Source organism: Aliiglaciecola aliphaticivorans, assembly GCF_054782055.1.
This window is the reverse complement of record NZ_BAAGTF010000031.1, coordinates 1-57,671: the sequence shown is the minus strand read 5'-3', so window position 1 is coordinate 57,671 and position 57,671 is coordinate 1. Positions and strand designations below refer to the sequence as shown.

The following is a 57,671-nucleotide window of genomic DNA, read 5'->3' as shown; positions in this document are numbered from 1 at the left end:
TCAAAGGACGCACCGTCATGAAGATCTTCACCAGGATGTAACTCAAAGCATAAATCTACTCCGGCTTCATCAAAGGCATCCAGAATCGGTAACCAGCGACGGCCTAACTCTTCAAAACCTCGCTCCACCAAACCCGCCGGGCGCTGCGGCCAAGGATACATTGTGTGCCATAGCAAGGCACCGGAAAAACTAGCATGAGCAGTTAGTCGCAAATTGGCGCTCGCCTTCGCAGCCCACAACATTTGCTGCACTGCCCATTTTTGACGGGCACTAGGATCGTTTTTAACCTCGTTAGGGGCAAAACCATCAAACATTTCATCATAAGCAGGGTTCACAGCTACCAACTGGCCCTGTAAATGGGTCGATAGCTCACTTATCACCATGCCATGTTTGGCAACTGTGGCTTCAATTTCAGCGCAGTAAGACTGGCTAGTTGCAGCTTGTTGCAAATCGAATATGCGCTCATCCCAAGTGGGTATTTGTACGGCTTTGAACCCCAGGGATGAAGCCCACTGACAGATATCATTTAAACTGTTAAAAGGTGATTCATCAGCAGCGAACTGAGCTAAAAAAATTCCTGGACCTTTAATTTGTTTCATAGCGCGATTCCTTAGAGCTTTATATTGGAGAGTAAAAACGGGTGCCACTTCTGTTCAGAGCGACTCGCAGCTACTGTGTTTTCGATGAATGCCATACCGCGGATAGCAGCCTCTATGCCTGGTGCTTGCAGGGAAATATCGGTGTTTTTCGATTTATCAAAATCACGAATTTGTTGGGCAAACTGACAATATAAATTAGCAAAGGCTTCAATATAGCCCTCAGGGTGCCCAGCAGGAGTGCGCATACTTTGAGCGGTTGCTGCCGCACACTCCCCCACTCCGGCACGGATCATTTGACTGGGCTTATCATTAAATCTCATCCAAAGGGTATTGGGTTCCATTTGCTGCCATTGCAAACTAGCCTTTTTGCCATAAATGCGAATATTGAGGTTATTTTCTTCACCAACGGCAATTTGACTTGATAATAAGACCCCCTTAGCACCGTTATTAAAGCGCAACAGCACAGTACCATCGTCATCCAGTACACGACCATCCACGACGGGCTCTAAGTCTGCACATAGTTTAACAATTTCCAATCCACTAATGGTTTCGGCTAAATTGGCAGCATGTACACCTATATCTCCCATGCAACAGCTCACACCCGCGCGCTTGGGATCTAGCCGCCAACTCGCTTGTTTTCCAGCTTCATCTTCTTTATTGGCTAGCCATCCTTGTGAATACTCAACAACAACCTTAGTAATCTCTCCTAACTCGCCATTTGCAACCCGGGCGGTGGCTTCTTTAACCATAGGGTAGCCCGTATAGGTGTGGGTAAGGCCATACAAGCAACCAGATTGTTCGATAATCTCTTTCAGCTCAATGGCTTCGTTTAAAGTAAAAGTTGCCGGTTTATCTGACATCACATGAAAGCCAGCCTGCAATGCAGCTACGGCTACTGGAAAATGTAAGTGATTCGGCGTTACTATGGAAACAAACTGCATCCGTTGCGAAGCGGGAAGCTTAGCCTCTTGTGTAAACATAGTGTTAAAGTCGGCATAGCAACGTTCCGAGGGGATACTCAACATTTGTCCAGTTTCTTGTCCATTCGCGGGGTCAGAACTAAATGCGCCACAGACCAATTCAATCTCGCCGTCTAAGTTTGCGGCGGCACGATGAATAGCACCAATAAATGCGCCTTTACCTCCACCAACCATGCCCATGCGAACTTTTTTCGATGACACTCCAATATCCATGAAAACTCGACCCTCAAGCTATTTTTAACAATCTATTTTCAAGTATAGGTAATTTGCTAGTACTCTCGATATGATTTATTCGGTCATTAGTGCAATAATTTCGGCGCGCACAACCATAAAATTAGTTAAACTAGGATTATGTGGCCAACGGAGGTAGCTATGTCACAATTCTGGATTGAATCTATGGGGGAGCTAGAGATCAAGCAATTGGTTGAAGTGTTTGAGCTTACCCCTGACATCTTGTTTTGGATTAAAGATCGACAGAGTCGTGTTGTATATGCCAACAATGCATATTTAGAGCATTCTGGTTTTCAGAGTCGAAGCCAAGTGTATGGAAAAACAGATACTGAACTGTTTGCGCCACATTTAGCACTGCAATACATAACGGACGATCAAAAAATACTGGATGGCGAATTAATTACATCTCGTTTGGAAATGAATTTATCTAAAGATGGTGAGTTGGGCTGGTTTTCAACTTCAAAACGACCACTTCGCGATAAAAATAACAATATTATTGGCTCTTATGGTATCACCCGGCATTTTCATAAATCCTCTCAAGCCCTTGCAAATTTTGATAGTATTCGGGTTCCTCTGGATTTTATTCGTAAAAATTATCATCGGCCGATTTCGTTAACCGAACTAGCTGAGTTATCTCACTTATCCGTTAGCGCCCTCGAAAGACGTTTCAAAAAACAATTGTCTAAGACACCCACCCGTATTATCAACGAAGTCAGATTGGAAAATGCACGATTATTATTGGTAGAAACAGATACGCCGATTTCAGAAATAGCGTTTAAATGTGGATTCAGTGATCACAGTTATTTCACCAAACAATTTAAACAATTTTTTGGATTTCACCCGTCCAAAATGCGCGAACAAATGCAGGCCGAGAAATTACAAACTGACAAACTAAAGCACCTGGAAGTAGCCTCTGCAATTTTAGCCAAAGAAACAGAATAGGAATGAAAGAGAGCTTGGCCGACGCAAAACTCTCTAGTGCTTAAAGATAATTAGAACTTTTCTAACGATTTAAGATATAAAATGCTTTTGGGTATTTGCTGTACCACTCTGGAAGATTCATCTTCCAAAAAGAAATATCGAATGCCCTGTTTTTTTGCCTCAGCGACGACAGAAGCAATTCCAACATCCCCCTGACCTAACACCACATTGGTATCGCCATCTGCCGAGCCTTTAGATGAATTAGGCGTCCCTTTTTTACGATCTTTAAGATGCAGTGACGTGAATCTTCCTGGATATTTTTTAAGTAATTCTGTTGGGTTCATTCCAGCGTGTTTCGTCCAAAATACATCCATTTGAAATTGCGCCTGATCCACGTTTTGAATAATGTAATCAAACAAAGTTTCATTTTTATACGGCAGATACTCATACCCATGGGCATGATATTGCAAAGTTACACCATGTTTTTTCAACAGTGCACCAGCCTCATTCATCACTTTGACAGTTTTATCTGCATCGTCAAAAAGAAAGTTGTCACCGTGGGGAACCCAATAGAAAGTGGTATAGTTTGCAGCATAAAATTTTGCCCGATAAACCGCGGCCATAGGATTGTCTCTCAGTTCTTCAAAACTGGTATCTGTGCTCACCACATCAATACCACGTTTATCCAATTCAGCTCTAAATTCTTCTACCGAATAACCATATAGATCGCGACTGCCTTCAACAGTATGTAAACCCCAATCTTGAATTTGGTCGAGGGTCTTGGCCGGATCATCTGCAAACTGATGACGTAGACTAAATAATTGTAAACCCAGTTCATGGGCAGCGATTTGAGCACTAAATAAAAAGCAAAGACTTATTAATAAGCTACTGATACATTTTTTCATGACGTGGTTCCGAGGTCTATTGTCTAATGTTGGAATAGCCGAAATCATATAAGTTTGTGTGCCCAGCCCCGTATAATAAAATCGGTTGAAGCTATAATAATTTCAGCGAATAACATTTCATTAACCTTTCCAGTCCAGTTCACCCTTGTAAACAACCCGTTTCATCCCATGACCTAATACCCATGTTAACTAAATCCTTGATTACACCAAGATTATAAAGATTAAATTTAGTAGACTGATTCAATACCGCATAGATTTTAAGGATCAACAGAGTGAAACTTGCAAAATATTTTGTCACGATAGTACTCAGCTTCGTGCTTTCCAGCGCCGCTTTGTGTGCTGATTTGGAAACATTAATAAGTCAAAAAAGTGAAGAGATTGAGGCAGAAGTCATAAAGCTAAGACGCCATTTTCACGAAAACCCAGAACTATCTAACCGCGAGATTGAAACCGCTAAAACGGTGGCTGCCTACTTAAAAGATCTCGGTATGGAAATAGAAACAGGGATTGCTTACACCGGCGTTGTTGGCATTCTCAAAGGCGGTAAACCCGGTAAAGTGGTTGCCCTGAGAGCAGATATGGATGCCCTACCGGTAACCGAACAAACGGGTTTAAGTTTCGCTTCTACAAAACGAACCCAATACAATGGTAAGGAAGTAGGAGTCATGCATGCTTGTGGACACGATGCACACATGGCAATTTTATTAGGTACAGCCAAAGTGTTAGCCAGTATGCAAGAACATATCCCTGGCACCATTAAATTCATATTTCAACCTGCAGAAGAAGGGGCTCCACCTGAAGAAGGCGGCGGCGCTGCCATGATGATTGAGGAAGGAGTATTGGCGGGTGAATACGCACCTGAAGCCATTTTTGGTTTGCATGTTTGGCCGTATAAATCAGGGGATATTCTGTACCGTCCTAAAGGTGCTATGGCCGCTGTCGATACTTTCTTTGTGGAAGTGACAGGCAAACAAACCCACGGCTCATCGCCATGGCTAGGAGTCGATCCTATTGTTGCAGCAAGCCAGATTGTTAGCGCAATTCAAACCATTCCCAGTCGACAACTTGATATTACGGCAGCCCCATCCGTGATCACTGTGGGAACCATTGAAGGCGGCTTGAGACACAATATTATTTCTGACAAAGTCACCATGAGCGGTACGATTCGTACTTTTGACAAAGGTGTAAGAAAAGAGTTACTCAAGCGTTTAAAATCAACTGTTGAAACCGCAGCATCTTTAACCGGCGCAAAGGCTGACTTTAAGGTTATTTCAGCAACATTGGTTACCTACAACGATGAAGCTTTAACCCAACAAATGTTACCTACCATGCAAAAGGTGGTGGGTGAGGAACATGTACGTCATAATTCAGTCATTATGGCTGGTGAAGACTTTTCCTACTTCCAAGATAAAATTCCCGGCTTATATTTCATGTTGGGTATAGGTGCTGATGGGGTCCCTGAAGAAGAGATGAAAACCAACCACAGTCCTGATTTCTATGTTAATGAAAAGGCATTGAAAACCGGTGTGAAAGTGATGTCATCTTTGGCCGTTGATTACCTGGAAAGTGCATCCCAATAACCTAGGGTTAAGGGCATTCAATGCGGCGCTGTTATCCACTTAGCAGTGCTTCAACACATAAAATAATAAGAAAAGTATTGTGTCTAAACTAAGCTTAAGTCAAATTAATATCTACCCCATCAAGTCTTGTGCTGGCATTGCTTTAAGCAGTAGCAAGGTGGAACAGAAGGGCTTGGAATTCGACCGCAGATTTGTGCTAACTACCACCAATGGCACCTTCATTACTGCTCGAACCGACAGCACCTTGTGCCTGGTTCAAACGGAAGTTTGCGCTACTGGACTGCGTCTAAACGCGCCAGGCATGCCTGAGTTAACCATAAAATACAGCGATTTTTCAGATAACTATCAGATGGTGAAGGTCTGGGAAGATAACATTAAGGGACAGTACTGCCACCCTAAATATGATCAATGGTTTAGCCAATACCTTGGCAAAACCTGCAAATTAGTATTTTTTGGCGAACAATCGAAACGCCAAGTGAAAAATAGTCAAAGTCAGGTTTCATTTGCTGATGGCTACCCGTTTTTGCTCATATCTCAACAAAGCCTGAATGACTTAAATTCGCGTCTAGCGACACCGGTTACCATGAGTCAATTTCGCCCTAATTTAGTTGTCGATAATAGTACCGCTTTCGAAGAAGATACTTGGAAAAAGGTTCGCATTGGTGAAATTGAGTTTGCGGTAATGAAGTCTTGTTCTCGCTGTATATTCACTACAGTTGACCCCAAATCAGCTAAAAAGCACCAAGCCAGAGAACCCCTTACCACTTTGCAGAAATACCGAAAAGACAAAAAAGGCGATCTACTATTTGGTCAAAACCTTATTGCTCTTAATACCGGAAAGTTAACCCTAAACGATGAAGTAGTGGTAACTGAGAAGCAAGCGCCTACTATCTATTTTGACCAAACACCAACCTCAGCAAGGAGACATAGAAATCTTGCTAGTCAATTACAGGCAAGTGATCAGGCAGCAACAAAGTCAGTGGAAATCGTTTTTTCTAGTTGGGATGTAAAACATCAAGGTAACAATCAAACGTCGATTCTGGAGCAAGGAGAAACAGCGGGTTTGAATATCCCCTTCTCTTGCAGAGCCGGTATATGTGGCAGATGCAAAGTCAAACTCAATCGGGGTGAGGTCAGAAACCTAAACGACCTGAATGGCCTAACAGAACAAGAAGTAAATGAAGGTTATATACTCGCTTGCAGTTGTATTCCCCAAACCGATGTGGAAATAACCAAATCCTAACCCCTTTGATCGCTGTTTATTAGCTTGCAAAATGCCAAATAAGTCACTCAGCTAATGGTGAGTGACTTGGATCCCCGCTATCCAACAGCCTAAAGTACACAATTGCTCGTCTAGCACTACAAAATCGGCTTGCATGCCTACAGCTAACTTCCCTCTGTTTGAGCAAGCTAAAAATTTTGCAGGCGTTAAGCTCGCCATCTTCAGGGCTGACTCTAAAGGGACACCCATATTTTGATGTAGGTTACGTACCGCAGAACTCATATCCAAGGCAGACCCCGCCAAAGTTCCATCAGCTAAGGTAAGCTTATTACCATTGCGGATAATCTGGGTATCTAGCCATGGCAGTGTTTCCACCTCAGCCCCCACATGGGCCATAGCATCCGTCACTAACATTAATTTTTGCCAACCTTTACATTGAAAAGCTAACCGGCAATTGTAGGGGTGGACGTGCAATCCATCAGCGATTAAGCCGCAGGTCACTCGCTCATCTTGCAGTGCTGCGGCAACCATTCCTGGGTTACGTGCAGTTAAACCTGACATGGCATTGAATAAATGTGTAAAGCCAGTAGCGCCAGCATCAATTGCCTTTAAAACAGTATCAATATCAGCATTGGAATGCCCAAGGGAGACAATTACACCACAATTAACCAGCTCTATGATTTGGCTTTGGGACACGTTTTCAGGTGCAACAGTGACTACCACTTGGCCCAAATCTTGACGACAAAAAATAGCCATTTCATCCTCACTCAGCGGTCGAATTTGCTCACTTGAGTGGATCCCTCGTTTAGGCATGCTTAAATGTGGCCCTTCAAAATGCACTCCCAATATCCCCGCTTCTTGCCCCTTAATGGCTTGTGCAATAGCATTTGCTGCACTTTGCATGCAATCTAAATTATCAGTAATTAAAGTGGGGAGCATTGCCGTAGTGCCAAATAAGCTATGGGCTTTACGCATAGTACGCAGAGTCTCGAGGCTAGGTCTTTGATTGAACATAACCCCGCCGCCACCATTTACTTGGGTATCAATAAAGCCTGCTGTGACTAACCCTTCGAGGGGAAAGTCTGTGGGTTGTGGATGTTTATCGATAGACGTTATCAACCCATTTTCAATAGTTAGCCTAAGGTTTTCTTGGATACTTTGCCCATCGAAAAACCGACTAGCATGGTAGTGAGTCTTAGTTAATTTATGTGCCATGGGAGCAATTACCTCAAATGGGATCCGCGTGAATGGAACACCTCATAAAAGGCTGTTTTTCACTTCATGTTGTTGTTCAATTAATGTTGCTGTCAGCTATGCTTGTTTGCGCTTTCAAATTGTTTTTTTGCCATCATAATAGCGCCACATTCTGGTGCTGCAAGGGGTTGCTTTATTCCAATCTGAATATCTTCATCCAGCCAAGGGATAACACTAGGGGCTAAACCGCCAATAAACGCAATACGTTGGGGGCTATGACTTTGCAACTTTCTAGTAAGGGCGCTTAAATAACTGGCGCCGTCCTTAATGATGTCGGTGGCGACAGGATCGTGGCGATTTGCATATTCAAATACCAGCGGGGCTAGGTTGGCAAATTTGGCTGAACTTGAGGTTAAATAACTTTCTATTATTTGTGCCGCATCTGAGCACTGCGCAAACTCGAAAACCGCCTCAATGAAGGGACTAGATTGTGCCATTCCATCGAAACTTTCTAGGGCCCACCTTAGGGTTTGCAACCCAATCCATGCGCCACTTCCTTTATCACCTAATAAAAAGCCGTGACCACCATATTCATACTGCTGCCCTTGATGACAGGCTAATCCCGCACTTCCTGTTCCAACAATAACAATCGCCCCTGAATCACAGTTGTGTGCCCCCAGACACGCAATGTATAAATCTGTACTTAGGCTTAATTGAGCGAAAGGATGTTGCCAAGCTTGCAATTTAGATTTATACATAGGCAAATTAAGACCGGCCAGCCCCATTCCAACGTAAGTGTTTGATAACGCGGAAACAGGCAAATTAGCTGAGGTCATAACCTGTTCGCTGACCTGTTGAATGGAAGCTAAGGCGACTTGCATATCCCTAGCAGGGTTTGCAGGGCCAGCCACACTTTCTGCTAACAGATTTCCTTGCGCGTCCTCGAGGCGAGCTTTACATTTGCTGCCGCCACCGTCGATCCCCAGAAAATAGAAAGGATTTTGCAATTTTATTCCCTCATACCAATCAAATAACATACTAGCACGATATTTTGTCCGGTGATTAAATCAACGTATTTATGCAGATAAATTATCCCTTTACTTCTGCCAGTTAATGGGCTTTTAGGGAGGTTTCACGGAATATTGAATCTGCTCAAACGTAAAACGTCCACTTGAACGAGAAGTGAATTAATGGACGTAATTCGAGCTCACTAGGGAGTTCAATCAGATCTTGGTTTTTTGATTAACTTACGCTGCAAGGTTCTGCGATGCATACCTAACTGGCGCGCCGTTGCTGAAATATTACCATGATTTGCTTTTAGCACTTGTTGAATGTGCTCCCATTCTAGCCTGGCAGGCGACATGATGTGGGTGTCACTAGTGGCTTCTTTAGGTTTATCCCCAGCTAACATAGCTAACAAGGTTTTACTGTCCACTGGCTTTGACAGGTAATCGTCAGCTCCTGCTTTTATCGCTTCTACCGCGGTAGCAATACTGGCATAGCCAGTTAACAGAATAATACGAGCGTCAGGAAGTAATTCCCGCAACTGGGGTAATATAGACAAACCGCTTTGAGTGCCAACTTTCAAATCTAAGATCAGGTGTGAAGGGAGTGATTGTTCAGCCATAACAAGACCTTTATCCACAGTATCGGCATGCAAACATTCATATCCGTGGTGGGTCAAGCGACGCAGTAATATGCCCGCAAAACTTTGCTCATCTTCGATTAGTAACAACCTCATTGCAAGATCACCAACTCCATTAATATCTCGGCCACAGCACCTGTTTCAGTGTGGTTGTACAAACGCAATTGCGCACCTAAACGCTCTAAGGTAGCGTGACTCAGTAGTACTCCCATTCCAAATCCTTGTTCACTTTCAACGAGTGTTGCCCCTAGTTCGAGTAAACTCTCTTCAGGTAATCCAGCGCCAAAATCGCGAATAGTTAACACAAATTGTTTTGTTTGCGCACTATTGTCGAGACGACATTGTATTTGAATTTGCTGACAATCGTTTCGTTTACTCGATTGCACCGCATTTTGAATCAAATTTAATAGCGCTGGTAATAAAGTGGTATCTGCTCGTACCGCCAAATTTTCTAAGATTGGGATGCTATATTCGACGTCAATGTCAGCGAAATTTAGCTGTACTTCTTGTTGTAATTTTGCAAGCAATTCAGGCATTGGGATCAGTCTTTTACTGTTCAGCTTGACCTCTTCTGACATCTCCCGGAAATCTTGTAATCGACGGCTACATAAATGTAATTGCTCCTTCAGTTGAGTGAGCAAAGGGTCAGCCTCAGATGACTCAAACTCAAGCTCTTCAGTAAGCAGATTTGCCGTCGCTAAGGGGGTCGCTAACTGATGAGCAAATTGTGCCGCCGTCGTCCCTAAAGCGACCAGTTGTTCTTGACGTAATTGTTCCTCTCTTAACTTACTGACAAAGCGCTCTTGATTGCGCATAGCTTGTGCTAAAGATGCGACGACCAGCACCACCACACAAGCAGATAGAACAAAGTTAACCCACATCCCGAGAAAATGCTGCTGCATATCCACCATATGCATTTGATGAGAATCAATACTAAAAAACAACACAGAATATGCTGCCAAAGCAGCAAAACTCACCAATATGAGTAAACGACGGGAAAGAGTCACTGCGGCTATGGCAACGGGGATCAACAGCAAAGAAACGAAGGGGTTTGTGGCTCCTTTGGCAAAGTACAACAAAATTGTCAGCAGTAAAATATCCAGTAAAACTTGAAACAGATATTCACCTTCACGGGCATTACGATTGCCTCGATAGCAATAGAACAGCACCATATTCACTGCCAATTCTATGGCAATAATTAACTTTAAGGTTAAGTAGGGAAGGTTATATTCAAACCAATACTCGGCTAACAGAACCACTAACAATTGCAGAAAGATAAAACCATATCTAAGCTTAATCAACAGCAAAAGGTGACGATTGGTTTGTAGGTGGGGTATGGACATGGCGTTACTCGGATGCAATTTTTCTATTTATAACAGTTTATAATGCCAAACTAAACCTAAAGACCATGCTACAGGATTAAATGTCCAATTCCGAGAAAAAACCTCACCAGTAGTCGGTGGCTTTAGCCCCGAGAAATTGCCCGGGGCTCCTCCGAAAAAATCCATGGCCTGAAGACCATGCTACAGGACTAAATGAATGTTCAATGCCGAGAAAAAACCTTGCCTGTAGTCGGTGGCTTTAGCCCCGAGAAATTGCCCGGGCCCCGTCGAAAAAATCCATGGTCTAAAGACCATGCTACAGGTCTGGAATGAATATTCAATGCCGAGAAAAAACCTTACCAGTAGTCGGTGGCTTTAGCCCCGATAAATTGCCCGGGCCCCTTCGAAAAAATCCATGGTCTAAAGACCATGCTACAGGTCTGGAATGAATGTTCAATGCCGAGAAAAAACCTTACCAGTAGTCGGTGGCTTTAGCCCCGAGAAATTGCCCTAGGCCCCTTCGAAAAAATCCATGGCCTAAAGACCATGCTACAGGTCTGGAATGAATGTTCAATGCCGAGAAAAAACCTTGCCTGTAGTCGGTGGCTTTAGCCCCGATAAATTGCCCGGGCCCCGTCGAAAAAATCCATGGTCTAAAGACCATGCTACAGGTCTGGAATGAATATTCAATGCCGAGAAAAAACCTTACCAGTAGTCGGTGGCTTTAGCCCCGAGAAATTGCCCTAGGCCCCTTCGAAAAAATCCATGGCCTAAAGACCCTGCTACAGGTCTGGATTGAATGTTCAATTCTGAGAAAAAACCTTACCAGTAGTCGGTGGCTTTAGCCCCGAGAAATTGCCCTAGGCCCCTTCGAAAAAATCCATGGCCTAAAGACCATGCTACAGGTCTGGAATGAATATTCAATTCCGAGAAAAAACCTTACCAGTAGTCGGTGGCTTTAGCCCCTAGAAATTACCTGGGGCCCCATGGCCTGAAGACCCTGCTACCGTCCTGAGAGGTATTTTTATGCTGGTTGCTGGCTAACATCTATGGCTTTGCCCCTATTTTTGCGCTTGTTTTTCTTAAGAGGCGGGCATAAATCATCGTTATTGTAATAAACTATGCACTCTAAACACTGCACACATTCGTTATAATTAATCTCTCCTTTGGGTGTTATCGCTTTGATATCACACTTGTGATGACACAATGTACAAGGAGAGCCACAATCTTTCCGGCGGGTTAACCATTCCCCCATATGGAAATAACCTAGAATCGCTAATCCCGCCCCTAAAGGACAAACATAACGACAATAAAACTTGTTAATAAATAATCCAGCTGCAAGTAACACAACCGAATAAACAACAAAGGGCCAATAACGATAAAATTGTAACGTAATCGCGGTTTTAAAAGGCTCTACTTCAGATAAAACTTCAGCAGTACGGATAGAATAAATAGAAGTAAATACTAGGCCAATTAGTATTCCATACTTAACCCACCACAATTTACTGTGTAACCAATAGGGCACTTTCTTTTGGCGAATACGCAATTTTTTAGCCACCCAACCGAGCATTTCTTGTAAGGCACCAAAAGGACACAACCACCCACAAAAGATACCTCGTCCAACAATAAATAAACTAATGAATACGTAAATCCAAAGAATAAACAAAACCGGATCCATTAAGTACATTTGAATTTCAAAGCCATTCATCAGGCTTTGAATGATAGGAAATATGTTCACTACAGATAACTGTCCTTGGGCATACCAACCAATAAAGAACAACGTAAAAAACATGAAGCTCCAACGAACATATCGGAATAGCTTCTGGTTGGCTGACAACTTATGCTGATAGATAAAAATCACCGTCACTAAAATCAAACTCGCGATTAAGACACTAATCACACCGATTCTCGATTCCCATATGCGCACCCAAGGGGGGGTTGGCGCTTCAACTTCCACCGCCTCTGCAATATCAAAAAGAGAGCTAGGCAATGCATAGTCATCTTGAAAACGGGCTTGCTGCTGAACGAGATGGTTTTTCGCCACGGTTAAATTAAGGGATAACTGCATATCTAAACTAGGGTTGAACCCCGATTGCGTATTCACAACAAATAATTGCAGGTCATCAGTAATGGGCGCTCCAGAAGCGAGACTTGGCTCAGTAAAACTGTAAAAATTCAAATCACGCATGGCTAAGGGTAAATTGCCCTGCTCTAAATTAATTTGATCGGCCACGGTACCTGGCTTGAAATCATCCTCAAGGTAATGAAAAAAGCCCTCAGACATCACAGCGAAGGCTTGCTCATTGGGCTTTAGTCCGGTCATTAAGCGTTGGTACTCCGCCTCGCCTAATAAGTTAATGCCAATACTAGGAGCATTTAAGTAAGCATAGTAAATAGTAAACTCATCGCCCTCTTCCACGGCAAAGGTGTCTGCTGGAAAATCCTCTAATTGTGCATTCAATTCTTGCTCAAATTGTTGCCGCGTTAGCGTCCACTTTCGTACGTAACCTCTATCTAGAAGTTGTTGCCAACTCAAGGATTGGAAATCATCTTTTGGGGTTGCCAAAGGGGCGACAGTAAAGCCCTCCAGCATATTTCTAGCGACTTGCAATGATGACAGTAATATTGTGTCGTTCACCACAATCACCGAAACCGTGGCTTTAGTAACACCGTCTACATGCACGGTTTTATCATCAAGGTTGGTATCGTTTGCTGCCTTGTCGACGATGATCCTATTGGAGACGTTCTTGCCTATATACTGCTCAATAAACCTATCTAATGGCTCAGGCCCTAAGCCATGAAGAAATATAGGTTCATGATGGGATAATATTTGGATACCTTTGATGTTTCCCCCAGTATCGATGCCAATTAAAAGATTAATTTTATCTCCAGAAAAACCGGGGAAATCGACTAAGTCATTGGTTTGGAAGACATAACCTAATAATTCTTGAAGTTGATATATGGGTTGAACTGGATACTCAGCCAGGGTGTCGCCAATAGATGTTGCTTTAGGGAATATGTGTTTTATTTGTTGTTCGGAAATAGCAGAGCCTAATGTGGAACCACTGAATACAATCAATGGGAATAAGAATAACCAGTTGCGAAAAATCTTCATGGCTATTAGTGTCCTAACTTGATCCAGTTCTAAATCGAACTGACGAAATACCACAAAAACAGTCTGAAAATGAGTCCTACAGACCACTAAGGCCAATCCAAACTGAAAGCTAGCGTCCAGAATGGATTGGTATTTCTATAAAAAGCGCGACAAGATGGTGGGACCCCCCCTTGCCGCGGTGCCACCTCTAGCTACGTGGCAACTTAAACGTCCAAACGGTGCCGCCTTGGTTAATGTCTTTGATGGTCTTGGCAACTTCACCGCCCCATAAAGGAACCGCGCCACCCCAACCAGACAGAACACTTAGGTATTGTTCGCCGTCTTTTTCCCAAGTCACTGGCGAGCCAACGATGCCAGAGCCGGTGTTAAACTTGTAAACGATTTCGCCTGTTTTAGCATTAAAGCCATACAAATAGCCTTCAGGGGTTCCAGTAAAGACTAAATTACCTGCGGTGGCTAATACTCCACCCCATAACGGTGCGGTATTTTTGAATTCCCAAACCAATTCACCGGTTTTAGGGTCAACTGCTTTTAATGAGCCAATATGGTCATAAATAGGTTTTATGGTAAAACCAGAACCTAGGTAAGCCGCGCCTTTTTTATAGCTGACTGGCTCATTCCAGATATCCATACCCCATTCGTTAGAAGGAACGTAGAATAATCCTGTGTCTTGGCTATACGCCATTGGCATCCAGTTTTTTCCGCCTAAGAAAGAAGGAACAGACCAAATAGTTTCACCCTTTTCACCTGATTCTGAATCAGCGGGGTTTCCAGGGCGACCACCTTCTTTATAGATAGGGCGACCATTTTCATCTAGACCTTCTGCCCATGTAATACCACTAACAAATGGGAAACCACGGATAAACTTACCATCTTCACGATTAAGCACATAAAAATAGCCGTTTCTATCTGCTGTTGCAGCCGCTTTTACGGTTTTGCGACCGTCTTTATAATCGAACGCTATGAGTTCGTTTACACCATCGAAGTCCCAACCATCATGAGGAGTTGTTTGAAAATGCCAAACGATCTTGCCAGTATCAGGGTCAATGGCTAAACGAGAAGAACTATACAAATTATCACCAGGACGTAAGTGAGAATTCCAAGGAGAAGGGTTACCTGTACCCATAAAGATTAAATCAGTATCTGGATCATAGGTTCCGCCTAACCAAGTAGCTGCACCGCCGGTTTTCCACAAATCACCAGTCCAGGTTTTATTGGCCTCACCACCGGTAATGCCATTCTCCTTGCCATTAAGGTATCCCATGTGGCCTTCAACTGTAGGGCGTATCCAGATTAGCTCACCGGTTTTAGCATCGCGGGCTTCTACCTTACCCACAATCCCAAATTCACCACCAGATACACCGGTGATCACCATACCTTTAACAATCATAGGTGCTGCAGTTGAAGAATACCCTGCTTTGTAGTCACCCATTTTTTTACGCCAGCGAACCTTACCGGTTTTTTGGTCTAGAGCGACTAAAATCGCATCTAGGGTACCGAAAATAACCACATCATCATAAATTGCGACACCACGGTTAATTACGTCACAGCAAGGCATAATACCATCGGGTAAACGCGCTTCGTATTGCCAAAGCTCATCACCAGTATTCACGTCTATAGCATAGACTCGAGAATAAGAACCGGTAACGAACATCACGCCATCTTTGACAATTGGCTGGGATTCCTGCCCACGCTGCTTTTCTCCACCTAAGGAAAAAGCCCACACCGGGTGCATCTTTTTAACGTTGTCAGTATTGAGTGTGTCAAGGGGGCTATATCGTTGGCCGCGGGGACCAAGACCATAACTCACTACATCATCAGTGGTTTTTTGATCATTTAATATATCTTTATCAGTGACTGCCGCATGGGTATTTGTACTTAGCATTCCCAGCGCCAGAGTGAGGCCAAGTGCCGTACTAAGCAATTGACCAGAAATTTTTCGGCTTTTCATTAGAATTCTCCAGTAGTTCAACAGGTACTTAAGGCGTTACATCACCTTTATTGTTTTTCCGAGGCTGTCTCAAGTACTGACCTTTATCCCCGGCACATAACTTTATTGTCCGTCTATAGCGGTGTTGAGCAGTGTTCTGCTTTCACCACCTTCGCCGTCATAAATAGTATTGAACAACAAGTTGTTAACAACCATTGAACCTTGGATTATCATTCTTAGTCCGTTGGTAGTAGTACTTTGTTAAATCCTTCCACTAATTGGAAATTAATTACCCGGTTTTTTTAAATGGTTTTTCGCACCTTCTCATACAGCAACAATGATTAAGTCCATAGGACGATGATGAAAACAGGGATAAATAGAAGCTCTGGGATAAGGAAATAAATAAGGCTAACGCAAAACTAGCGTTAGCCTTGGATGGCGTTTAACGGCAGCAATTAATGGCTTTCTTGGTACAAACTCGATGGTTCAAATGTAACCTTATAGTTGTCGAAAATCTTCTGCATTTGGCCGTTATCGACCATTAGCGTAATTTGATCTTCTACAGCATAAGCAAGTTGACGGAAGTCTTGCTGTACCGCCATGCCGATATCCCAAGACTTAATACTAATTGCTGCTAAGCCAGTAGCATTAATGGTATAGCGTGACCCAACATCTGGCATACCCCACTCTAACTGAGAACGCATACCAGATACTGCGGCAACACTTTCATCTTTAAGCAAATCGATGGCTTTGTATATGCTTTCACTGTGCACAATATTATCTCGCAAACGACCACCGATGGTCGCGCCGAGAAAAAAGCTTGGTAGTGAATCAATTTCAACTGCTATTTTTTCGTACTGAAATATAGCTAAGGTGTCGATGTTATTGGTTTTCTGAGTGTCTTTTAGTATCGCCCAACTTTCCCTGTGGTAGGGTCCAAACATCACCACCATTTCATTTTTAGGTAATCCATATCCATCAATGGCATAACTAAACTTGTGATCGTATGGAACGCGCATCATCAAGTCAGCTTTCTTACGAGTAATAATGTGGCCTTTCCAGATTGCATTACGCATATCATCTTCTAGATTTTCATCTGCAGTAATCCACATCCAACGAACGTCAAGATTGAGATTTTTGGCAATTTGAGCAGCAACATCCACATCAATTCCCCGCGGGACCTTATTGTCTTTAAAGGAATAAGGAGGAAAGTCGTTATACACTGCCACAGTGATATAACCAGACTCCATAATGTCATCAAAACTTCGGGCAATTGACGTCGCGGGCAAGCTAGCTAACAAGCACAAGAAACCCGCAAGACAGTAGCGCCAAAACAGCCGTCTAATCATGATTTACTCTGGAACGTCACGGGTTTCAATGTAGGCTTTGATTGCCCACATAGCTTCTTGACTCAATATTCCCTCAAAAGGAGGCATATATACTCGGCCATCAACAACGGCACCATGACGAATACGACTCATAAACCACTCATCGGCTTCTTCAGGGCTAAAAAACTCATTTGGATCATTTAGTTTACGCAAATCTGGCGTAATTCCGCCCGAGATAACTTCTAAACCATGACAACGAGCACAGTTTTGATTGTAAGCTGAATCCCCGACTTTAATAGCTTCTTCATTTCCAGTAAACGGGTTGCTTTCTAACCACTCTTCACCTAATTGGGGTAATGAACTTACATCAACCGCTTGAGGCGTAACGTTGCCATGTGCATAAACTTGATAGGTAAATATAGACATTGCCGCTAGCGTAGTGGCACATACTGCCGTTTTTAATTTTTTCATTACGTTCTCCAAAAGTTGTCTCAAAAGGTAACGGCTGACTTCTTGAAGCAGACAACTTTAGTTATCTTATTTGTCGAATGAGCATCACGATCCAGCCTGTGAGATAACGGTATGCGATTCGAAAAACGCTTCCAATTGTACTTAGGTAGTAAACCTTTCATCCTTTTTGCTCATACATAAAGCCTAAATCTTCCATTAGTATGAGTCAGACTTAGTGATAAATAAGGAATGTGCTCATGTTTATACTGAACAGTAAGAACAATGATGCCAAACACGCCAAAACAATAAGCGTAATGACTTTTGCAGATATTCTAAAAAGGTCAGGAATAAGCAAGCGCCTAATTGGTTTTAGCCTACTTACTCTACTGTGTTTAGGCACAACGAATGAGGTATTAGCTCAGCAAAGTACTCCAAGTCTAACCGTCCCCATCGCCATAGTGATAGAACAGGCCACTCAGCCCAACAGTGTATTGACCAGTAAATTACACGCACAAGATTTAGCCGCGTCAGGGGCGCAACTAGGAGTGAGTGATAGCAATACTACCGGGCGTTTTTTGAACCAGCATTTTACCCTCACCATTATTCAGGATAATAATATAAAGGGATTGACTCAGCAGGTCGCAGATTGGGAACAGCAACACCAAGGCCCAATAATAGCCGTTGGTAGCGATGCACTTCTTAGCACCTTGCTAAAGCACAATTCAGCTCAGAGGCTGATTATAAATGCTGGCAATCAAAGTGACACCTGGCGCACTAATCAATGTCAAAGTGGGCTACTTCATACCATTCCAAGTCAGGCAATGCTAAGTGACGCCCTAGCCCAGTTTATGGTGTTAAAACGCTGGCAGAAGTGGTTACTGGTAAGTTCAAATGACCCGCAAGATCAGACTATCGCAGCCTCATATAAGCGTTCAGCTATGCGATTTGGGAATAAAATTGTCGGGCAGCGTCAGTGGAGTTTCACCACAGATTTGCGGCGTATGGCACAACAAGAAGTCCCGGCACTGACGCAAAGCAAAGATTACGATGTGGTTATCGTCACCGATGCCCATAACCAGTACGGATTCTATTTGCCTTATAATACCTGGCTGCCTCGTCCAGTGGCAGGCACCCATGGGCTCACCCCGGTGGCTTGGCACCACAGTATTGAACAATGGGGTGCCGTACAGTTACAAAATCGATTTAATGAATTTGCCGGAAGAGAAATGCAAAACCAAGACTATGCCGCTTGGTTAGCCGTTAGAGCAATTGCAGAGGCGGTGACGAGAACCACATCAAACAAACCTGAAGAACTCTATCAATACATGATGAGTGATAAATTTGAATTAGCCGCCTTTAAAGGCCGCAAATTAACCTTTCGAAACTTTAACGGCCAGTTAAGACAACCTATTCCATTGGCGCAGCCCAATGCACTGGTTAGCCAATCTCCACAACAAGGGTTCCTGCATCCGTTAACGGATCTGGACACACTTGGCTACGACAAACCTGAAGTTAAATGCAAAATGGACGAGGTGTAAAAATGAAAAATTTTCTGTTGTTGTCACTCCTGCTCATCAATGTCGCTCCAACCTTTGCTGAGACAGCTTATGTTTCAAATGAAAAGGACGACACTATATCCATTATTGACTTAGATAAATTAGAAGTTGTGGAGACCATTGAGGTTGGCATGCGTCCTCGGGGTATTATCTTCAATAAAGACTATTCACACTTGTATATCTGCGCCAGTGAATCAGATGCAGTACAAGTACTGGAAGTGGCAAGCAACCGTATTATCCACAACCTTCCTTCTGGCGAAGACCCTGAACAATTTGCGCTACATAAAAATGACCGGCATCTATATATCGCCAATGAAGACGACGCCATTGTTACCGTAGTCGACACAAAACTTCGTACCGTTTTGGCTCAAATTGATGTGGGAGTTGAACCTGAAGGAATGGCCATCAGTCCAGATGGAAAATGGGCAATAAATACCACTGAAACCACTAATATGTTGCATTGGATAGATACCAGCAGCTTTCAATTAGTAGACAACACATTAGTAGACCAAAGGCCTCGCCACGTAGAATTTACCCGGGACGGAAAACAGTTATGGGCCTCATCTGAAATTGGTGGCACTGTCACTGTAGTTGATGTAGAGAGCAGAAATATACTGAATACCATTCGCTTCCAAGTCAAAGGTGTGCATAAAGACCGTGTCCAGCCAGTTGGTATAAAACTCACCGACGACGGTAAATATGCCTTCGTTGCCTTAGGCCCATCAAACCACGTAGCTGTTGTGGATGCACAGAGTTTTGAGGTATTGGACTACCTTTTGGTTGGCAGACGGGTGTGGCAGCTTGCCTTCGCTAAAGACCAGTCACTGCTATTAACCACTAATGGTGTCAGTGGTGATGTTTCCGTCATAGATGTCAACAAGTTGGACGTCATCAAAACAATTCGCGTAGGCCGTTATCCCTGGGGTATCGCGGTGAAGCCGTGAGTTGCTATCCAATGAAAAATGACTCAAACAGCCCAGTGTTACAGGTAACCGATTTACACTATCGCTATCAACAAAAGAATGTACTTGAAGCGGTTAACTTAACCCTCACACCAGGTAACTTCTACGCCCTTTTAGGTCCAAATGGGGCAGGCAAAAGTACCTTATTTTCGCTTATTTGCCGGTTATTGAGTACCGAAAACGGTGAAATTACCCTACAAGGTAAATCCCTCAATAAATCCCCCAGTAATGTAATGCAATCATTGGGCATCGTATTTCAACAGAGTACCCTGGATCTTGATTTAAGCGTTGCCCAGAACCTGTTGTATCATGCCAGTCTTCATGGCATAAAACGGCGTATTGCCTTACAACGTATTCAGGTTGAATTGAGCCGGTTCGAGCTGCAAGACAGGCAACACGAAAAAGTCAGAACCCTAAATGGTGGTCATCGTCGCAGAGTAGAAATTGCCCGTGCGTTGCTGCACCAACCTGCACTATTGTTACTTGATGAAGCCAGTGTTGGTTTAGATATCGCGACACGACAAAGCATCAATGAGTACATTCGACAACTCTGTGTAGATGAAAAAATCACGGTGTTGTCCTCCACCCATCAAATTGATGAAATTAACCTGAAGGATAATTTAATTATTTTGCATCAAGGAAAAGTACGCCTAGATGCTCCCTGTCAACAAGCGCTCAGCGAACACGGGTGTAAAGATGTGGCGACTTTGTACCAAAGAATGACAGAAGGGCGAATATCATGATCAAATACTGGTACTGCTTTAACGGAATAATTAAGCGAGAAATGTTGCGCTTTTTACAACAAAAAGCCAGGTTGGTAAGCGCTATTGTAAGGCCATTGTTGTGGTTAGTGGTATTTGCAGCTGGTTTCCGCGCAGCACTTGGCATCGCAATTATTCCGCCTTATCAAACTTATATTACTTATGATGTGTATATAGTGCCTGGATTAGCCGGCATCATTTTACTTTTTAACGGTTTGCAAAGTTCGTTGTCTATGGTGTATGACCGCGAAATGGGCAGCATGAAAGTGTTACTGACCAGTCCAATGCCAAGGCCATTCTTGCTCATTTGCAAACTTCTTGCTGGAGCCTGTATTTCAATTATCCAAGTCTATGTGTTTTTTGCCATCGCCTGGTTGCTGGGCATTAAAATGACATTAATGGGCTACTTGCTGGCCTTTCCTGCATTATTGTTAACCGCGTTAATGTTGGGCGCTCTGGGATTATTTTTATCCTCACGAATTAAACAGCTTGAAAACTTCGCAGGAGTCATGAATTTCGTGGTATTTCCCATGTTTTTCTTATCTTCCGCTCTTTACCCACTTTGGAAAATGCGTGAATCAAATGAAGTATTATATTGGATTTCCCAATATAATCCCTTTACCCACGGCGTAGAGTTAATACGATTCGCCTTGTATGAAACCGCTAACGTCAATGCGATGACAATAACCTTAGTAACAGCAATTGTACTGAGCTCCCTTGCCATATGGGGCTACGATCCTAAACGAAGTATGCAAAAAGGGAGAACTAAGATATGACTCGACAGTGCACGCCAAAATATTGTAAAGTAAGTGTTAAACTTAAACTAGGGTGTTTGTTATGGTAGAAATATTAGTAGCTGATGATCATCCATTGTTTCGCTATGCAATAACCGATTTTGTAGAGCGCAATATTGCTGATACCACAACCATCACTTGTACTGATTTGGAAGAGGCTCTTGTTCAAGCCGAAGAAAATCCAAATATTGACCTGGTTCTGCTTGATCTTAATATGCCTGGCATGGATGGATTAAATGGAATAGTAAGATTCCGCAATTTATACCCCGAAATTCCAATTGTCATCGTTTCAGCAGAAGAAGATAAAAGTATCGTTTTGCAATCTTTTACCTATGGTGCTGTGGGCTTTATAACCAAATCCTCAAGCTGTGAGCAAATTGTAGCAGCCATTGAGCAAGTACTATCGGGTCAGGTCTATTTACCGCCAGATATTATTCGCAATGGCTCGGTGAGTTCACCGAAAAAAGACATCGCGACACAACAAATCGATCCCAAATTAATTGGCGCGCTGACAAGACGACAATTATTGGTATTTGAATGCATTACTAAGGGCAAATCCAATAAGCAAATTGCTTACGAACTAAATATTGCCGAAACCACAGTAAAAGCCCATGTGTCGGCAATATTAAATAAACTCAATGTGCATAACCGAATTCAAGCCGCATTGTGTGCCGCAAACATTGATTTCAACCAATATCTAATTCGCTAACACTAGATTATGACATCCAACCTAGCTCACCTAAGACTCCCATTGTAACAATGGACTGCTCAGGCTAGCTGGACTGTTTGTTAGATAACAAATTAGAAATTGCCAACTTCATTTTGTGAGGTTTTACGGGCTTATTCAGTAGCGAGTAACCTTTTTCCCTAACTTGTTGACGCAGCTCATTAGTATAGTTGGCAGTGATCATAATGACCGGAACTGATTTACCCAATACGTGTTCGGTGATCTTTAACGCGTCAAAACCGGTTTCACCATTATCAAGATGGAAGTCAGCAATAATTAATTCTGGCGCCAATGCGCTCAACCAATTGTGATCCTGCAATTGTGCTAATGTTTGAACGCTGGTTACTTCACACCCCCAGCCTTGTAACAGGGTCTCCATACCAGAACAAATTTCCATATCGTTATCAATAATCAAAATATTGGCTGCGTCTAAATGGCTATTAAACCTGTCTCGAGCCGTAACTTGATTGACGGATAAATCTTGAGCAGTTTTGCTGCCATAGGGAATGAAAATACTAAATTTGGACCCTTGCCCTTCAGTAGAAGTTACAGAAATACGATGATTCATAACACCGGCCAACTTTTCCACAATGGCAAGCCCTAATCCCAACCCCTGATCATGTCGGCGCTTTTTACCATCAATACGATTAAACTCATGGAATATTTCCACTAACTTATCATCTGGAATACCAATACCAGTATCACACACCTGTATTTCCAGAGCGGATTTGCGTCTGCGCACTCCTAGCAGTATTGAACCTTCATTGGTATAACGTACTGCGTTACTTAATAAATTACGTAAAATCCGAGCTAACAAATAGGGATCTGAGCGAACCACACTGGTTGAGCCACTAAATCTAAAACGCAAATTCTTTGATTCTGTTTGCTTAGTAAATTCACTGGCCAAATTATTCAGTAAATCATTTACCGAAAAATCTTCCAATACCGGCTCAATAAGACCGGCTTCAAGTTTTGAAATATCCACTAAGGCACTGATTAATGACTCAAGGTTTTCCAAAGAATAACTTAATGAACTAAGTAGTTTTTGGGCATCATCACTTAAGCTAAGTTCATTCAGAGCGGCCACAAACAAGCGCGAAGAATTCATCGGCTGCAATAAATCATGGCTAGTGGCTGCAAGGAATTTACTTTTAGACTCATTGGCGCGGTCTGCTTCGCTTTTTGCGGCAATTAAACTTTTTTCAGCTAGCTGCCGATCTTCTATTTCTTGACGTAATTGCAGATTAATTTCTGATATTTTTTGAGTACGTTGATTAACTCGCTGTTCCATGTAGTCGTAAGCATGACGCAGTGCTTTAGCCGTTCTGCGCTGTTCAGTCACATCTTGTTCTAAGGTGAAAAAACCAATGACGTTACGATCTTGATCAAAATGGGGAATGAATGTCTTGTTTGAAATACGTGGATTTCCACCATCATGCCGGTGCTCAAGTTCAAAATTCACTGATTGCCCTTGCATGGCTCTCTCAATATAAATATAGAGTTTGTTGAACTCTTCTTCGCCTAACACCTCATTAAGGTGGTGGCTAATAATTTCTGAGCGAGAACGATGGAACCACTTTTCAAATTCACGATTCACGAACTCGTAACACATGTCTTTATTTACATAAGATATTAGTGCTGGCATAGCATCAGTGATTAACCGAATACGCTGTTCACTTTCTTGCAGCGCCTGTTGATTGAGGCTGCGCTCTGTTATATCGGTATAACTGTTAAGGTACCCACCACTCGTAATTAAGTGACGTTTGATTAAAATAACTTTACCGCTTTGTAAGGTTTTTTCAGCCTCAAAATCGCCTTGCGATAATAACATACTAGGCAATTCACTTTCGGAGAGTGACTCATCCAACTCACTGCCTTGAAGTAGTTCAAGATAATTATCACCGCGAGTTATTTTACTTTTTTGTATCCCTGCTAATTGTAGAAAACGTTTATTCCAAGTCTCGATATTGCCCTTTGCATTCACCAAAGCGATGCCTTGAGACATGTTTTCTAGGGTAGATTTAAGTACCTGGGCTTGCTCCGCCATGGCTTTTTCATAGCGTAATTCTTCGCTTTGCTTAATGTTGGTGATGTCGGTATAAATCACCACCAAATCACCTTCGGAGGTTTTGCGCTCGGACATTTGTATCCAAGTACCATCCTTTAGTTTAAAAATGGTATGAGTAATAGGGTCAGGGTACATTCCCACGGTTTTTTGTGCTTTAGCTTGCATGTCTACATAGGGTAAAGATGCGGCAGTGATTTCCTGAAAGGTCGTTTTACCAATTTCAAAATTAATATTGTGTTTACGCCAGAATTGACCACAACGACTATTTACCATCACCATTTTTCGATCTGCATCAAATAGAGCAAAGGAATCAGAAATACTTTCGATAGCATCATTCAGCCGCTGCCGAGCTTGATCTGACGCTTGTCTATTTCGTTCAGCATCTAAGCGTGCTTGCTCTAATTTTTGATTTGATTCTTCTAGACGGTGAAGTGTTTGTTGAAGTTTTTGGGTTCGTTCTTTTACTTTATCTGCCAGAAGTGCGGCATCTTCAAAGGATTGATATGCGTCACTGTGGTTACCCCATCCCATCTCTACTCGGCGCATCAAAACATTGTTTATTTTGCTAAGTTTTTGGTTCTCATAACGCAGTTGTTCTAACTCATTTCTGTGATGATCAACTTTGCCAGTTAGATCACTGTTTTTTGATGAGGCTAGGTTGGTTCGGGTCATAGGGATATCCAATAGCAACACCCGTAAAAGTATGATTCAGGTGCAATCCGTTAATTTGTTCGCCATAGGTACTAAAGCCGATTACATTGTTCTTTCGATACATAACAGACATTTGTTCGGCAATATCATGGTGTTCTATTTCTATACGTCGGTGAATACAATCAAATCCAATAACCAGTTGCATTTCACCTACTGATTCTTTTAGTAAATTAAATATAAGCGATGTATGGGGTAACAACCCAGGCGACATCATTTTGGTTAATACAACACCTGAATCTATGGCACAGAAAAACGTTAAGCTCAGATCATCATTCACTTTTTGAATACTGCGAATGTAAAGTTGTTCACCAAATTGCACCGCCAAAGGATACATAGCAAAGGTTTTAGAATTTAAATCTTCGAGCTTTAAACCATTGATCCTACAATATTCTAATGCTGCTGGTTCGGCATTGAACTCATGAACCACCCGGGAGTTAGGCGCAACCTGAGTAACCACTAACTTCTCGTTTTCCGGCGCTAAATGGTGCTGACTAAACACTTCAAACTCACAAATTGTATTCACTAGCATGATTACCGCAGCATTGCTGTAAAATTGACCATTGTAATAAACTTGAGTATTCAGAAAGTTCTGATCATCGCCTGCTGAACCACCCACAATGGGGATATCTTGCAAACTTAAACTTAATGCATTTATCACTAACTCTTCACGAACCGACAAACCATCTAGTAGCGATAAAGCAAAACACTGCTTTTCAATAGGATGGGGAGACACGGCTTTTTTCCGCAAGTTATCCATCATATTGCCAACTAAAACGTCCGATTCAGATACATTAAAGGTGGCCAAATCTTCAATTAATATGGACTCAACAGCAAATTCACTACTACTCAATGCAAACGCGCTAATACTGTGTTTACGATAGCCCAACGGGGTAATTTCACCTGCCGAGGTACAGCCTATTACGACAGTATCTGAAAAGTACCTAGTTAACTCTTTAGAGAGTTCAGCTTGTGAATAATTAACCCCACAATAAAACACCACGCACGTAGGTTTGCATGACGCAATCGCAGTATAAATTTCCTGGGCAGCAAGCACAGGATCGGTATGTTCCGAACCGGCTTTTACTACGCCTGGGATAGATTTTTCCACCACATTTAAATGTAGGTTTTGAGTGCCCATGTTTCCTCCTGAGGTATGGAGGAATATTATCTCTTTCACAATTGCTTAACAACAATAGCCATCATGTTTCACATGCATTTAGCACTATTTTCATGTGAGCATAGTAAATCTGGAAATTGTCGGTAAAAAAATTGACAAATTTCGCTTACCTCAGGATCGTGTAAATACCGTGGTCGAGGAAGAGATACCTCTCTTTGCTCGATAACGGTCATCGGTTTTTCAGTTAAAAATATGATCCTATCGGCTATGGCCACGGCCTCTGTTAAATCATGGGTCACATATAAAATACTAGAGCTCATTTGTTGTTGAAGAATGAGTAACTTCTGTCTTAATTGTTCTGCAGAAGGCGCGTCTAAGGAAGCAAAAGGTTCATCCATAAGTAACACTTCAGGGTTAAACATAAATGCCCTAGCTAGAGCAACACGTTTAGTCATACCGCCTGATAATTGTTTCGGATAAGCATGCTCGTGACTTTCCATTCCAACCAACTTGAGAATGTCTAAGGCATCTTGCTTTGCCTTCTGTTTATCTTTTCGACCTTCTGCTACCAATAGCACATTTTCCAATACCGTTAACCAGGGCATTAGCCGTGCTTCTTGAAACATCAAACCAATATTATGGGTTGCACAACTTGCACTTGTAATCGTGCCTTCAAATTCTTCATCAAGACCAGCAATGAGGTTAAGCAATGTACTTTTACCTGCCCCCGATGGTCCAATTAGAGCTACAATTTCGTTTTTATCTACCGAAAAATGAAGGTTTTTAATAATACTGACGTCAGAATCAAAGCTTTTGTTTTGGATATCAATAGTTAGCATTTTCGCCACCTTGTTACTTTGCGTTCCCAAGGCCTTAAAACGAGGCCTTCAATGGTGTAAATAATTGCAGCAAAGGCAAAGGTATATGCCAAGATACTAGTAATATCGAAAAACTGAAAAAAGTTACCCAGTTGAAAACCAACACCGTCGCTACACCCCACTAATTCGACGACTAAGACAATTTTCCAAACTAGCGCTAACCCCGTTCTCGCTGCGGCTAAAAAATACGGATAAAGTTGTGGTAGATAAACTTTTGTTAAAGTTCGCTGCCAGGGTAATTGATAGACTTTCGCTACCTCCATCAGACTTTTATCGATGGCTTTTGCTCCCTCACGTAAAGTGACAGCAACATTAGGCGCTTTGTTCAAAATAACTGCTAACACTGCAGAAAATTCATTTAACCCGAACCACATAAAACACAAAATGATCGTCACTAATGCTGGGATATTTAACCCTAAAGTAAGTAAGCTATCGAACCAAATATCAACCTTTTTGAAATAGCCCATTAGCAAGCCGATTGCCGAGCCAAGTAGCATTGCTATAGTAAAGCTAAACGCCACCCGTTGCAGAGTTACGCCCAAATGATAGGGCAATTCATTTGACGCAATGTGGTCAATAAGGGCGTTAAAAACCGCCGTTGGCGACGGCAGCATTTGCACTGCAAAAAGCCATACACTTAATTGCCAGATAGCCAATAACAGCAACAAAGATGCAATACGAATAAGTGTACTTGTGTTGCTACCACGACTTTTTGTTTGCTTTGGCTGAATGTTTTTATCTAACATCGCTGTGACGCCAGAAGATATCATCTGGTAAGCCTCCCAAATTGCCCGTCAATGCTTGTTGACTGTCATTGGCCTTAATCAGTTGAAAGAGTGAATCTATTTGTATTTTCTGGGCTTCAGCAAGGGCATCAGGAATGCCTTGTCGATAACCGTCAATTAGAAAAGGCTGCACATGGGCGGGATATTTTTGGGTTAAGGTTGGGATCTGTGACCAGATATCGTCGTCCAGCTTCATACGTTGACGTGCTTGGGCTGACATACTCAAGAAACGATTAATAGCCCCCTTATTATCATCGGCCCATTGTTGTTTAAATACCCATCCCAAAACCGGAACCTGGCCCTCTACTTTCAGCGCCTCTAATACCTCGGGCATAGTGACTAAAGACGTCATACCCTGCGCGTTTAATTGGGCGGCATAGTGCCAAAAGTTAACCACTGCATCTAAATCACCTTTGCTCAGCAACGCGTTAAGCATTGGCGGGGCAGCAAATTTTACCTTTAGATCTTGAGCCAGATCTAAATTAGCTTGTTGTTTTAAAAAAGCACGATACAAAACCCAGTTTTTATTAGTATTGCCCCCCGCAATACCGATGGTTTTGCCGCGTAAATCAGCCAGAGTTTTAATCTTTGCCTGAGGATGGGTTACCAGGGCTCCAGCCGCTGTGGAATAAGGGTAAAAATAGAAATCCCGAGCAGCTTCTTTTTGGCGTGCTACCCATAACCAATCATTAAGAATCACATCCACCGACCCACCCTGTAAGGCAACTAATAATGCCTGTGGAGAACCCAAGGGGATGCGTTCAATCTTAAGGTTGTAGTGTTTTGCTAATTGTAATTTTTCTAAAACATCCATCTCCCAATTAAGGGTGCCATATTTCAAAACCCCAACACGAATGGTGTCATTAGCCTGAGCGACTGCGCCAAATAATAACCACAAAAACACGACTAAAAAGGTTGAAATTCGCATACACACTCCGTTTTTATGAATGGCAAGATGGTTCTTCTTCATGCTATCCAATGGCAAAAGCGAAAAAGGTTTCCACACAATGTGTGGAAACCAGACTTACGCCTTTTACAAGGCAACGCTTTTAGAAAAAGCCCAATGGGTTGGTGTCGTAGCTCACCAATAAATTCTTGGTTTGCTGATAATGACCTAACGCCATTTTATGGTTTTCACGACCTACACCTGATTTTTTATAACCACCAAAAGCAGCGTGAGCAGGATAAGCATGATAACAGTTCGTCCATACACGACCGGCTTGTATCGCACGTCCCATACGGTATGAACGGTTCATGTCACGAGTCCACAAACCTGCGCCTAAACCAAATTCAGAGTTGTTGGCAATGGCCAGTGCTTCTGCTTCATCTTTAAAAGTAGTCACACCTACAACTGGTCCAAAAATTTCTTCTTGGAACACACGCATATCATTGCGACCTTTGAGTAGAGTAGGTTCAACATAAAAACCTTTGCTGAAGCCTTCCACCATCGCCGGTCCGCCACCAATAAGCACTTCGGCACCTTCTTTTTTACCAATATCGAGGTAGCTTAGAATTTTGTCATATTGCTGTTCTGAAGCTTGAGCCCCGACTTGGGTGTCGGTATCTAATGGGTTACCGCGTTTGATTTGTTGTGTACGGGCAACGACAAGCGAAATGAAATCATCATAGATAGATTCTTGGATCAGTGCGCGAGAAGGACAGGTACACACTTCACCTTGGTTGAAGAACGCTAAAACCGTTCCTTCAACACACTTGCTCAGATATTCATCTTCATGACTCATAACATCTTCAAAATAGATATTAGGAGACTTACCGCCTAACTCAACGGTAGAAGGAATAATGTTTTCCGCTGCACATTTTAGAATATGTGAACCAACGGGTGTTGAACCGGTAAAGGCAATTTTAGCAATACGTTTACTTGTGGCTAAAGCTTCACCCGCTTCTTTACCAAAACCGTTTACAATGTTAAGCACGCCTGGCGGTAGTAAGTCGCCTATTAACTCCATTAACACTAATATTGAAGCGGGAGTTTGCTCAGCGGGTTTCATTACCACACAGTTACCTGCAGCCAAGGCTGGGCTCAACTTCCAAGCGGCCATGAGTATCGGGAAGTTCCATGGGATGATTTGGCCAACCACACCTAAAGGCTCATGGAAATGATAAGCAATGGTTTTCTCATCAATTTCACTCATGTTGCCTTCTTGCGCGCGCAAGCAGCCAGCAAAATAGCGGAAGTGGTCAACACACAATGGAATATCTGCATTTAAGGTTTCTCGAACGGCTTTACCGTTATCCCATGTTTCTGCCACGGCGAGCATTTCGAGATTTTGCTCAATGCGATCTGCAATTTTTAATAGTATATTTGAACGGTCTGTTGCAGAGGTTTTACCCCATGCATCTTTTGCTTTGTGGGCTGCATCTAATGCTAAGTCAATATCTTCCACGCTTGAACGCGGAACCGAACAAAACACTTCGTTGTTAACGGGAGACACATTATCAAAATATTGCCCCTTCACCGGTGCGACCCATTCGCCACCAATGTAATTACCATACTGTTGTTTAAAGGTTACCAGTGAATTTTCACTTCCAGGATTTGCATATATCATTTTATTTACTCCGGTGTTCATATTTGTAAAAGCGTTACCAGTTTGCCGGACTTTGTATCTCCCTCCCCAAAATGAGGTTGGAAGTCACACCGGCACCGGCTGCCGGAAAATAATTTTTGCCCTAAAATTCAGGGCAAAAATTGAAAGTTAAAAACTTAAAAGTTCACAATGGCACCCAAGGCAATAGATTTAACTTCTTCGCTGGCGTCACCAATTGAAATTTCGTTTAAGTCATACTCCACCACAAAGGTCACTGCGCTGTTATAGCTATAGAACCAAGCAGCTTGGGCACCATCCATTTCCCACGGCACTTCGGTCTCAACTTCAGTATTGCCATAGGACAAGACAAATCGGTTTGCACCGGTTTTATAGGAGCCTTGTACCAGATAACCACTGCTATCCACCTCGTCGCCATTTTCATAAAGTAGATTTTGTAAACCCAAAGCATTATCTGTAGGACCCAACAAAAGCCCAATGGCCTCGCCTGTGAATCCAGAAGCATTTAGGGCGAAGCCGCCAACGTTAACCTTTGCACCATAGGAATACCCTGTGGAGTCCACGTCACCTTGAATGTCGCTTTCAGTGGTTTGCGAAAGGAAACCAACAAACGCATTAAACATTCCGTCATCAAACTTACTGGTGTAGGTTAATTCGCCTTCAATTCGAGGAGTGCTTTCTTCACTAGAGCGACCAGCTCCGGTATCGGTTGAGGTGTTTGCCGGATCGATTAAGCCAATGGCTAATTTAAAACCGCCAGCAAATTCCGGTGAACGATAGGTGATTTGTGCCGTAGGCATCGGGTAGGTATAACCTGTACCAATATTGCCAAATGAAACCCCTTGACCATCGATAAGGCCTAGGGTGTCATTAACGTTGCCATACCCCTGCAGGATTTCATCTAGAAAGATATTAGAACGATTAAATAGTGTGAAATCTTTCCCTATTAGCACTTGCCCCCAGTCAAAATCCAAGGTGGCATAAAATTGACGAACATCGATGCCCGTTGACGTTACGCCGGTATTACTATCATTTATGGTGACCCAAAAAGAAGAGCGGCCACCGATCTTCACACCATCTATTTCTTTACTAAAATTCATCCCAACATAGTTAGGAAGAAAACCCATTTTGACTCGAGATTGATCACGATCTATTCCCGTAATGTCGTTATCCGTGCTACTAGACACATAAAAAGTATTGAATGATGCATCCACCGAGACACTCGCCACCTCGGGGTCATCGTAAATGGTGACAGCTGCTGAAGCACAGCCGCTAACTAAGCCTAAAACGGCCAAACTCACTTTTGTTAATGTAAATTTATTCATGCTCATGTGTACCCTGTTTGATTGTTAGTATTATTGGGAGAGCAACATGAACTATCTATCCCGGGTCACTCCAGCCCTATGCATCGATACGTTGCCGATGCACTTTTTTTGTTGATTTAGTATTGTTTGCTAAAGACAATTTAGAAACTCGTCGATTGGTCTCTTTGTGTTGCACTTTAGTCTTCAAAAATAAAGGCACTAAAGATCTAGTTCCAAAGTAGTAGCCGATGGAAGTAGTTCTCTTAGGACTGTAAAGTCGTATAAAAACAGTGCGTAAAGTGCAGCTAACCGAACTACTAATTAACATAAAAGCAACATACTATTTAGATACTAAAATGAACCTAGATTTGTAACTCTGTAAGTGTCAAACTGCGTTCCCAAATTATGACTAAGAAGGCTGTATTCATATGATTTCTCTAACTAAAACCCTTCAGCAAGTATCGTCACTTACTCCCTTAAGTAAATCTGTTCGACTTGCTCACATAGGTGTATTCACCTGCCTATTGCCGTTATCAGTTATCGCCCAAGAATCACCCGATGGGATCGAACGAATCACCACCACAGCCACTCGTGTCGCAACTAACACTGCCAACTTACCTTATGTAGTGAGTACCATTGACGAACAAACCCTTGGATTATTAGCATCTACCCATATCGAAGAAGCTCTTAGCTTTATTGCAGGTGCCGGGGTGCAGCGAGGAAATGGACAAGAATACCTACCCGCTTTGCGCTCTCAAGTAATGTCAGGTTCAGGCGCTTGCGGAGGCATTCTTACCGCTGAAGATGGCATCCCCTTACGAGCAGCAGGCTTCTGTAATATTAACGAACTATTTGAAGCCCACAGCGAAATGGCGCAAAGCATAGATGTGATAAAAGGGCCTGGCTCAGCATTTTATGGCTCTAATGCAGTACACGGTGTAATTAATGTTATTACCCCTGATACCACTGTGGACGCGGGACTAATTGGCATCGATTACGGCTCCTTTGGCTATAACCGATACAAATTTCGTCAGGGGGCTGACTTTGGCAATTCGGGCATTGGTATCAATGCTAGTATCACCCGAGATTCCGGGTATCGAGATGAAGAAAGTGTTGATCAGGAAAAGGTTAACCTTCGCCACCGCTATGAAGCTGATAACGTTACCTTTACCACCGGACTGACCTACACCAATTTAGATCAGGAAACGGCAGGCTATATAACTGGTTTTGAAAGTTACAAAGATGAAGACTTAGCTCAGGCGAATGAAAATCCTGAAGCCTTTAGAAAGGCCAAATCTTTGAGATTATGGTCAAATGCCCTATGGAATTTAACCGACCAAGATGTGCTCTCAATAACCCCTTATATACGTAATCAAAATATGTCGTTTTTAATGCATTTTTTACCTGGCACACCGATGGAAGAAAATGATCAAGATGGTTTTGGTGTGCAATCTATGTGGAAACACACTGCAACGGAAAACCTCACCGTCAGCATAGGCTTAGATGCAGAGCAATCGGAAGGCAGTATGCGCCAATATCAAGACGCTGAGACGGAAGGATCTGCGTTTTTAACAGAGACGGTACCCATTGGAATGCACTACGACTACGATGTCGATGCGACCTTGTACGCGCCTTTTGTTTCATTGGACTGGCAAAAAGACAAATGGTTAGTGTCTTTTGGTCTGCGCTACGAACATATGAATTATGATTACACCAACAATATGCTAAGCGGTCGCACACGGGATGATGGTACTGAATGTGGTTTTGGCGGTTGCCGTTACAGTCGTCCTCCGTCGTCTGAAAACAGCTATAGTAATACTTCCCCGAAACTGGGTATTGGTTATCAGTTTTCTGAAAACACGCAATTTTATGCAAATCTATCCAAAGGCTATCGCGCTCCCCAAGCAACTGAATTATACCGCCTGCAACGAGAACAAGAAGTCGCAGATTTGGACTCTGAAACGGTCACTAATGCTGAGGTTGGCGTAAAAGGTCAATTTGAAGGCCTGAGTTACGTGGTATCCATTTACAACATGGATAAAGACAACTTCATCTTTCGGGATAGCGACTATTACAATGTCAACGATGGCGAATCAAGACATCGTGGTGTTGAGCTAGAATTACAGTATCAGATCGCTGAAAATTGGGATTTAAAGATGGCGGCAAGTTATGCCAAACATACTTATTCCTACAGTCAAATTCTTAGCGATATTGATATCAACGGTAACTATATTGATACCGCGCCAAAAACCATCGCCAATACTCGTCTTGGTTGGAATATTAATAGTTCAACCAGAACTGAGTTAGAATGGGAGCATATGGGCAGTTACTACACGAATCCAGAAAATTTACACCGCTATGATGGGCACGATGTATTGAACCTCAGAGCGTCGATGCAAGTCACTGAGGCGTTAACTGTATTTGCTAGAATCAACAATCTTACGGATAGCAACTACGCAGAAAGAGCCGACTACACCAGCTTTGGTGGAGATCGCTATTTTCCAGGTAGACCGAGAAATATGATGGTGTCAGTGGATTACACCTGGTAGTCAACAATGGAAGCGAGTATTTATAACAATTCACGCTGACGACATTCACTTTAGGGCAGTATAACTGCCCTAAAGTTTTAAATTACACTAGTCTTTCAAGATAAGCCTTTTACAACCTAAATGTCCTATCTGGAATGATTGGAGAACCTAAATGAAAAAAATAATTGTTGTAGGAGGAGGCGCTGGCGGCCTAGAAATAGTCAAACGCCTTAGTCAGAAACTAGGACGAAAAAACAAAGCAGAAATAATTCTGGTTGATAAAAGCCAGAATCATGTATGGAAACCACTGTTACACGAAGTCGCAGCTGGCGTCATTGATAAGAACTCAGATGGGATTAACTATCGCATTCACGCGGTTGCCAATAAATACCAGTTTCAACTGGGCAATATGTGCCACATCGATAACCAAAACAAGCAAATTGAACTTGCTCCTTTGTTCGACGAAAATGACCAACTTATCTTGCCTAAACGCACCTTAAAGTACGACACTTTAGTGCTTGCCATTGGCAGTGTATGCAATGATTTTGGCACACCAGGGGTAGCCGACCACTGTTACTTCCTTGATTCACTGGCTCAAGCTGAAAGTTTTCATAAAGCATTGCTTAATCAACTTTTGCGGATCAATCAAAAAGGGGTCGACAGTAAACCCTTGCATGTAGCTATTGTGGGAGGAGGAGCAACCGGGACTGAATTAGCAGCACAATTGCATCATGTGGCCAACCTTGCCAGAGCTTATGGCATGCCGGAAATGTCTGCCGACAAATTAACCGTGACCATTATTGAAGCTGGGGAACGTATCCTTCCCGCGTTACCGGAAAAAATCACCAACTCAGCTCGTCAGGCTTTAACCAAGCTAGGCATAAAAGTGTTGGAAGGCACCAAGGTAACTGCGGCGAAAAAAGAGGGATTTGTTACCAGCGATGATGAGCTAATTGAGGCAGATTTAATGGTCTGGTCTGCGGGGGTAAAAGCTCCAGATTTTATTACTCAACTGGGCATTTTTGAAACCAACCGTGCTAATCAAATTTTGGTCACGCCGTATCTAAAAAGTACCATAGATGAAAACGTGTATGCCATTGGTGATTGTTGCGGATTTCAACAAGAAGATGGGCGTTGGGTGCCGCCGCGGGCTCAATCTGCCCACCAAATGGCTAGCACAGCGGCAACTAACATTATTAATGAGTTTAACCATAAACCAGGCCAGAAGTATGTATACAAGGACTATGGTTCTTTGGTGCATTTGAGTAAATATAGCACTGTGGGTAATTTGATGGGGGCACTGTCTAACAGCAGTATGTTTATTGAAGGGCGATTAGCCAAATTGGTTTACATTTCTTTATATAACATGCATTTATTTGCCATACATGGCTGGTTTAAAGGGATATTTATCTTATTTTTCCGCAAAGTCAGAAACATTGTTGGCCCTAAGTTAAAACTGCACTAACTCTACTTAGCAGCGGTAAATTGACAGACACAAAAAAGCCCGAACATTTCGGGCTTTTTGGTGTTACCTAATTCGCAACCCACTAATGAATATAGTTGCTCTAGCAACCTGTGGTTGTTTGGGTAAACGTCGGCTCTCTATTTTCTCTAGCAGATACGTAGCGAATTTTGCAGTTGCTAGGATCAGGTGCAGAACTGAACTGCACATCAATATTACCTAACTGTCCGCTGCAGTTTCCCCCAACCCAGGTAAAGTCATCATCAACTTCGAGTGCATTGGCAATACCACTTGGATGCGGGCAAGCATATCCGCATCGCAGCGTGATAGAATCACTACCTAAATCAATGGTCGGGTCTGTGTCACAATCGGTTTTTTGTTCAATGGTCGCTTTATAATGGACTAATTCTGATGCTGAGCGCATCGCGCCTTCTAATCCGTCCAAAGCAGCTAAACGAGCATCTGTACCTAAATTAATAAACCTTGGAGCTGCAACTGCAGCAAGAATTCCTAGGATCACTATAACAATGACCAATTCTATTAATGTAAATCCTGTACTTTTTCCGTTCAATGTTAAGCTCCTTTTCGATAATCTATCAATTTACCAGTATCATAGCGCTATGTTCACAAGTTGCTATTTTAAGTAATTACTAGCAAAAGAAAACGATTTTATTGGCGTTTAATCAATAACATAGCATACATAAGTATGATTCTTCATGCCCAATAAACGGTTTGCTCGAAGTTGAATAACGAAAAATTAAAAGCGCATTCTGATACCGGCATTTACGGTAAAACCATCATTGCGAGACCAAATATCCGTGGTCCATTGACCATCCGGAGCGCGCATTGGTAGCACTAACGGGTCTTCTTTTGTTTGACGAACATCAAGTAAATTCTCTGCATTAATAAACCAACTGTACTGACCTAGGGTGATTTCACCCAATAAACCAAGGTGCCAGTAAGGTTTACTAGCAGAACGGTAAGGATTGCCACTCAATCGTTGAGTTCCAGTATAGTAGGCTTCAAAACCCACTCGCCCTTTGCCGTGCTGCTCCCACATGGCAACAAGTCCAGCCGAATGTTTAGGGGTCAACTTAATATCTTGACGACTGTCGCTGGTTGCATTGTATTCGGTTGCATCTAAGAACAAATAACTGGCGGTCACCTTAAAGTCTTCCCACTTATAGCGCAGCATTAATTCTGAACCGTAAATACGCGACTCCCCTTCAGTATTTACCAAGCGGACACGATCAAGGGGGCCATCCATTTCTGACGCATAAGCTTCTAATTCGGTAACATGCTCAACATTTGAGGCGAAAAACGTCACATTAGCTTCAATGTATTCAAATTGACGTCCAATATCCAGAGACGAAGTGACCGCCGTTTCTTCTTGGATATTTTCCAACGGTGCTAAGTGGGACAGACCCGCTGCTTCTATTTCTTCTACAAAGGGGGTAGGTGCGAAATAGCCACGACCATAAGAAGCTCTAACAGTCCAGTCTTGTGGGCGATATAATAAGGAGACACGAGGGCTTAATTGGCTGCCATACTCACTGTGATCATCTAAACGCATACTTAACGAAGTCGATAAATGCTCGTTTAATTCATAATCCGCTTGTGCAAATATACCTGGTACATCAAAGGTATAATCAAACTCAGGATAATACTCTGAAGCAAAACTATCTGACTGCATAGCGACACCGACGACCCATTGAGATTTGTCCGTATAACCAGACAGGGTGCTTTCTACTAAATAACTTTCGTGGCGATCTTCATCTATATCTTCGGCAAACTGTTTATCATGGTTTTGCACCATGGCTGAGCCGCGTACATTCCAAGTCAAAACATCTCCCAAGGGGCCAGTGGCAATAATGCCACTATCAATGCGCTCACTGTCTTGGGTCTGCTGAAAAAAACCACCATCGGGTAAGGTATAGCCTTCAAGGGTGCCACCTTGACGATTTTCCGTCATATAACCCACAGTGGCATACAAGGTTGCGCCACTTTCCCCCTCCCAAAATAGACGAGGTCGAGCGGTATAACGTTCATAACCAGCCATATCAATCCATCCATCCCCATCAAAATCTTGGGTACTTTGGTGATGACCCCCAGCGGTCAAAGATACCCCCAGCGAATCATTTAACGGAGCAGCTAAATAAGTGGTTAAGTCTTGTCCGTCTCTGGAGGTAACATTAACCAGTACTTCTCCTTGAGCTTCATCAGAAGGTTTACGAGAAACAAGGTTAATGACTCCCCCCATGGCTGAGCCCCCATATAGAGACGATGCCGAACCTTTGATAATTTCTACTCGCGCCAAATCAGTGGGCGGAATTTGCAGCAAACCAATGGACGCAGCTTGGCCTCCATACAGGGCTAAGCCATCATTTAGCAACTGAGTATAGCGACCAAACAAACCTTGTAGTCGAATATTCGCACTGCCCAATGCAGGAGAAGTGGTTTGTACACGAACCCCACCGGTTTCCGCCACCAGCATGGATATGTTACCAGGTCGCATCATGGCTTTTTCTTGTAACTCTTCTTGGTTTATCACTTCAATTCGAACAGGTTCATCGGTCACGTTGCGGCCAACCCGTGTAGAGGAAACCGTGATGGTTTCTACTTCATCTTCGTGTCCATGTTGATGTTCATCTTCGTGTTCGTCACCTTCATGATCTGCCTGCATAGTTTCGTTCTGAGTTTGTTGCACAGCTGCTGGTGTTAAATTACCGGTCCTTTGCTTTGTGGAATCGGCAATGGCATGAAATGTACTTAACGAAAACAACGTAGGAATGAAGAGCAATGAATATTTATAAGAATAGAAAAATCGCACTGTGATGAATGACCTTTGTATCAGAATATGTGACCCCAGATTACAGGGGAAAGAAGGCAATATGTTATCACGAACGATTTCTTTTAATGACACTGACTTGTAAAAAATAACCTATAAAAAGGTTCAGTCATCGTAAATAAACAATGACTGAACCCTATTAAACGCAGTTTAACTCTTTAAAATAACAGCGTTTTCATTTTGGCGAGTCTTGTAACTGACTTAGAACGCGTAAGACGCGAACACACGTAAGGTTCTAGGTTGACCGGGGCCAATAAATTCTGGGGATTCAATATCAGGGTATAGATCACCTAACACTTCATCAGCTTCCCCATAAGTACCAAAAGTCTCAAACTCCTTATCAAAAGCATTTTCCAAGCGAAGAGCCAAATTAATGCCATTATCAAATGCATAACTGGCCGCTAAATTTACAATTGTATAGCCTGAAAGTTGACGGTTTTCATTGGCTTCATCTCCTCGAAAATATTGACTAGAGGCATAGCTTATATCTGCATTTAAGGCTAGTGCATCGCTCAATGCATAATCAAAAGAAACACTACCCTGGGTTGAAGGTTGACCAGGTATCTTATCTCCAGGACTTACTTGTCTGTTTGGTCCTAGAGGATTTTGCGGGCTAAAAGACATGAAGGATGATTCAAAGGTAGCCTGTAAATAGCTTAACTGGGCATTAATATCTAATTTATCAATGCTGTGAGCAAGGCCAAATTCAACCCCTTGGCGACGGGTTTTATCAACATTCACAAAATAGCCAACGGAGGGTCTGTCACCTGCTTGCTGAAAAATAATATCGTCTTTACTATCACTGCGATAGATGGCTGCACTTAATAAGGTTTGTTGATATTGCCATTTAGCCCCCACCTCAATAGTGTTAGTAACCACTTGCTCCAAGGGAGGATCTGCCACAAACCCGTTAGGTAATTTACAAGGATCATCCTCATCAGCACAACTTAATTCAGCGGGGCTAGGTGTCCGAGAAGATTGACTATAGCTAGTATAAAAAGAAAAGCCGTCGGTTTGATAGTGAACCCCTACCGAAGGATTGAAGTGATTAAACTGATGCTCACCATTTAACGAACCAGGTCCAGTTTCAACGCCATCAACCATATCGATGTCTGAACGATTATAACGTCCAGATAATTGCACAGACCAATCTTGATTTAATTCAATATTATCACTCACAAACACGTGAAGATGCTGCACATCCGTGGATAAACGGACTTTAGAATCGAGATCATAAACACCAATACCCATTACATCTCGGCTGTCTTGCACGGTGTCGTTGTTTAACAAGGCAAATTCAGTATCGCTACTAAAATCAATTGATGCCACATCAACACCCATACCCACAATCCAATGATGTGATAAATTGGCTGACTCAAGCTTACCGCTTAACTCTGTACTGACCCCGTAAGAACGATTCTTGGTAAGGCTGGTATTCGCTGTGCCATCAATATCATCGGCATCATAAGCAGAGATATCTTCAAGGGGGGTGAGGGCAGCATAATTCACAAAGTGTACGGCGTCATCGGTTTCAAACTCTTCTTCTTCCTCACCTTCATCAGCGTCACTCTCCTCATCCCCATCAAAATCGTCATCTGATTCGGCAAGTTCCGCATCTTCATCCTCAACACACAGGGTTTCTCCAAAACCTACATCACACTCTTCGTAATCACTATCGTCACCGTTGTAAGTCACGATTTCGTTCTCTCGATAATAAAGGTTAACCACTAAGTTAGTTTCTTCGGACGGGGCCCATTGGTTTTTTAGGCCAACAAAACGCAAGGCAGTTTCGGTTTGATCCGGACGCGTAAAGATCGCATCTCTACCTTCGTATGGAATAAGCTCTACGGGAATGGCACCATTACCAATTAAACGATTATCACTGGCTGCAAGTGTTAACTCGGCTTGATGGCTGTCTCCTTGGTAACTGATTGTTGAAAAAAGTTGTTTAATGTCACTATCAGAATAGTCACGCCAGCCATCTTCCTGGTAAGTATTAACGTTCAGATAATAGGCCCAGGTATCGTTATTACCGCCAGACTCAAAATTAATCCCTTGCTGACCATAGTCACCGCCTTGCAGACTTATTTTATTCTGTTCAAAGGTAAAACCATTCTTAGATTGTAAAACCAGTGCTCCGCCTAGCGTATTTTGTCCAAATAATGGATTCGCACCAGCGACAAGGGAAACTTGCTCAAGGGCAGAAGTGGGCAGTAAATCCCAATTAACCGTATCACCAAATGGCTCGTTAAAACGGGTTCCATTTAAATAGACTGACAATCCTTGGGGCAAACCTAATAAAGGTGAAGCGGTAAACCCACGATATTGCACATCAGGTTGAAAGGGATTGTTAGTCACATCATTAATGGACACGCTAAAAAGTTGAGCATCGAGTAAACGAGCTAAGGACGCCCCATGCTGTGGTGATAAATCTTCACTGGTTAGCACCTGATTTACCGAATAGATACTGCCAACATTCTGCACTGCTAATGGTGATACCCCTGTAATAACCAACTTTTCGATGATCTCAGGCCCGGGCTGTTCCGCAATTGCGGAAAAGCTAATGATCCCTCCCGAAATAGCGACTATCCATGGTTTCATATTCAACTGCCTTATTTTACTCATTAACGTTTAGTTAACAATGGTAGGCCAGATGTGTGCTGTTAACCTATTGTCTAATGGGTTAATCAAAGGGGTACTTTAGTAGTAATAGCAATATAGAATTAAAGATAGGAACCTTTTAATTCAATAACTTAAAGTTCACACCCAAAGAATAAGATTTGATTCACTATCATTGCCGACCGCTTCTCTCATCACTTTCATTGGCAGGCAAAACGACTGGGCTGGCAGCACATTTCCTGCCCCCCATAGATGCGTCTAGCAAATAGGCAAAAACATGCCGGAATAACCCTCAATTTAATGGAAAAAAGTACTCTTTAGCTTGCTTCAATCCGGCTAAAGAGTAAATAAAATACATGCTTTTCATAGAGTTAAAACAAAAATGCCACCTTTACACAATACTTACATAAACTGGAATTAAAAATGCTTAGTAACTAGTTGAACTTTACCAACCGGAGCTAACCATGAGTATGATGTCCATAGGCGGCGGAATAGATCCAGCTGCCCGCGAAAAAGAGAAACCCCAACAACAATTTGATGTTGCAGACACGAACGAAGATGGCGTAGTCAGTGCCACCGAGTTTTTGGAGGCGTTATCAGCACAAGGGGTGGAAAGTACTAAATCTGCTGATATGTTCAGTAACATGGACGCAAACAGCGATGGTAATTTAAGCCAGCAAGAACACGATAAAGCCATTCAAGAACGCGAACAAAAAATGACGCAAATGATGGCGAAAATGGATGGTGAAATAGGCTTATATGGAGAAAAAGATAGTCAAAAGGAAGTCAATTTTGACTCATTCAAAAGCATGCTGTCTTCTATCGCAGAAGATACAAAAGACCAAACCACAGCTTCACGTTTGCAAGATTTGCTAACTGAATTGGAATCCGAAGGCTATTCAAAAGAAGGCGTCCAAAAATCCGTGGAACTGATGAATAAGGTGGCTCCCCCCATCAATACCACTGCTTAATATTAACTGAGTTGCTGAATGTCAGCCTTTATTGCAATCAATATAAGTCATCAAACCTAATCCCTGACTATAAACAACTAGATTAGGTTTGATGCGTTTTACTCATTCAACAGTTTTCTTGCATAAGCCTTTGTAAAACCTACTTCAATCTTGTTTATTATCATCGGAAAAACGTGGCTTAATGCTAACTGACTGAATTGTATATATTCCCTTTTTAACCAGTCTAGTTTAAGGTGAGCACCTAAATTAAGAACATGTGATAATCTTCAGTAAACGAATTCACTATTGGTTTATGATTTAATGTCATTCTGATCACGAATACTTCCATGTACTCATAATAATAAAGAAAAGATTTTAGGGAATAATTTATGGATTGGGTTTCCATCATACCGCCATTGATCGCGATATTTATCGTATTTTGGAAGAAAGAAGTCATCATGGCATTACTGATGGCGGTATTGAGCTCTGAAGCACTTATATTACTCACATCAGCTTCTGAAAGTATTCTTTTAGCCCCCATTTCCTCGATTGAGCGTGTGGTAGATGTCGCAACCAGCGCGGGTAATACCCGTATTTTGTTATTTAGTTTGTTAGTGGGCGCGCTACTGGCTTACATTCGAGACTCCGGCGGAGTCACCGCCACCGTAAACTGGTTAACTCGACGCGGTATTGCTAACAATCGCCGACAAGTAGGTGGCTTAACAATGTTAACGGGCATTGTTATTTTCATCGAATCAAATTTAAGTGTGCTTACCGCCGGTATATTTGCCCGCGGTCTATTTGATAAATTCGGCATGAGTCGGGCCCGACTAGCTTATCTTATCGATAGTACCAGTGCGCCAGTATGTATCTTAATTCTACTCAATGGTTGGGGAGCCTTTGTCCTCGGATTGTTAGATGGTTATGACCTGGAAGAGTCATCTGCCAGTATTTTATGGGGTACAGTGGCATTTAACTTTTATGCCATCATTACCTTAGTCATTGCAGCATATACCGTATTTGCGGATAAGGTTCATGGCCCAATGGCTAAAGCCGAACAGCAACTTGATGCCACGCAAAGTTCTCTTTCGGCTGCGCCCGCTTCTAAAGCTCGCTTCATGGTGGTACCAATATTGACCATGGTACTCAGTATGGTGGGTTTCATGTTTTGGACTGGAGATGGCGTGTTGTCACAAGGCAGTGGTAGCAAATCTGTTCTGTATGCCACTGTGTTGGCGACGGTTGTTGCTTACTTCTTATTAATTTCAAGCAAACAATTTAATCATCAACGTGCCGTTGAAATTGGCTTCAAAGGCATGGGCGAACTTTTACCCTTAGTGAGTATCGTACTGCTTTCTCTTACCCTGGGCGCTAGCCTAAAAATACTCGGCACTGGAACCTTTGTTGCCGGCATGGTTGGTGAGTACTTACCATTAGTATTTGTGGTTCCTATGTTGTTTATTGCAGGTGCAATTATGTCCTTTACGACGGGCACGTCTTGGGGCACTTTTGCCATTCTCATCCCCATAGGTGTGCCCTTAATCCAACAACTTGGATTACCTCCTTCGTTGGTTATTGCCGCGATTTTAGGGGGAGGAATATTTGGTGATCACTGTTCTCCCATTTCAGATAGTACCGCGGTTTCTTCTATAGCTTCAGGTTGTGATCTTCTGGAGCATGTTCGTACTCAATTGCCCTATGCGCTGGTAGCCGGTAGTTTAACTCTGGTTGCTTATTTTATTGCTAGCTTAATTATGATTGGATAGATGTTTATGCGTATTTTGTTTGTTTTATCTTTTGTTATTTTTCTAAGCGCCTGCTCTCAAACAGGCACTGAAAAAACCAAGGGCGACTATGCAGTGGCGATGCCTGATGAGTTTGGAGCCGACGTTGCCCTCGCTGTATTAGACGATGGCGGCAACGCAGTTGATGCGGCAATTGCAGCCCAATTTACCTTGGCAGTGACCTTTCCAGAAGCGGGCAATATCGGTGGCGGGGGCTTTATGACAATTTATTTCAATCATCAAGCCGACTTCTTAGATTATCGTGAAATGGCTCCTGCGGCAGCATCACGTGATATGTACCTAGATAAAGACGGCAATGTAGTGTCAACGCAATCTTTATTTGGAGCAAAAGCGTCAGGTATTCCAGGCTCCGTTGCCGGCATGTGGGAAGCCCATCAAAAATATGGAAAGTTACCTTGGACTCGATTAGTTCAACCGGCAGTAAGTTTGGCCAAAGAGGGCTTTATCGTACCTGAGAAGTTTGCGCAAAAAGTCAGCCGATACATCGCGCGTAAAAATGAAAAAGGAATGAAAAGCAATTTTGAGGAATACTTTGCTCAAGCGACTCAAGCAGGTGCCTTATTTAAGCAACCAGAATTAGCGGCCACCCTAGAGCGAATTCGCGATCTTGGTGTCGATGGGTTCTACAAGGGCGAAACCGCTGAGCATATCGTATCGTTTATGCAAAAAGACGGCGGTTTAATTACGCTCGATGACCTATCTTCATACCAAGCTAAATGGCGTACTCCGGTTACATTTCCTTGGCGTGGTTATACGATTATCACAGCTCCCCCTCCTAGCTCAGGCGGCATTGCGGTAACGCAATGGCTGGGTATGCTGGATACTGTTATCCAAACCAATCCGTTGCCGAAACAAAATTCAACTGCTTATTTACACCTAGTATCAGAAGCAGGCAAGCGAGTTTTTGCGGATCGCGCAGAATATTTAGGTGATCCAGATTTTATTGACGTTCCACAAACGGAATTAATCCTTCCGGACTATATCCAATCACGGGCAAAAGACATTAATCTTAGTGCTATATCCGCCACCAGCAAAATCAAGCCAGGGCTGCATGAAAGTGAAGATACTACGCACTTTTCTATAGTCGATAGTTGGGGAAATGCGGTATCCAATACCACCACTATTAATTTAAGCTTTGGTGCAGGTGTGGTCGCTGAAGGTGCTGGTTTTTTATTAAACGATGAAATGGATGATTTCAGTGCCAAGCCTGGAGTACCCAACTTCTTTGGTGCAATTGGTGGAGAAGCCAATGCCATCGCTCCGTTTAAACGCATGTTATCGTCCATGAGCCCGACCATAGTGCTAGACAACGATGACGTGAAATTAGTGACAGGGTCACCCGGTGGCACCACGATTATCTCGTCAGTTACGCAATCAATACTCAACACACTGTTATTTAATATGAGCGCTGAAGAAGCTGCAAACAGCCCACGCTTTCATCACCAATTATGGCCCAAAGATACCATTAGAGTACATCCTGGTATCAATGAGGAAGTGTTAAATGCCCTAAAAGAAATGGGTTACACTATCCGCGAAGGCAGGTTTGGGGATGTGCATTTGATTCTGCAACAAGACGGGGAACTTAGTGCAGCCTCGGAGAAAAGTGGCCGAGGCAAAGCCAAAGTCGTGTCAGCCAACTAATAGATAGTGAAGTCCAAACCATAAATTAACCTCAAGATCGCGAGGGAAGCTTAGCTTCCTCGTGAGTTAGCTCTGCTTTCGGTTCAGGTATTAAGACACTCATTACAATGGCAATTACACCTGCTGTGGTAATAGCAGAAGAAAAGATATTGCGAAGTGCTTCAGGTAAGCCCTGAAGCGCATTCGGTTCCATTAATACGCCAAAACCCGCACCAAATGAGGTTGCCATTATCAAGGTTTTACGCCGGTCAATGGGCTCACTTGCCAATATCTTAATACCCGCCACGGCAATGGTGGCAAACATCACTAAAGTGGCGCCTCCTAAAACCGGCTTAGGAATAGATTGCAATACTCCTCCTACAATCGGAAACAACCCTAACAACACCAAGATAGCAGCGATGTAGAAGCCAACATGCCGACTTGCCACACCGGTTAACTGAATCACCGCATTATTTTGTCCAAAGGTCGTATTTGGAAAGGTATTAAATACCGAAGCCAATGCCGAGTTTACGCCATCGGCCAAAATTCCTCCTTTAATACGTTTTAAATATTGCTCACCTTTGATGGGTAAACCACAGAACAAGCTGTTAGCAGTCAAATCACCTGAACTCTCCAACGCTGTCATCAGATAAATGAGTGCCACTGGCAAGAATACTTCAATATCAAAATTCAGTCCGTATTTAAAAGGGACAGGCACGCTAAATAAAGGTTGCTCGCCAATATGTTCCACAGAAATAATGCCCAACCAATAAGCCAGTAAAGACCCTAACCCCATACCGACCATAATGGCGGATAATCTAATCCAGGGGTTCGAAGATAAGTTGAGGACAATAATAGTAATCAGAACAAAGATTCCAATATATAAATTTTGAGTATCGCCAAAGGTATCGCTACCGAACCCACCCGCAAGGTCAGTCATGCCGACTTTTATCAAACTAAAACCAATGGTGGTAATTACGATGCCCGTGGTTAAGGGAGTAACAATACGCCGCACCTTAGTAATAAACTGACTGATAACAACCTCGATAAACGCACCGAGCAAACAGACTCCAAAAATCGTCGCCAAAACATCCGCATTACTCCCGCCTTTGGCTTTAATGGCGAAGCCTGCCACTAAAATAGCACTCACAAATGAGAAACTTGTACCTTGTACGGCAATCAAACCGCTGCCTATGGGCCCAATGGTTTTTGCCTGTATAAAGGTTGCCACTCCAGACACAAACAACGCCATACTCAGAAGGTAAGGTAATTCGGCTTGCAACCCTAAGGTGCCGCCAATGATTAAAGTGGGTGTGATAATGCCCACAAAACAGGCCAAAATATGCTGAGTAGCAGCGGTGATACTTTGCTGTTTTGTAGGTATATCGTGTAACCCATAGAGCAACTCAGAATTTGCTTTCATTGATGTACCTTAGATCTACCCATAGCCAAGACATAAAAACGGTTGTCATTGGCATTTGATTTTTAAGTGAACGAATGATTAGGACACAATGCAAGAAAATGACCAACTGGTCAGGTTTTAACGTTTATTGATTTTAAAGGGCTAGACGTCGATTTGGGATAAATGGATCAATGATTTTCATGGAGTTGCGCACTAAAATGATGCATCAATATTATGGAAATCAAATGCGCAAAAAAAACATGGATGGATAGCTGCAGTATGCGCAACAAAGCTCAAACTCAGTGAACCGGACTCACTAGGTCGAGTAAATCAGCATGGCTTACTTGATTCAAATCAGCGTTTTGCAATTCGGCGGTTTGGCTATCTAATTGCACAACCTTAAGTAATTTTTGCGGATCAGAGATTAATACCGAGTTGCTCATTCCATTGACGCCAATGGGTAAGCTTTTTTTATACAAAACGAACTTATCATCTAACTTCACACCATTATCAGCTCCCATATTTATAATTAACCGACCGTGGTCGGTATTCACAATTTGAGCAAAGCTTTTTTCACATTGCAGAGAGCCCGAAATATCGGAAACCGCACCGTTAACTGTATTCAATACAGTGCGACCATAATCACTGCGCCAGAACAGACTATTGTTGGTATCCACATGATAATCGTTACTAAATTCCCAATCTGCTTCACTATGGTAAGACTCTTGAAAAATAATGTCATGGCGAAACGCATCAAGTACATAAACTTGAATGGTAAAATTACGACGAAGTGACACCTCATCAGATAAAAGATTTTCTTTAACCTGCTCAAACAAACTGATGTCTCTGATAAATCCAAAGACTACAAATTGACGACCATATTCCTTAGACAAATACAGGGCCTTATCGGTTATCTCTTTGAGTTTAATTTTATCGTAGGAGTTTACCCGAGTAAAAGCTCTGTCGATTAATCGAACCTGGGGCTGAGATTGTTCATCTCGAAGTTGCTGCTCAATACGTTTACTTATTTGCTTACCAATATCAAAAATCCCGCCATAGCTGGCTTGTTGGGGTTTTAATACCTGAAACTGAGTAATTAATACGCTGCGATTGTAATTATCTTGAGAACAATCAAACAAAGGCGAAAAATCAACTCTCACTACAACATTAAGGGAGTCAGCATTCACCGTCTCACTTAATACTTCCACGCGTTTAATTTGACCTTGTGTGGTGATCACCGATTTGCTGCTAACCAACAAACCGTCCAGCACCACATCTTCGGCCGACACAAAACTCCCATTCTTAAAGGACGCGTCAGCAACTGCATTTTTAATAGCTGTCACCCTCACATCGCTGGCATCTGCACCATCTAATTTAACCGTAGCCTCGCCCTGCTGCCAAATTGCCAGCACCTGAGGACTCGTCAATAACAACAGCATCAACCCTAAGTAATTGCGCATTTTCATGATGTTTAAATTCACTTTTAATTTAATTGAAAATGCCAAAGAGCTTATTAAGCATTGACTCTTCTTGATTGGAGTGGAGTTTACCTTTTCCGCTGTATTCAATACGTGAGTTACCCACTTTAGAAGAAACGACGGTATTTGAAGCATCAATATCTTGGGTTCTGATTTCACCTGAAAATCGCACGTATTCTTGCCCGGTGTTGAGGGTGATCCATTTCTCGCCCGCGACCACTAAATTGCGGTTGGGCAAAATTTCTTTTACATAAACGGTAATATCACCATCTAAAGAGTTGGATTGGTTGGTTTGTGCTGAAGCATCAAATTCATTTTCTTGATTGTGTTCAATATTCAAATCATCTTCGTCAATTTGAATCGGTCCGGCATTAACACTCAAGGGGCCTAATTCAAACTTGCTGGTTTTATCCGATTGAAAATCTAACGACTTTTTTGAGGATGTAGACTCACTCAGTCTGACTAAAATCATATCGCCCACATGATAATTGCGATGCAATTGGTATAGGCTAGCCACATTATCCGGTTGAAATAAGGAACCTGTGGGTACCGCAATAGATTCAACATTTTCCATGCGAATAGGTCTGTAGTCAGGATCATCCGGCATGGTTTCTTTATCTTTTTGAGTTATACCACGCTGACTAACTTTTGGATTGGTAGGGAGGTTTTCGACCACTTCCTGTTCAGCTGTTGGGGTTTGTGAACAGGCGCTAATCACGAGACAAGCAAGAGACAAGAGAAATTGAGTTTTCATACCACATAGAACCTCTGCCATCATCGGTTGATAACGACATTTTTATTATTAGAATCGCCTCTCATCTAGCCAAATTCTGCTAACTAGTTTACTGCAAAAAAATCGCCTGAACTAGGTCTTTACCGAAAATTTACACTTATATTTTATATGTAAACTAATGACGCTAAAAAGCCTGAGAGAATCACTAACTGTTTTCTCTGTATTAAATTAACCTCCTGATTCAATAGTAAATTTTTGGCACGAATCTAGCCTAAGGAAATAATTAAGAAGCAATTAAAAACACCAAAACTAAGAGTATTAATCACTATGAACCTCATCGATAGCTTACAAAATAGTTTGGGATTAAGCTCCACTACTGAGGTCGAAACTAATAGCTCAGTCAGCACATCAACGGCAGGTTTAGACCAAGCGTTTGGTAGCTTATTATCGCTTATGCAAGATAGTGAAAATACCTCTTCGGACGCCGAAAGTTCTGGGATTTCTGCAACCATTGATAGCATGCAAAAAAACCTAATGACGGCAATTGGCTTAGATCAATTAGCCGGTGATGCCCTATCTCAACTGAGTTCATTATCGTCGATTACAAACTTACAAACGTCTCTATTGAGTAACCTCAATGCCAGCTTATTCAGTGCCGCAATCCCCTCTGGGGAGACAGACGTTAGCGCAACGGATCTAAGTGAGACTGCGACGGATAGAACCTTTTTGAGCTCCGTAGAGGATTTTTCAAATTACATTGTGGGAGACGATGGATTAGGTGTTGATGATCTATTCGATACGGTCAATATATTAAATCATATCCCAGTGGTGTCAGATATTTATCAAAGTACTTCAGAGATTGACGTTGATCCTGTTTCTGAAATAATTGGTGGTTACGCCTACGGTGGGCCAATAGGTGTCGCCTTTGCCGCTGCTGATATGGCACTTGAATCCTATACGGGCAAATCAATTTATCACACCGTTGCTGATTTCTTTTTTGAAGATACTGAAAAAGCCTCAATTGAATCAACGGTTAGTCAAGTTACCGACAGCATAGATCAGGCAAACAAAGCTTATAACTTCGTAACACGCAGCTATTAAATTTTGAGGCAAAAACCCGCCGTTACAGTAAATTAAACCTTCGATTACGGCAGTTATTTGCCCATTTCAGTACAACGAATACGATTAACCGCTTGTTGCCATAAGCCATAAGCCTGGTCTCGTTGTTGTTTGCTAAACCTTGGAACAAACGTGTGCTCACATCGCCACTGTTCACTTAGCTCATCTAACGAGCTGTAAATTCCTGCTTGTAAGCCTGCCAAATAAGCAACGCCTAAAGCGGTGGTTTCGGTCACTTCAGGACGATCTACCTCCGCTCCTAAAATGTCAGCTAAAAATCCCATGAGCCAATCATTCTTCACCATGCCGCCATCCACCCTTAGGTTAGTTGCTCTGGCACCGTCACTTTCCATGGCTTTTTGCAGATCTTTGGACTGATAACATACGGATTGCAAACCAGCCGCGACGATTTCATTAATCCCTGTATCTCGCGTTAAGCCTAAAATAGCCCCTCGAGCATCAGGATCCCAATATGGCGCGCCTAACCCGGTAAATGCAGGCACTAAAAACACACTATTGTTGGCGCTCGCCATTTTCGCTAAAGATTCGGTTTCAGAAGCCTCTTTGATCAGTTGTAAACCGTCACGTAACCATTGAATGGTAGCTCCCGCCATGAAAATACTGCCTTCTAACCCATAGGTAGTTTTCCCCTTTAAACGATAGGCAACCGTTGTTAACAGCCTATTGTTAGACTTCAGTGGCGTAGAACCGGTATTCAACACCATGAAACACCCCGTGCCATAGGTTGTTTTTGCCATCCCCTTTTTAAAACAGGTTTGCCCAAATAGCGCCGCTTGTTGATCACCGGCAACCCCCTGAATAGGAATAGCTTTACCGAGTATTTTAGGTGTCGTTTTACCAAACTCGTCAGCACTGTTTAGTACTTGCGGTAAGATTGATGGCGGGATATCGAATTCAGCTAACAGTTTTTGGTCCCATTGCTGTTGATGAATGTCGAACAGCATAGTACGAGACGCATTCGTTGCATCTGTGTAGTGACAACGCCCTTTGGTTAAACGCCAAATCAAAAAGGTATCAATGGTACCAAACGCAAGTAAGCCAGATTCCGCCTTCTTACGGACACCTTCTACATTATCGAGTATCCATTGAATTTTGGTGGCACAAAAGTAAGGATCTAATAAAAGCCCAGTGGTTTTAGCTACATAATCCGCTAACGACTCATCTTGAGCCAATTGTTTGCAAATTGAAGACGTTCGCCTGTCTTGCCAGACGATGGCTGGATAAACCGCTTTGCCGGTTTTTTTATCCCATACTAAGGTTGTTTCTCGCTGATTGGTAATACCGATGGAAAGGACTTGAGATATGTCGATTTGCACGTCAAGTATAACGTCTTTGCAGGTTTTTAGGACGCTTTGCCATATTTCTTCAGGATCATGTTCAACCCAACCATCATCGGGATAAGACTGATTAAACTCTTGCTGGGCAATAAAACAAGGCTTACCCTGCAAAGAAAATAGAATCGCTCTGGTACTGGTGGTGCCTTGATCAATAGCCAGAATATAATTCTCCATTGCTACTTTTTCTCCATTCAAAGCCATTTTAAGTTGCGCTCGAATCTAGACACCCCGACTCTTAAACCGCCAATTTTTTCAAGCTTATATCTATTTAGCGAGATTCGATATGTTGTCACTTATTCCTGTGATCAAAACCTGCTTTTTTCGTGAATCAGTACACGTAAATTTATACTCAGGTAAATTCAACCCAGCACGATTAGACTGTAAATAATTGAAGAAAAAACGCCGCAAGCCAACAGGTGCCCCTGTGACCTTGCAGCGTAAACTCGATTTAGCTTAGTTAAATAACCCTTTCAGTTTATCTTTGGCTTTTTCAGTGAGTTTTTCTTTCTCTTCATCCAGCTTTTCTTGTGCGAGTTTTTTAGCTTCTTCTGCTAATTTTTTCTTAGCTTCAGACTTCGCTTGGTCAATGATGTTGTCTAACATGGCATTAACTATTGCCACCCCAGCTTGGTCGGCAGGAATACCATTGGGTTGACCAATGGGCCCAGCATTAAAAGTAGGGAGGGTTATCTCATACGATTTTTGTTCAAGCTTAAGTTCACCCGTAGACAGCTTTTCAAAATCGAGTTTAAGGCGGACATTGCTGACCGTCACATTTTCAACAATAATAAGCGGGTTAGCTCCAGGCTCAGAGGAAGCTTGGCCTTCCGATTTAGGCAAATTCGCAGTTAAATTATCTTTAATAACGAGCAAGTTGCCCTTCCCACTTTCATCTACTTCATAAAGTACTTCCGGCGCATTGATGCTAACTGTTTGCACAACATAGGGTTCGTTTAAGACTTCACCTAGATCCAGTGTAATATTTTCAACACTGAAGGCATCTTCATCACTAAAACCATCTGGATTCTCAACATCAATATCACTAATGGTCAAACGACCTTCGCTCAGTGCTAAATCCACGTTAAAAACAGTAACAGGCGTACCTAAATATTTGGAACCTTGTTGTTCCATTTGGGTTCGAATGAAGTCCCCTGCGCCACTTAGTAAATACCAAGCACCGCCTGCAATAAGCAAAATGATAATTGCAAAAACGATTAATCCTTTTTTCATTAGTCTCTTCTCATATAGTAATGTGATTACAGGGTTTTAGCCCTTTAAAACAACACAATATCACCATTCAACACTGGGTCAACCATGAAAGTCATGAAACAATAGTCGAGGTTAAGCTCACCACTGATAAAACCACTGACTATCTATTATCGGCACAAACTAAGGACTCTAAATGCATTCATTTAGTTCTATTCATTTGAGTTATGCCCAATATTATAGTCAAGGAATTAGATCTTTACTGTTATTCACCCGAGTCCTCTTGTAAGTTGCATCATCCACCGCAATAATCCTATTACGATTCAATGACTCAGCAAGTATTATGATTCCGATTTCCATATTAGATTTGGCGACTATTGGTGAAGGTCGCAGTGTTTCCGAAGCCCTCAACATGGCTCGTGAAACTGCAGTTACTGCAGAAGACAATGATTACAAACGCTATTGGTTAGCAGAGCATCACGGTATGAAAAGTGTTGCCAGTTCAGCAACAGCGGTGCTACTGGCCAACATAGGAGCTGCTACTAAACGAATTAGGATTGGCAGCGGTGGCGTCATGCTTCCTAACCATGCCCCATTGATTATTGCAGAGCAATTTGGAACCTTAGCTGAACTTTATGGTGATCGTATTGATTTGGGACTTGGCCGCGCCCCCGGAACCGATATGCAAACCCTAATGGCTCTGCGCAGACAAGGTGGTTCGGGCGTAGATCAGTACCCACAAAATATTCGCGAATTACAAAACTACTTAGGTCCACAAGCTCAGCCTGTGTTAGCCGTGCCTGGCCAAGATACCAATATCCCATTGTGGTTATTGGGGTCAAGTTTATACAGTGCACAACTGGCTGCGGAGTTTGGACTGCCCTACGCCTTTGCGTCTCATTTTGCTCCTGACCAATTACATCAGGCATTAGACAGTTATCGCGCTAACTTCAAAGCAACCACTGAAAACCCTCAACCCTATTCGATGGCAGGGGTCATGGCCGTGATTGCGGATACGCAAGAGGAAGCAAATTATTTATATACCTCGGTGCAACAAAAGTTTCTGCAAATGCGCACCAGTGCCAATACGCCCTTCCCCAAACCGGTAGATAAAATTCATTGGAGCATTGCAGATATGTACAATGTAGAACATGTCTTACAGTATGCACTGGTGGGCACAAAAGAATCCATACAACCTAAATTAGCGGATTTTATTGAAAAAACGGGTATAGATGAATTAATTGTCTCCTTTCCCATTCATGATCCCACTGCCAGACTTAAAAGCGTAAAATTAATGGCAGAATTGCGAGATAGCATGTGAAACAATATCAACCCAATTGCCAAATTCAAATAAATGGAGATATCGTTGCAACAGATTGTCGATGAAATTGCTGCTGAAATGATGGCCATCGAGGATAAAGGTGAAGTCGCTGGCTATATCCCTCAATTGGCTAAAATCGACCCTAACCAATTCGCTATTAGTGTCGCCCTAACTAATGGTGAGATTTACCAATCTGGCTGCGCCGAAAAGTTGTTTTCAATCCAAAGTATATCCAAAGTCTTTACCCTAACATTGGCTCTGGGCAAGTTGGGGGATAACATTTGGCACCGAGTGGGCAGAGAGCCCTCAGGTGACCCGTTTAATTCAATCGTACAATTAGAACATGAACAGGGAAAGCCCAGAAATCCATTTATCAATGCCGGCGCAATCACCATTGCAGACCTCATTATGCAAGGTCATGAACCGAAAGAAGTGTTAGCCGAAATCATACATTTCATGCGTTATATTGCAGATGATGACAGTATAGCCATTGATGAAAAAGTGGCTAAATCTGAATTAGATACAGGAGCAAGAAACGCATCTCTCGCCTATTTCATGTCATCATTTGGCCACTTTGAAAACCCCGTAGAAGAAGTGCTAGGTACCTATTTTCACCATTGCTCAATTGCCATGAACAGCACTCAACTCGCTAAAGCAGGTTTATTTCTAGCCAACAATGGCGTAAACCCAATTACCGGCTATACGGTTGTTTCTGCACAGCGAGCAAAACGCATTAATGCATTAATGCTTACCTGCGGTCACTATGATGGTTCCGGTGAATTTGCCTTTAGGGTTGGATTACCCGGGAAAAGCGGTGTAGGCGGCGGAATATTAGCCATCGCCCCAGGAAAGGCTTCTATTGGTGTATGGTCCCCCGGATTAGACGACATAGGGAATAGCAAACTCGGTACATTGGCTTTAGAACTGCTTGCCAATAAAACAGGTTGGTCCGTTTTCGGTAAGTAAAGGGCTAATAACCTCGTAGCCAAAATATATTCCGTCCCCTCATAAAAGTTTAAGGGCTTCATCGATAACAAATGCAAGTTCTACTACCTTCTACCTTCTCAATTCAAAAATTCAATTGAGTATGTAACCGCCTAGTTGTAAATAAATCGTTACTAATATTGCTTTTATACAAAGCTTGGGTAAAATGCACGAAAAAACATAATGTAAACAATAATTATTACTATTTACATTAAAGTTCGGTGTATCGGAGTAAACAATGAAACAGGCAAACACTATGCGTTTAAATCTGCTAGCAAGTGCGGTATTAATGAATTTTGGAGCAGTTGCAAATGATAACGCAACTAACACAGAGATTGAGCATATGGCTATTTTCGGCAGCAAAAATCCTATAAACACCGTGCCAGGAAGTGCCCATGTCATTGGCCAAGCAGAAATTGAAACGTTCAAATACACCGATATCATGCGAACTTTAGCAGCCGTCCCTGGAGTATATGTTCAAGAAGAAGATGGTTATGGCCTGCGTCCAAACCTAGGTATGCGCGGCACTGGTCAAAACCGCTCCGAAAAAATAACCATCATGGAAGACGGTGTACTGGCCGCCCCCGCCCCCTATGCATCCCCCGCAGCTTATTACTTTCCAACATCTGGGCGTATGGAAAGGGTTGAAATACTAAAAGGAAGTTCTACAGTAAAGTATGGCCCGCGCACCACTGGTGGTGTAATTAATATGCTCTCCCGTGACATTCCAGAATCGGCTTTAGCTGGCAAGATCGATGTTGCCGGTGGCCAAGATGGCTTTGGCAAGCTGCATGCGTTTGCAGGTGGTCAAGGTGAACGAATTGACGCCGTAAGCGAAGTTTATCGTTATCAAGCGGATGGCTTCCGCGATATCAATGGTGTCGGTGGCGATACTGGTTTTGTTAAAAATGATATTTTGGCAAAAATTCGTTTTAAATCCGACAAATCCGCCAAGTATCAGCAAATTATTGAACTCAAACTCAAATACGCCGATGAAGTTTCAGATGAAACCTACATGGGGTTAACGGATGAAGATTATGCAACATCCCCCTTCGTTCGTTATTCCGCCTCACAAAAAGATCAAATGACCACTGAACATAAACAAATTCAGGTGAGTCATTTGATTGAATTCAATCCCGATATAACCCTTAGCACAACAGCTTACTACAATGATTTCCATCGAAATTGGTATAAAGCATATAATGTAAACGGTGACGGCCTAAGTAGTGGCGGCATCCAAACTGCAGCTGATTTTGATCAAGGTATCATCGCCACGCCCATCGAAGTGGGGGTTAAAGCTAATAACCGAGATTACTTATCACAAGGTATTCAATCTGAATTCAATTATTATCTAGATAAGCATGAACTAGCATTTGGTATTCGCTATCATGAAGATGAGATGGATCGTTACCAATGGGTTGATACATACCAGCTAGATACAGACCAAGTAATGACTCGCACGTCCAGTGGCATTCCAGGGACAGACTCAAATCGTATTGATAGTGCCGATGCTTGGGCAATGTTCATTCAAGACCGTTTCACTTTAGATAAGCTTGCAGTTACTTTAGGTCTTCGCTTTGAAGACGTTACCACTAGACGTATAGATTGGGGCAAAACCAATCCAGGTCGAAATGGAATTGCGGATAAAAACGTAGAAAATAGTTTTAACTCGCTATTACCATCACTATCGGCAACCTACCAAGTCTCCCCCTCGATGATTTTATTGGCTGGTGTTCAAAAAGGGTTTTCACCAGCAGCTCCAGGTAATACAGATGGACAGGAAGAAGAAAGCTGGAACTATGAAGCGGGTTTTCGCTATACAAAAAATGCATTTAGTTCCGAGGCAATCGTATTTATGGGAGATTACAGCAACATGCATGGTAATTGCACAGCTGCCCAAGGCTGTGACGATGACAATATAGGCAATCAATACAATGCAGGTGAAGTTGATGTGAGTGGTGTTGAGCTAAGTTTAGGCTTTGAGTTTAATCAAAGTAAGGAACTAAGCTTCCCTGTTAAACTAGCTTATACCTATACAAGTGCCGAGTTTGCTTCAGACTTCTCATCAGACTTTGAAAGTTGGGATGACGTACAAAAAGGTGACTCATTAACCTATTTGCCTGATGATCAACTGTATATTTCTGTAGGTGTCATAGGTAAAGCTTGGCAACTGACGTTGGCGGGTCGTTACACTTCTAAAATGCGCACTAAAGCAGGCCAGGGCAGCATTCCAGTTGATGAGTTAATTGCCGGGAAAACCATAGTAGATTTATCGGCACGTTATTTTATAAATGATGTTTCAGAACTTTATTTTAACGTAGATAACTTACTCGACGAAACGTATATGACTACTCGAGTTCATGGCTCAGTATTTGCCGGCAAGCCTCAATCAGCGACACTTGGATATACATATAACTTTTAACACCAGTTGCGTTTCAAATTATTTATTGTAAGGGCTAACTTTTGAAGTGACCCCCAATAGTTGGACTATTCAATTACTGGGGGTCTTTTTATGTCCAAACATCACAGAGCATTTAAGTTAAAACTAGCGCAGCTAGCGCAAGAAGAGAGTTCCGTTGTTTTAGGGGC

43 protein-coding genes (1 of these 43 running past the window's edge) are annotated in these 57,671 nt (G+C 42.6%); 17 read left to right on the top strand and 26 right to left on the bottom strand.

Annotation, left to right across the window (positions count from 1 at the left end):
• Together ACYVIL_RS15955 and ACYVIL_RS15950 are read right to left on the bottom strand one after the other, a co-directional pair.
• Positions 1 to 599 carry the 5' portion of a sugar phosphate isomerase/epimerase family protein gene (locus ACYVIL_RS15955; protein ID WP_460313412.1) on the bottom strand. It extends 454 nt beyond the left edge of the window, so the window shows 599 of its 1,053 coding nt (coding positions 1–599); its start codon is at positions 597 to 599; its stop codon lies beyond the left edge, outside the window.
• A gap of 11 nt (positions 600 to 610) precedes the next feature.
• Positions 611 to 1,780 carry a Gfo/Idh/MocA family protein gene (locus ACYVIL_RS15950; RefSeq protein ID WP_303474937.1) on the bottom strand — a complete coding sequence of 390 codons (1,170 nt, stop codon included), beginning with the start codon at positions 1,778 to 1,780 and terminating at the stop codon, positions 611 to 613.
• A gap of 171 nt (positions 1,781 to 1,951) precedes the next feature.
• Here ACYVIL_RS15950 and ACYVIL_RS15945 point away from each other — a divergent pair, with 171 nt between their 5' ends.
• Positions 1,952 to 2,752, top strand: a complete 801-nt coding sequence (locus tag ACYVIL_RS15945) for a PAS domain-containing protein (protein WP_460313410.1) — start codon at positions 1,952 to 1,954, stop codon at positions 2,750 to 2,752.
• Positions 2,753 to 2,802: 50 nt separating this feature from the next.
• Here ACYVIL_RS15945 and ACYVIL_RS15940 read toward each other — a convergent pair whose 3' ends face one another.
• A complete protein-coding gene (locus ACYVIL_RS15940; protein WP_303474939.1) occupies positions 2,803 to 3,636 on the bottom strand; it encodes a sugar phosphate isomerase/epimerase family protein in 834 nt (277 codons plus the stop codon).
• Between the two features lie 272 nt (positions 3,637 to 3,908).
• Here ACYVIL_RS15940 and ACYVIL_RS15935 point away from each other — a divergent pair, with 272 nt between their 5' ends.
• Both ACYVIL_RS15935 and ACYVIL_RS15930 read left to right on the top strand, forming a co-directional pair.
• Positions 3,909 to 5,216, top strand: a complete 1,308-nt coding sequence (locus ACYVIL_RS15935; protein ID WP_303474940.1) for an amidohydrolase — start codon at positions 3,909 to 3,911, stop codon at positions 5,214 to 5,216.
• Positions 5,217 to 5,295: 79 nt separating this feature from the next.
• A complete protein-coding gene (locus ACYVIL_RS15930) occupies positions 5,296 to 6,459 on the top strand; it encodes a YcbX family protein (RefSeq protein WP_460313407.1) in 1,164 nt (387 codons plus the stop codon).
• A gap of 51 nt (positions 6,460 to 6,510) precedes the next feature.
• On the opposite strand, the gene nagA is transcribed toward ACYVIL_RS15930, so the two are convergent.
• The 8 genes from nagA to pedF form a co-directional block, all read right to left on the bottom strand.
• Entirely contained in the window at positions 6,511 to 7,653 is a 1,143-nt protein-coding gene (nagA, locus tag ACYVIL_RS15925) for an N-acetylglucosamine-6-phosphate deacetylase (RefSeq protein ID WP_460313405.1), read from the bottom strand.
• A 92-nt stretch (positions 7,654 to 7,745) separates the two neighbouring features.
• The gene (locus ACYVIL_RS15920; RefSeq protein ID WP_303474943.1) at positions 7,746 to 8,639 is read right to left on the bottom strand and encodes a glucosamine kinase nucleotide-binding domain-containing protein; all 894 of its coding nucleotides are present in this window, start codon (positions 8,637 to 8,639) and stop codon (positions 7,746 to 7,748) included.
• Positions 8,640 to 8,851: 212 nt separating this feature from the next.
• Positions 8,852 to 9,373 (bottom strand): response regulator transcription factor, encoded by a 522-nt coding sequence (locus ACYVIL_RS15915; protein WP_460313403.1) that lies wholly within the window; start codon positions 9,371 to 9,373, stop codon positions 8,852 to 8,854.
• The gene (locus tag ACYVIL_RS15910; RefSeq protein WP_460313401.1) at positions 9,370 to 10,620 is read right to left on the bottom strand and encodes a sensor histidine kinase; all 1,251 of its coding nucleotides are present in this window, start codon (positions 10,618 to 10,620) and stop codon (positions 9,370 to 9,372) included. Before ACYVIL_RS15910 ends, ACYVIL_RS15915 begins: the two co-directional genes overlap by 4 nt.
• Before the next feature lie 1,003 nt (positions 10,621 to 11,623).
• Positions 11,624 to 13,714, bottom strand: a complete 2,091-nt coding sequence (locus tag ACYVIL_RS15905; protein WP_460313399.1) for a 4Fe-4S binding protein — start codon at positions 13,712 to 13,714, stop codon at positions 11,624 to 11,626.
• A 187-nt stretch (positions 13,715 to 13,901) separates the two neighbouring features.
• Entirely contained in the window at positions 13,902 to 15,599 is a 1,698-nt protein-coding gene (locus ACYVIL_RS15900) for a PQQ-dependent methanol/ethanol family dehydrogenase (protein WP_460313429.1), read from the bottom strand.
• A gap of 500 nt (positions 15,600 to 16,099) precedes the next feature.
• Positions 16,100 to 16,993, bottom strand: a complete 894-nt coding sequence (locus ACYVIL_RS15895) for a substrate-binding periplasmic protein (RefSeq protein ID WP_303474947.1) — start codon at positions 16,991 to 16,993, stop codon at positions 16,100 to 16,102.
• Positions 16,994 to 16,996: 3 nt separating this feature from the next.
• Positions 16,997 to 17,443 carry a cytochrome c-550 PedF gene (gene pedF / locus ACYVIL_RS15890; RefSeq protein ID WP_303474948.1) on the bottom strand — a complete coding sequence of 149 codons (447 nt, stop codon included), beginning with the start codon at positions 17,441 to 17,443 and terminating at the stop codon, positions 16,997 to 16,999.
• A 236-nt stretch (positions 17,444 to 17,679) separates the two neighbouring features.
• Between pedF and ACYVIL_RS15885 the strand changes: the two genes are divergently transcribed.
• The 5 genes from ACYVIL_RS15885 to ACYVIL_RS15865 all read left to right on the top strand — a co-directional run bounded on the left by ACYVIL_RS15885 (position 17,680) and on the right by ACYVIL_RS15865 (position 22,204).
• Positions 17,680 to 18,960 carry an ABC transporter substrate-binding protein gene (locus tag ACYVIL_RS15885; RefSeq protein WP_460313396.1) on the top strand — a complete coding sequence of 427 codons (1,281 nt, stop codon included), beginning with the start codon at positions 17,680 to 17,682 and terminating at the stop codon, positions 18,958 to 18,960.
• A 2-nt stretch (positions 18,961 to 18,962) separates the two neighbouring features.
• Positions 18,963 to 19,922 carry a YVTN family beta-propeller repeat protein gene (locus ACYVIL_RS15880; RefSeq protein ID WP_303474950.1) on the top strand — a complete coding sequence of 320 codons (960 nt, stop codon included), beginning with the start codon at positions 18,963 to 18,965 and terminating at the stop codon, positions 19,920 to 19,922.
• Positions 19,923 to 19,933: 11 nt separating this feature from the next.
• Positions 19,934 to 20,683 (top strand): ATP-binding cassette domain-containing protein, encoded by a 750-nt coding sequence (locus tag ACYVIL_RS15875; RefSeq protein WP_460313394.1) that lies wholly within the window; start codon positions 19,934 to 19,936, stop codon positions 20,681 to 20,683.
• A complete protein-coding gene (locus tag ACYVIL_RS15870) occupies positions 20,680 to 21,477 on the top strand; it encodes an ABC transporter permease (protein WP_303474952.1) in 798 nt (265 codons plus the stop codon). The genes ACYVIL_RS15875 and ACYVIL_RS15870 overlap by 4 nt, the downstream gene beginning before the upstream one ends.
• Before the next feature lie 61 nt (positions 21,478 to 21,538).
• Entirely contained in the window at positions 21,539 to 22,204 is a 666-nt protein-coding gene (locus tag ACYVIL_RS15865; RefSeq protein WP_303474953.1) for a response regulator, read from the top strand.
• Positions 22,205 to 22,268: 64 nt separating this feature from the next.
• On the opposite strand, the gene ACYVIL_RS15860 is transcribed toward ACYVIL_RS15865, so the two are convergent.
• The 7 genes from ACYVIL_RS15860 to ACYVIL_RS15830 form a co-directional block, all read right to left on the bottom strand.
• Entirely contained in the window at positions 22,269 to 24,962 is a 2,694-nt protein-coding gene (locus ACYVIL_RS15860) for a NahK/ErcS family hybrid sensor histidine kinase/response regulator (RefSeq protein ID WP_460313391.1), read from the bottom strand.
• Complete coding sequence (gene nosP / locus ACYVIL_RS15855; protein ID WP_303474955.1) at positions 24,925 to 26,139, bottom strand: nitric oxide-sensing protein NosP; 1,215 nt, start codon at positions 26,137 to 26,139, stop codon at positions 24,925 to 24,927. Before nosP ends, ACYVIL_RS15860 begins: the two co-directional genes overlap by 38 nt.
• 68 nt (positions 26,140 to 26,207) lie before the next feature.
• On the bottom strand, positions 26,208 to 26,957 hold the full coding sequence (locus ACYVIL_RS15850) for an ABC transporter ATP-binding protein (protein WP_303474956.1): 750 nt from the start codon (positions 26,955 to 26,957) through the stop codon (positions 26,208 to 26,210).
• On the bottom strand, positions 26,951 to 27,766 hold the full coding sequence (locus ACYVIL_RS15845) for an ABC transporter permease (RefSeq protein WP_460313388.1): 816 nt from the start codon (positions 27,764 to 27,766) through the stop codon (positions 26,951 to 26,953). Before ACYVIL_RS15845 ends, ACYVIL_RS15850 begins: the two co-directional genes overlap by 7 nt.
• Positions 27,732 to 28,709, bottom strand: coding sequence for an ABC transporter substrate-binding protein (locus ACYVIL_RS15840; RefSeq protein ID WP_460313386.1), 978 nt, complete (start codon positions 28,707 to 28,709; stop codon positions 27,732 to 27,734). The genes ACYVIL_RS15845 and ACYVIL_RS15840 overlap by 35 nt, the downstream gene beginning before the upstream one ends.
• Before the next feature lie 121 nt (positions 28,710 to 28,830).
• Positions 28,831 to 30,348 (bottom strand): acetaldehyde dehydrogenase ExaC, encoded by a 1,518-nt coding sequence (exaC, locus tag ACYVIL_RS15835; RefSeq protein WP_303474959.1) that lies wholly within the window; start codon positions 30,346 to 30,348, stop codon positions 28,831 to 28,833.
• Between the two features lie 155 nt (positions 30,349 to 30,503).
• Positions 30,504 to 31,670 (bottom strand): porin, encoded by a 1,167-nt coding sequence (locus ACYVIL_RS15830; RefSeq protein WP_303474960.1) that lies wholly within the window; start codon positions 31,668 to 31,670, stop codon positions 30,504 to 30,506.
• A gap of 407 nt (positions 31,671 to 32,077) precedes the next feature.
• On the opposite strand from ACYVIL_RS15830, the gene ACYVIL_RS15825 reads away from it, so the two are divergent.
• Positions 32,078 to 34,198, top strand: coding sequence for a TonB-dependent receptor family protein (locus ACYVIL_RS15825; RefSeq protein WP_460313384.1), 2,121 nt, complete (start codon positions 32,078 to 32,080; stop codon positions 34,196 to 34,198).
• Between the two features lie 151 nt (positions 34,199 to 34,349).
• Positions 34,350 to 35,642, top strand: a complete 1,293-nt coding sequence (locus tag ACYVIL_RS15820) for an NAD(P)/FAD-dependent oxidoreductase (protein WP_303474962.1) — start codon at positions 34,350 to 34,352, stop codon at positions 35,640 to 35,642.
• 100 nt (positions 35,643 to 35,742) lie between these two features.
• Here the strand turns inward: ACYVIL_RS15820 and ACYVIL_RS15815 are convergent, their stop codons facing one another.
• The 3 genes from ACYVIL_RS15815 to ACYVIL_RS15805 all read right to left on the bottom strand — a co-directional run bounded on the left by ACYVIL_RS15815 (position 35,743) and on the right by ACYVIL_RS15805 (position 41,088).
• Complete coding sequence (locus ACYVIL_RS15815) at positions 35,743 to 36,210, bottom strand: pilus assembly FimT family protein (RefSeq protein ID WP_303474963.1); 468 nt, start codon at positions 36,208 to 36,210, stop codon at positions 35,743 to 35,745.
• 186 nt (positions 36,211 to 36,396) lie between these two features.
• A complete protein-coding gene (locus tag ACYVIL_RS15810) occupies positions 36,397 to 38,469 on the bottom strand; it encodes a TonB-dependent receptor plug domain-containing protein (protein WP_460313381.1) in 2,073 nt (690 codons plus the stop codon).
• 219 nt (positions 38,470 to 38,688) lie between these two features.
• Positions 38,689 to 41,088, bottom strand: a complete 2,400-nt coding sequence (locus ACYVIL_RS15805) for a TonB-dependent receptor (protein WP_460313379.1) — start codon at positions 41,086 to 41,088, stop codon at positions 38,689 to 38,691.
• 482 nt (positions 41,089 to 41,570) lie between these two features.
• Between ACYVIL_RS15805 and ACYVIL_RS15800 the strand changes: the two genes are divergently transcribed.
• The 3 genes from ACYVIL_RS15800 to ggt all read left to right on the top strand — a co-directional run bounded on the left by ACYVIL_RS15800 (position 41,571) and on the right by ggt (position 45,502).
• Positions 41,571 to 42,077 carry an EF-hand domain-containing protein gene (locus ACYVIL_RS15800; RefSeq protein WP_460313377.1) on the top strand — a complete coding sequence of 169 codons (507 nt, stop codon included), beginning with the start codon at positions 41,571 to 41,573 and terminating at the stop codon, positions 42,075 to 42,077.
• A gap of 368 nt (positions 42,078 to 42,445) precedes the next feature.
• The gene (locus ACYVIL_RS15795; RefSeq protein WP_303474967.1) at positions 42,446 to 43,822 is read left to right on the top strand and encodes a Na+/H+ antiporter NhaC family protein; all 1,377 of its coding nucleotides are present in this window, start codon (positions 42,446 to 42,448) and stop codon (positions 43,820 to 43,822) included.
• Complete coding sequence (ggt, locus tag ACYVIL_RS15790) at positions 43,823 to 45,502, top strand: gamma-glutamyltransferase (RefSeq protein WP_460313374.1); 1,680 nt, start codon at positions 43,823 to 43,825, stop codon at positions 45,500 to 45,502. It begins immediately after the preceding gene.
• A 31-nt stretch (positions 45,503 to 45,533) separates the two neighbouring features.
• On the opposite strand, the gene ACYVIL_RS15785 is transcribed toward ggt, so the two are convergent.
• The 3 genes from ACYVIL_RS15785 to ACYVIL_RS15775 all read right to left on the bottom strand — a co-directional run bounded on the left by ACYVIL_RS15785 (position 45,534) and on the right by ACYVIL_RS15775 (position 49,115).
• Positions 45,534 to 46,904 (bottom strand): uracil-xanthine permease family protein, encoded by a 1,371-nt coding sequence (locus tag ACYVIL_RS15785; RefSeq protein WP_303474969.1) that lies wholly within the window; start codon positions 46,902 to 46,904, stop codon positions 45,534 to 45,536.
• Between the two features lie 278 nt (positions 46,905 to 47,182).
• Positions 47,183 to 48,349, bottom strand: coding sequence for a flagellar assembly protein T N-terminal domain-containing protein (locus ACYVIL_RS15780; RefSeq protein ID WP_303474970.1), 1,167 nt, complete (start codon positions 48,347 to 48,349; stop codon positions 47,183 to 47,185).
• 22 nt (positions 48,350 to 48,371) lie between these two features.
• The gene (locus tag ACYVIL_RS15775; protein ID WP_303474971.1) at positions 48,372 to 49,115 is read right to left on the bottom strand and encodes a flagellar basal body L-ring protein FlgH; all 744 of its coding nucleotides are present in this window, start codon (positions 49,113 to 49,115) and stop codon (positions 48,372 to 48,374) included.
• A 306-nt stretch (positions 49,116 to 49,421) separates the two neighbouring features.
• Here ACYVIL_RS15775 and ACYVIL_RS15770 point away from each other — a divergent pair, with 306 nt between their 5' ends.
• Positions 49,422 to 50,195 carry a hypothetical protein gene (locus ACYVIL_RS15770; protein WP_460313371.1) on the top strand — a complete coding sequence of 258 codons (774 nt, stop codon included), beginning with the start codon at positions 49,422 to 49,424 and terminating at the stop codon, positions 50,193 to 50,195.
• Positions 50,196 to 50,248: 53 nt separating this feature from the next.
• Here ACYVIL_RS15770 and glpK read toward each other — a convergent pair whose 3' ends face one another.
• Entirely contained in the window at positions 50,249 to 51,745 is a 1,497-nt protein-coding gene (glpK, locus tag ACYVIL_RS15765; RefSeq protein ID WP_460313369.1) for a glycerol kinase GlpK, read from the bottom strand.
• A gap of 279 nt (positions 51,746 to 52,024) precedes the next feature.
• Complete coding sequence (locus ACYVIL_RS15760) at positions 52,025 to 52,801, bottom strand: AsmA family protein (RefSeq protein ID WP_303474976.1); 777 nt, start codon at positions 52,799 to 52,801, stop codon at positions 52,025 to 52,027.
• Positions 52,802 to 53,120: 319 nt separating this feature from the next.
• Here ACYVIL_RS15760 and ACYVIL_RS15755 point away from each other — a divergent pair, with 319 nt between their 5' ends.
• The 3 genes from ACYVIL_RS15755 to ACYVIL_RS15745 all read left to right on the top strand — a co-directional run bounded on the left by ACYVIL_RS15755 (position 53,121) and on the right by ACYVIL_RS15745 (position 57,504).
• Positions 53,121 to 54,098, top strand: coding sequence for an LLM class flavin-dependent oxidoreductase (locus ACYVIL_RS15755; protein WP_303474978.1), 978 nt, complete (start codon positions 53,121 to 53,123; stop codon positions 54,096 to 54,098).
• 45 nt (positions 54,099 to 54,143) lie between these two features.
• On the top strand, positions 54,144 to 55,064 hold the full coding sequence (locus tag ACYVIL_RS15750) for a glutaminase (protein WP_303474980.1): 921 nt from the start codon (positions 54,144 to 54,146) through the stop codon (positions 55,062 to 55,064).
• Between the two features lie 256 nt (positions 55,065 to 55,320).
• Positions 55,321 to 57,504 carry a TonB-dependent receptor family protein gene (locus ACYVIL_RS15745; RefSeq protein ID WP_460313366.1) on the top strand — a complete coding sequence of 728 codons (2,184 nt, stop codon included), beginning with the start codon at positions 55,321 to 55,323 and terminating at the stop codon, positions 57,502 to 57,504.
• The last annotated feature ends 167 nt before the right edge of the window (positions 57,505 to 57,671 follow it).

Coding starts and splice junctions, on each gene's coding strand:
- ACYVIL_RS15915 (WP_460313403.1), bottom strand. CDS start 9,373: ATGAGGTTGTTACTAATCGAAGATGAGCAAAGTTTTGCGGGCATATTA.
- ACYVIL_RS15820 (WP_303474962.1), top strand. CDS start 34,350: ATGAAAAAAATAATTGTTGTAGGAGGAGGCGCTGGCGGCCTAGAAATA.
- ACYVIL_RS15805 (WP_460313379.1), bottom strand. CDS start 41,088: ATGAAACCATGGATAGTCGCTATTTCGGGAGGGATCATTAGCTTTTCC.
- glpK (WP_460313369.1), bottom strand. CDS start 51,745: ATGGAGAATTATATTCTGGCTATTGATCAAGGCACCACCAGTACCAGA.
- pedF (WP_303474948.1), bottom strand. CDS start 17,443: ATGAAAAAATTAAAAACGGCAGTATGTGCCACTACGCTAGCGGCAATG.
- ACYVIL_RS15785 (WP_303474969.1), bottom strand. CDS start 46,904: ATGAAAGCAAATTCTGAGTTGCTCTATGGGTTACACGATATACCTACA.
- ACYVIL_RS15850 (WP_303474956.1), bottom strand. CDS start 26,957: ATGCTAACTATTGATATCCAAAACAAAAGCTTTGATTCTGACGTCAGT.
- ACYVIL_RS15775 (WP_303474971.1), bottom strand. CDS start 49,115: ATGAAAACTCAATTTCTCTTGTCTCTTGCTTGTCTCGTGATTAGCGCC.
- ACYVIL_RS15780 (WP_303474970.1), bottom strand. CDS start 48,349: ATGAAAATGCGCAATTACTTAGGGTTGATGCTGTTGTTATTGACGAGT.
- ACYVIL_RS15800 (WP_460313377.1), top strand. CDS start 41,571: ATGAGTATGATGTCCATAGGCGGCGGAATAGATCCAGCTGCCCGCGAA.
- ACYVIL_RS15795 (WP_303474967.1), top strand. CDS start 42,446: ATGGATTGGGTTTCCATCATACCGCCATTGATCGCGATATTTATCGTA.
- ACYVIL_RS15840 (WP_460313386.1), bottom strand. CDS start 28,709: ATGCGAATTTCAACCTTTTTAGTCGTGTTTTTGTGGTTATTATTTGGC.
- exaC (WP_303474959.1), bottom strand. CDS start 30,348: ATGATATATGCAAATCCTGGAAGTGAAAATTCACTGGTAACCTTTAAA.
- ACYVIL_RS15825 (WP_460313384.1), top strand. CDS start 32,078: ATGATTTCTCTAACTAAAACCCTTCAGCAAGTATCGTCACTTACTCCC.
- ACYVIL_RS15760 (WP_303474976.1), bottom strand. CDS start 52,801: ATGAAAAAAGGATTAATCGTTTTTGCAATTATCATTTTGCTTATTGCA.
- ACYVIL_RS15945 (WP_460313410.1), top strand. CDS start 1,952: ATGTCACAATTCTGGATTGAATCTATGGGGGAGCTAGAGATCAAGCAA.
- ACYVIL_RS15875 (WP_460313394.1), top strand. CDS start 19,934: ATGAAAAATGACTCAAACAGCCCAGTGTTACAGGTAACCGATTTACAC.
- ggt (WP_460313374.1), top strand. CDS start 43,823: ATGTTTATGCGTATTTTGTTTGTTTTATCTTTTGTTATTTTTCTAAGC.
- ACYVIL_RS15880 (WP_303474950.1), top strand. CDS start 18,963: ATGAAAAATTTTCTGTTGTTGTCACTCCTGCTCATCAATGTCGCTCCA.
- ACYVIL_RS15845 (WP_460313388.1), bottom strand. CDS start 27,766: ATGATATCTTCTGGCGTCACAGCGATGTTAGATAAAAACATTCAGCCA.
- ACYVIL_RS15905 (WP_460313399.1), bottom strand. CDS start 13,714: ATGAAGATTTTTCGCAACTGGTTATTCTTATTCCCATTGATTGTATTC.
- ACYVIL_RS15940 (WP_303474939.1), bottom strand. CDS start 3,636: ATGAAAAAATGTATCAGTAGCTTATTAATAAGTCTTTGCTTTTTATTT.
- nosP (WP_303474955.1), bottom strand. CDS start 26,139: ATGGGCACTCAAAACCTACATTTAAATGTGGTGGAAAAATCTATCCCA.
- ACYVIL_RS15770 (WP_460313371.1), top strand. CDS start 49,422: ATGAACCTCATCGATAGCTTACAAAATAGTTTGGGATTAAGCTCCACT.
- ACYVIL_RS15865 (WP_303474953.1), top strand. CDS start 21,539: ATGGTAGAAATATTAGTAGCTGATGATCATCCATTGTTTCGCTATGCA.
- ACYVIL_RS15910 (WP_460313401.1), bottom strand. CDS start 10,620: ATGTCCATACCCCACCTACAAACCAATCGTCACCTTTTGCTGTTGATT.
- ACYVIL_RS15885 (WP_460313396.1), top strand. CDS start 17,680: ATGTTTATACTGAACAGTAAGAACAATGATGCCAAACACGCCAAAACA.
- ACYVIL_RS15870 (WP_303474952.1), top strand. CDS start 20,680: ATGATCAAATACTGGTACTGCTTTAACGGAATAATTAAGCGAGAAATG.
- ACYVIL_RS15830 (WP_303474960.1), bottom strand. CDS start 31,670: ATGAATAAATTTACATTAACAAAAGTGAGTTTGGCCGTTTTAGGCTTA.
- ACYVIL_RS15755 (WP_303474978.1), top strand. CDS start 53,121: ATGATTCCGATTTCCATATTAGATTTGGCGACTATTGGTGAAGGTCGC.
- ACYVIL_RS15745 (WP_460313366.1), top strand. CDS start 55,321: ATGAAACAGGCAAACACTATGCGTTTAAATCTGCTAGCAAGTGCGGTA.
- ACYVIL_RS15900 (WP_460313429.1), bottom strand. CDS start 15,599: ATGCTAAGTACAAATACCCATGCGGCAGTCACTGATAAAGATATATTA.
- nagA (WP_460313405.1), bottom strand. CDS start 7,653: ATGGCACATAAATTAACTAAGACTCACTACCATGCTAGTCGGTTTTTC.
- ACYVIL_RS15895 (WP_303474947.1), bottom strand. CDS start 16,993: ATGATTAGACGGCTGTTTTGGCGCTACTGTCTTGCGGGTTTCTTGTGC.
- ACYVIL_RS15860 (WP_460313391.1), bottom strand. CDS start 24,962: ATGACCCGAACCAACCTAGCCTCATCAAAAAACAGTGATCTAACTGGC.